Below are 56,761 nucleotides of genomic sequence, written 5' to 3' on the forward strand. Positions count from 1 at the left end.
AGCGGCCGAGACCAGCGCCGGCGGGCCGTCGAAGCCCACCCGCGGTGGCGGCTCGGCGCCGTCCGCGTCCATCAGCAGGCCGGCGTTGCCGAGCTGCTGCATCGCGTGCCGCCCGGGCAAATGGTCGGGTTCGACCGCTCGGCCCGCGGCGAGGTCGGTCAGCAGGCGGCGTACCTCCACGCCGTCCTGCACGATCGCCCGCCGCGGCGGGTCGATGCCGATCTGGAGTCGGTTCTCATCACGTCGTACGGCCACATATCCCGGCCGAATCCGGTAGTGCGTGCTCATGCCGGGGAGTCTCACACCGGCTGGGAATCCCTGCATCGACAATCCACAGGGCCTGTGGATAACCTGCCGAGGCGTCACGCGCGTCGGCCGAGTTGGCACTCGGGTGACGTTTCGGCCGACGGGGCTGACGCTTCGGCCGACGGGGCTGACGCCTCGGCAAAACGTGGCAGCGGCGCCGCCGGACATGCCGGGGACGCCGCCGCGTGGGCTCAGGATGAACTGAGTGGTCAGGCTTTGCCCAAGATGCGGTTGAGGTTGGTGCTGCAGACGGGGCAGACGGCCTTGGCCATCTTGGTGCCCTTGTCGTTCACCCGGATCTCACCGGTCGCCTCGCGCTTCTCCTTGCACTTCACGCAGTAGAACTCGCCGCTCCAGGTCTCCGCCATGACGGCCTCCTTGCCTTTGTGTAACTGGTCGTCGCGACGGGGTTGTCAGGGAAGCCCGCCGGAAGCTCGTCATGACGAGCCAACTCGACCCTACGACACGCGGCGCTCGCGGCGGCAACACGGGCTATCAAGCGAGTGTCGGCGTGTTGGCGTCATACCGGGGGATTCGGGGCTTTCGAGGACGCATCGAAGGTCTGCGAGGCGACCCGAGAAATGGAGGGACCCCCGGTGCCTGGATCGTCCTTCGCCTTCCCCTTGCGAAGGCCGTCCGGCGGCGCCGGGGGTCCCACTGACATCGAACCTAAAGAGGATGAGGGAGCGCGTCAACGTCCCACTCCGCGACCCTTGTGGACAAGATGTGGACAACCCCGCTTTGCTTGGGGACATCCGGTGGAAGACACGCGCTTTCCTGTGGGAAACCAGGGTGATCAGATGGAGAATGATCGGTTGAATCCAGACGTTGACCTGGGAAAATCATTCTGCACCGGCTGTGGACGAGAAAAATAGTTGGAGGAAGATTTGGTTGGCGAGGCGTTGTCCCCCGTCGCGGCCCTGCGTCGGATCGCGTTCCTGCTCGAGCGCGGCCGCGAGGACACCTACAAGGTGAAGGCCTTCCGCACCGCGGCGGCCGCGATCCTTCCCCTCTCCGAGGAGGACGTACGCCGCCGGGCGGAGGAGGGCACCCTGACCGAGCTGAGCGGGGTCGGCGCCAGCACGGCCAAGGTCATCACCGAGGCCGCGCGTGGCGAGATTCCGCAGCGACTGCAGGACACCGAGCGCGTCCATGGCGGTCCGCTGACCTCCGATGGAGCGGGGCAGGGGCTGCGGAGCAGGCTCCGGGGTGACCTGCACAGTCACTCCGACTGGTCCGACGGCGGCTCACCGATCGAGGAGATGGCCTTCACGGCGATCGAGCTCGGCCACGAATACCTGGTGCTCACCGACCACAGTCCCCGCCTGACCGTCGCCAACGGTCTCAGCGCCGCCCGCCTGGAACGTCAGCTCGGTGTCGTCGACGCGGTGAACGATCACCTCGCCGGACACGGCTTCACCCTGCTGAAGGGGATCGAGGTCGACATCCTCGACGACGGCAGCCTCGACCAGACCGACGACATGCTCGCCAAGCTCGAGCTGCGGGTCGCCAGCGTCCACTCCAAGCTCAAGATGGACAAGGAGCAGATGACCAGGCGGATGGTCACGGCCGTCTCCACGACCAGGATGAACGTGCTCGGCCACTGCACCGGCCGGCTGGTCACCGGGAACCGCGGCACCCGGCCCGGCAGCCAGTTCGACGCGCGCAAGGTCTTCGAGGCGTGCGCGGAGCACGAGGTCGCGGTCGAGATCAACTCCAGACCCGAGCGGAGAGACCCGCCGACCAAGCTCCTGGAGCTCGCTCGCGACATCGGCTGCCTCTTCTCGATCGACTCGGACGCACACGCCCCGGGGCAGCTCGACTTCCTCGTGCTGGGGTGCGAACGAGCCGAAACGGCGGGTATCGAAGAGGAACGGATCATCAACACCTGGCCGCGGGAACGCCTCCTGGCCTGGGCGAACAGGTAGTTTCTTGACCCATGGACGGCCCGGAGATCGAGGTGCGACGCAGCAAGCGGCGTCGGCGTACGGTCTCTGCCTACCGCGACGGCGACCGCATCATCGTGATGATCCCGGCCGCGATGTCGCAGCGTGAGGAGGCCGAGTGGGTCGAGCAGATGGTCGCCCGCCTGGAGAAGGCCGAGCGACGTCGCAAGCCCAGTGACGATGACCTGATGCGGCGATCGGCCGCTCTGAGCGACCAATACTTCGGCGGTCTGGCCAAGCCGCGCTCCGTGCGCTGGGTCGACAACCAGAACAGCCGCTGGGGCTCGTGCACCCCGAACGACCGCTCGATCCGGCTCAGCGACAGGCTGCGCGGCATGCCGACCTGGGTCGTCGACTACGTGCTCGTCCACGAGCTCGCCCACCTCTTCGAGGCCAAGCACAACGAGGCCTTCTGGGCCTGGGTCGACCGCTACCCCCAGGCCGAGCGCGCCAAGGGCTACCTGGCCGGCTGGTCGGCCGCCGCCAAGCTCCCCGCCCCTCCGGGCGAGGAGGACGACGACGTCGAAGAGATCGACTGACCCACGGTGTAGGTGAGCGCGACCGTGCCGAGACTCGTCGAGGCGATGTCCTCCAGACGCAGCGAGCACGGCCACGGCAGGTCGCCGAAGAGCCGCTTACCGGTGCCGAGCAGCAGCGGATGCACGAACAGCCGCAGTTCGTCGACGAGGCCGACAGCCATCAGCTGACGGACGAGGTCGCCGCTGCCGAGCGCGACGACGGTTCCTGAACCGTCAGCCTTGAGGTCGCCCACGGCCTCGACGACGTCGCCTGCGAGCACGGTCGCGCCGCTCCAGTCCAGGTCGCCGAGCGTGCGGCTCGCGACGTACTTCGGTGTGGAGTTGAGGCTCGCTGCCATCGGGTCCGTGTCGGGCTGGGTCGGCCAGAAGGCCGCCATCTTCTCGTAGGTCCGCCGCCCGAAGAGGTAGGCGGACGTCTGGGCGCCGACGTCGGGTGAGAGGACCTCCCCGAGGGCCGCGCCGAACGGTCCGCCCCAGCCGCCGTGCTCGAAACCACCGTCCCGGTCCTCGTCGGGGGAGCCCAGCCCCTGCATCACCCCGTCGACGCTCAGGAACTCCACGATCGCAAGTTTTCGCATGACCACAGCCTGCGCTCTGACCGAATCGGCTGGCTTGAAAGAAATCGACCGACGATGATCGGAGCATGACGGGTGTGACCCGCGAGATCGTACGACTGCCCACCCACCCGGGCCTGCGGGGTCTGGTGGCGGGCGTCGTCGGGTTCCGCGAGCAGTCGGCAGCGCCGCTCCAGCGGTGCCAGCCCGCCGGGACGCTGCTGCCGCTGGTGCTCTCCTTCGGCGACCCGTTCGAGATCGTCGACGTCGCCGCGGGGGAGGGGACGGGGACCTACGGGTCGTTCCTCTCCGGCTTCATGCCTGGGCCGGTCTCGACCCGGTCCGGCCGCAGCCACGCGTGCGTGCAGGTCTATCTGACACCGCTCGGCGTCACCCGGCTGCTCGGCGTCCCGGGCCGGGAGATCGCGGGCCGGGTTGTGAGGGTCGAGGATCTGGCCCCCGAGCTCGGGCCGTCCTTCTCGGAGCAGCTGGCAGAGTCCGGTACGTGGCGGCAGAGGTTCGCTCTGGTCCAGTCCGCCCTGCTGGCGCGAGCCGGTGACCCCGCCGATCCGCTGGTGTCCTGGCTGTGGGACCGGATCACCGAGTCCGGAGGTCAGGCGCGGATCCGGGACCTCGTGGCCGAGACCGGCTGGAGCCATCGCTACGTCACGACCGCCTTCCAACGCGCTGTCGGGCTCACCCCGAAGGCAGCCGCGGGCGTCGTACGTTTCGAGCGGGCCGCCGCCGATCTCGGCCGCCTGCCCGTCGCGGAGGTCGCGGCCCGCCACGGCTACGCCGACCAGAGCCACCTGACCCGCGACACCGTCAGGTACGCGGGCGAACCACCCGCTGCCCTCGCCGCCAACCGGCGGCCCACCGCCCACACCGCGCTCGGGACGGCCCCGGCCGGCTCGCGCGTGCGCTAGAGGCGCGCCTGCGCGAGCTTGATGAGCTCGACCATGTCCGGATCGGGGTCGGGGACGCCGTCGACCGGCCACCAACGTACGTCCAGGGACTCCTCGCTCACCGCCGGAACCGCGCCGGCGGGAGCGACGGCCAGGAAGCGTACGTCGAGATGGTGGACGTCCCCGGAGGGAGCGCAGAAGGGGACTGCGTGCTCGGAGAGCTGAACAACCCCGGGCAGCGGAACCAGGTCGGGCACCCCGGACTCCTCACGCAGCTCGCGCGCGGCGGCCGCCCACAGGGTCTCGTCATTCTGCTCGAGGTGACCACCGAACTGGAACCAGCGCCGCGCCTTGCGGTGGTGGGTCAGCAGCACCGAGGAACCGTCGTCGGAGAGCACCACGCACGAGGCGGTCAGATGGTCAGGGACGCACGACTTGAAGACTCCGGCGGGCTCGGCCCCGAGATGGGCGACGTAACGCTGCCGCAAGCTCTCCTGGGGAGCGGACGGCGCCGCCCACGCTCGCAGGGTGGCGAGCGCGTCAGCGTGCAGGCTCACTCCTCGCCCGAGCTGTCGGAGTCGTCCCCGTCGAGCAGCTTCTTCAGCTCCGCGTCGAAGTCGATCGAGTCGACGTCGGGCGCCTCGGCACCCTCGCGGAAGCCGAGGGGGTCGTCGAGGTCGGCCGTCGTCGGCAGCAGCGCCGGCGACATCCAGACACCGTCGCGGGCCTCGATTCCTTGCCGCGTGCGCAGCGAGCCCCACAGAGCTGCCGCGTCCCGCAGCCGGCGCGGCCGCAGCTCGAGACCGACGAGGGTCGCGAAGGTCTGCTCGGCCGGACCGCCGGCAGCCCGGCGGCGGCGTACGGTCTCCTGCAGCTGCGCCGCGACCGGCATCCTGTCGGCGGTGGCCAGGGCGACGACCTCGTCGACCCAGCCCTCGACCAGGGCCAGCACGATCTCGAGCCGCTCCAGCGCAGCCTTCTGCACGGGCGAGTCGGGCACCTCGAACATGCCCTCCTCGAACATGTTCTGCAGCTGGGAGGGATCCTGCATCGCGGAGAGGTCGATGCCGCGCATCTGCTCCTCGATCCGCTGCTGCATGGCCTCCATGTTGAGCTCGACGCCTTGCGCGTAGTCGGTGACCGCCGAGACCACGTGGTCACGCAGCCACGGAACGCCGGCGAAGAGCCGCTGGTGGGCGGCCTCGCGCAGGGCCAGGAAGAGCAGCACGTCATCGGTGCTGACGCCCAGGCCCTCGGCGAACGGCTCGATGTTGACCGGCAGCAGCGCGGCCTGACCGGGCGCGGCGAGCGGGATACCGATGTCGGAGACGGAGATGACCTCACCAGCGAGATGGCCGAGGCCGGTGCCGGCCTGGTTCGCGTACAACGCGCCCATCGCCTTGCCGACGAACCCGATCATCGGGCCCATCTGGGCCTTCATCTCCTCGGGAAGCTGACCGCTCATCGCGGACGCGGTCGAGGCGGCGACCGGCTCGATCAATGGCTTCCACGCGTCCAGCGTGTTGACCAGCCACTCGGCCTTCGACCAGGCGGTGGCGGACTTCACGCCGGAGGGGAACGAGGTGGTCTCCTCCAGCCAGTGGTCGGCGAGCTGGATCGCGTCGGCGACCGCGTCCTTCTGCTTCTGGGAAGGCGTCGGGTCGGGCGTGGACGCGGCCACCTTGCGGGCGAGGTCCATCGCGACGTCCCAGTTCAGCGGGCCGTCGTAGGGCTGTAGCAGCGACTGGATCTGACCGAAGATCTGGCTCAGGTCAGGCATGCCGCCGGGGCCACCACCGACGCCGCCGATGGGGAAACCACCGAAGAACGCTTCGAAGGGCGTGCCCTTGAAGGGGTTCTCCGGCTCCTCCGGCTCGTCGGGGCCACCTGGGGTCTGACTCATGTGTCCAGCCTACGCGGTTACGGAAGCCCGCCGTCAGCACGCACTAGGCTGGTCCCATGAACGCGGCCGTAAAGCTTCTCGACATCCGGGAGACCCCTCTCGACGTCACCGAGGTGATGGATGCACTCGACGATGACGCCTCCGGCGGGGTGACTCTCTTCGTCGGTCGCGTACGTGACCACGACGGCGGCAAGGGTGTGACGGGTCTCGACTACCAGGCCCACCCGACCGCCCTCGCGCGCCTGACGGAGGTCGCCGAGAAGGTCGCCGCCGACCACGGCGTCGCGGGTGTCGCCGCCGTGCACCGGGTCGGCCACCTCGACATCGGCGACATCGCCGTCATCGTCGCCACCGCCTCCGGCCACCGTGGCGAGGCCTTCGCCGCCTCCCGCGACCTCATCGACACCCTCAAGGCCGAGGTGCCGATCTGGAAGCACCAGGTCTTCACCGACGGCACCGACGAGTGGGTCGGCGCGCCGTGATGCGCGCGGTTGCACCCGCCAAATAGGCTGCGTACGTGGACATCCTGCTCTGGCTCGTACCCTCCGCGGTCATCACCGTGCTGGCGATGGGATGGGTCGCGTTCCTCGGGCGTGAGGGACGCGAGCAGGACCGTGAAGAGGTCGTTCGCCGCCTCGGTGTCGCGCTGAGCAAGGAAAAGACCCGCGAGCGCTCGAGACGGTACGCAGCACCCCAGCCGCCGCCCGACAGGTCGACGGGCGTCGCGGTCCGCGTCAACCGCGATGCCTCTTAGAGGCCAGTTGGTCCCGAATGAGAAGGTGACGCTATGACACAGCGCACCCTGGCCGGTCTTGTCGCCCTGCCGCTCGTGGTCGCCCTGATCGTGATCGCCTGGGTGGTTCCGCTGCCCTACACGATCTACAGCCCCGGGCCGACGGTGAACGTCCTGGGCAAGTTCGACGGCAAGGACATCGTCCAGGTCAAGGGCCACAAGGTCTACCGCAACGGCAAGAAGGCTCAGCTGCGGATGACCACGGTCTCCGAGACCACCCGCGAGGCGACGCTCGGACTCTGGACCCTGCTCGGCGCCTGGATGAGCGACACCGAGGCGGTCTACCCGCGCGAGGTCGCCTACCCCGACCGGGGCACCGTCGAGGACGACCGAGAGGCCGGGCAGGTGCAGATGGCCAGCGCCCAGGACGCGGCGATCGCGGCAGCGCTGACCAAGCTCGGTGAGGACGTCGACGAGGTCTCGGTCGCCGAGGTCAGCAAGGACGCGCCGGCCGCCGGCAAGCTGAAGGCCGACGACGTGGTCACCAAGGTCGGTGACAAGGCGGTCGACACCCCTGAGGAGGTCGTCACCGCGGTGCAGAAGGTCAAGCCGGGCGCGACGATCGAGCTGACCGTCGAGCGCAAGGACAAGACGCTCACCGAGTCCATCAAGACCGGTGAGAAGGAGGGCAAGGCCTTCATCGGCGTCTCGCTGGGAACGACCTACGACTTCCCCTACGACGTCAAGATCACCCTCGATCCGGTCATCGGTGGCCCGAGTGCCGGCCTGATGATGGCCCTCTCCGTCTACGACACTCTCACCGAGGGCCCGCTGACCGACAACAAGAGGATCGCCGGCACCGGCACCATCGACGGCTCCGGCAACGTCGGCCCGATCGGGGGGATCCAGCAGAAGATCCCCGGCGCGGCCGCGGACGGCGCCAAGCTCTTCCTGGTGCCCGCGGGCAACTGCCAAGACGTCGAGGGAGCCGAGAACGGTGACATGCGCCTGACCCGTGTGGAGACGCTCGATGACGCCATCAAGGCCATCGAGACCTGGACCAAGGACCCGAATGCCAAGCTGCCGACCTGTGGGAGCACGAAGTGAACGACACCCCTGAGCCCACGTCCGGGCCCACGCCTGGGCCCACGCCCGAGCTGAGCCGCGGGCTCGACCTGGAGACCGACCCGGCGCTGGCCGCGGCCGTGCTCGAGATCGAGGCCCACGTCGCCAGCGAGGGCTGGGACGGGCCGGCGCGGCTCTTCGCCCTCGTCGACACCGCCGCGCTGGTCAAGGCCGAGCCGGCGCTCGCCACGATGATGGGCCTCGACACCCCCGATCAGGACGGGTCGCTGACCCCGATCGAGCAGGACCAGGTGCCGGTGACGACCCAGCTGGAGGAGGTCCTCCAGACGACCGCCTGGCCAGCCGGGGTCACCGGCTGCGCCGCGGTCGTCGAGCGCCTGGTGCTGCCCCCCGACGCCGACGGCAAGATCCCCGAGGACGCCGAGGCGGCCGCGGAGTTCGCCAAGGCACACCCCGACCGGCAAGAGGTACGCATCGTGGCCGGCGCGACACGTGCTGGTGCCACGTACTGTGCTCTGCGGTTGAAGGCGCACGACGACGACCAGTCGGTCATCGGTGGCGTCGACCTGGTCCCCGAGCTTCTCGAGCTGTTGCGTGGCACTCTCGAGGAGAACCCGGAGGGGGACGAATCATGAGCCTGTTCGACGACGACGACCCGGCGCAGGCGCCGGCGCGCACCCAGAGCACCGGCCGCAACCGATGGCTGGCGATCGCGGCCGTCTCGGTCATCGTGCTCTTCTTCGGCATCAGCGCCTTCGCCGCGGTCTACACCGACGCGCTGTGGTACGACGCGATCGACTTCAGCAGCGTCTTCGGCACGGTCTTCTGGACGCGTACGGCACTCTTCGTCATCTTCGGTGTGCTGATGGCGATCATGATCGGGCTGCCCGCGGCGCTCGCCTACCGCACCCGCCCCTACTTCCATCCGGCCGACGACATCGGCGGCCTGGACCGCTACCGCGACGCGATCGCCCCGATCCGCACCTGGCTGCTGATCGGCATCGCCGGTGTCTCCGGGATCTTCGCCGGCTTCTCGGGCTCCGGCCACTGGCGTACGTACCTGATGTGGCGCCACGGGCGTGACTTCGACAAGACCGACGCGTTCTTCAAGAAGGACATCGGCTTCTACATCTTCGACCTGCCGTGGTGGCACTACCTGGTCAACTTCGCGCTGACCGGGCTGATCCTCGGCACCTTCGGCGCGATGATCGTGCACTACGTCTACGGCGGGATCCGTCTCACCGCGCAGCGCGACCGGTTCACGCGGTCGGCGCAGGTCCAGCTCAGTGCCATGTTCGGGTTGATCCTGCTGGTCAAGGGGCTCGACTACTGGGTCGACCGCTACGACCTGGTCAACGGCTCCGGGCCGCGCCTGGACGGGATGACCTACACCGACCAGCACGCCGTGCTCCCGGCCAACCAGATCCTGCTCGCGATCGCGGTGATCTGCGGCGCGCTGTTCCTCTTCAACATGTGGCGGCGCAGCTGGCAGCTGCCGTCGATCGCGATCTCGCTGTTCGCGATCTCGGTGCTGCTGATCGGGATGATCTGGCCGGCGATCGTGCAGGGATTCCAGGTCCGGCCGAGCGAGCAGGACAAGGAGAAGCCCTACCTGGCGGCCAACATCAAGGCCACCCAGGACGCCTACGGCATCTCCAAGGACGACCTCGAGGTCACCGAATACACCTCCCAGGCCGAGGCCGACGGGGCCTCGCCCGAGCAGCTCAACGAGACCGCCTCCTCGCTGCCGATCGTCGACCCCGCGGTGGTGCACCGCGAGTTCGAGCAGGTCCAGCAGGGCCGCTCCTACTACTCGGTGCACGAGCCGCTCGACATCTCCACCTACGAGGTCGGCGGCAAGGAGCGGGCGGTCGTGCTCGGCGTACGCGAGCTCAACCAGGCCGGCATCTCCGACTCCGACCGCACCTGGACCAACCTGCACACGGTCTACACCCACTCCAACGGGGTGATCGCCTCCTACGCCAACATGCGCGGCGCCGACGACAAGTCCGAGTCGAGCCAGATGCAGTGGGCCGAGGGCGACCGCACCGGCCAGCACGACCTGACCTCGGGCCAGGGCGAGTTCCAGGACAAGGTCTACTTCGGGGAGGACTCGCCGGAATACTCGATCGTCGGCAAGGCCGGCAAGGGCGCCGCGGTCGAGCTCGACTACAACTCCGAGGACGGCGAGACCCGGACGACGTACGAAGGTGCCGGCGGTGTCCCGATCGGGTCCAACTTCCGCCAGCTGATGTACGCCATCCAGTTCGGCTCCACGAACTTCCTGCTCTCCTCGCGCGTCAACGAGAACTCCGAGATCCTCTACGACCGCTCCCCGAAGGAGCGGGTGCAGAAGGTCGCGCCGTGGCTGACGCTCGACGACGACGTCTACCCGGTGATCGTGGGCGGGCGGATCCAGTGGGTGGTCGACGGCTACACCACCACCGACCGCTACCCGCAGGCCGCGCGCGACTCGTTCGCCTCGATGACCGACGACGCCACCCAGACCTCGGCCGGGGTGCAGACGCTGCCGACCGACGAGATCAACTACATGCGCAACGCGGTGAAGGCGACCGTGGACGCCTACGACGGCACCGTCACCCTCTACGAGTGGGACGAGGCGGACCCGATCCTGCAGACGTGGGAGGCGGCCTTCCCCGGCACCGTGATGCCGAAGTCGTCGATCCCGAAGGAGCTCATGGAGCACCTTCGCTACCCCGAGGACCTCTACAAGGTGCAGCGCTACCAGCTGGCGCGCTACCACGTCTCCGACCCGGACGTCTTCTTCTCCGGCAACGAGCGCTGGGCCGTCCCCGAGGACCCCAACGACGACAACCACCAGCAGACGCCCTACCGGATGTTCCTCGACGACGGCTCGGGCACCGCGCGCTGGTCGCTGACCTCTGCCTTCGTGCCCTACAACCGCCCCAACCTGGCGGCGATGATGTCGGTCGACTCGGACGCCACCTCCGAGAACTACGGGAAGATCCGGATCGCCACCGGCTTCCCCGACGACACCCAGGGTCCGGGGATGGTCTCCAACGAGTTCCGTACGGACAAGGCGATCGCCGACGAGGTGGCCTCGTTCAACCGCTCCGGATCCGCGCCGGTGTGGGGCCAGGTGGTGACGTACCCGACGGCGAAGAACGGCATCCTGTACGTCGAGCCGATCTACGCCCGCCGAGCGACCGCCTCCACCTCCGGCTATGCCCAGCTCGCCTTCGTGCTGGTCTCCTACGACGGGCGGGTCGGCTACGGCTCGACGCTGAGCGAGGCCCTCGAGGTCGCGCTCACCGGTGCCGCGCCGACGCCCCCGACCGCGTCCGACCCCGACGAGGATCCGGCCGAGACCACCCCGCCCTCCTCCGGTGACTCACCGCGCGAGGTCGGCCAGCTCCTCGAGGACGCCCGTGCCCTGTTCGCCCAGGCCGACGAGGCCGGCAAGGCCGGCGACTACGCCGAGCGTGAGCGGCTCATCGCCGAGGCACAGGACAAGGTCGACCAGGCCGCCGAGCTCATCTCGGGTGGGTGAGGACTACACCGATTTGGGTTCCGTTCACCCCGCGTGTAATGTTCTTCTTGCGACGCGGGGTGGAGCAGCTCGGTAGCTCGCTGGGCTCATAACCCAGAGGTCACAGGTTCAAATCCTGTCCCCGCTACTCCGAAGAAGAAGCCCGGACCATCAGGTCCGGGCTTCTTCGATTTCTGGGGCTGACCTGGAGTTCTATCGGTTATTCCATACGCGTCTCGATCTACTCCACCGACCTCGTGGGCGACCATCGCGAGTCAGCGGTATTCGGGGTTCGTGAAGCCGTAGCGAGCCCCGGCGTCCCAGCCCGCGCGCTGGTTGCCGTAGGCAGGGAAGCCGCCCGCGTCCTTCAGCAGCGACGCCAGGTGCATCAGGTTGTAGGTCATGAAGGTGGTGTTGCGGTTGGTGAAGTCGTTCTCCGGGCCGCCTGATCCCTCATCGAGGTACGACGGCCCTGGCCCGACCTCGCCGATCCAGCCGGCGTCGGCCTGAGGCGGGATCGAGTAGCCGATGTGCTGCAGGCTGTAGAGCACGTTCATGGCGCAGTGCTTGACGCCGTCCTCGTTGCCGGTGATCAGGCAGCCGCCGACCCGGCCGTAGTAGGCGTACTGGCCGGCCGGGTTGAGCTCGCTGGAGCAGGCGTAGAGCCGCTCGATGATTTGCTTCGTGATCGAGCTGTTGTCACCCAGCCAGATCGGCCCGGCCAGCACCAGGATGTCCGCGGCCATCACCCGCCGGTAGATCTCGGGCCACTCGTCGCTCTCCCAGCCGTGCTCGGTCATGTCCGGCCAGACGCCGGTGGCGATGTCGTGGTCGATGGCGCGGATCGTCTCGGTCTCGACGCCATGGTTTCGCATCACCCGGGTGCTGATGTCGATCAGACCCTGAGTGTTGCTGATCTCGGGCGAGCGCTTGAGTGTGCAGTTGATGAAGACGGCCCGCAGGTTCTCGAAGCGTGGGGCGTCGCTGTCGGTCGCAGCGGTCTCGGTCATGAGTCGGCCCTCCGATAGATGGTGAGGTGGTCACGTGTCCGTCCTGGAGACGATGGCCCGGTGAGCAAGAGCACATACCTGTTGCGCGGGATCAGCAAGGCTGTCCGGGCGAAACACGCGGAATTGGTGATCCTCGGTTCAGGCTGCGCCGGAGCGGCACGGGCCGGACGCTGTCGTTCATCGATGTCGGTCGTCCCCGATTTGGGTTCCGTTCACCCCGCGTGTGATGTTGTTCCTGCGACGCGGGGTGGAGCAGCTCGGTAGCTCGCTGGGCTCATAACCCAGAGGTCACAGGTTCAAATCCTGTCCCCGCTACTCCATGGAATGAGCCCGGACCATCAGGTCCGGGCTCATTCGATTTGGATGGACGTGCTCCCCGCGAAGCCGGTCGGCAAGCTCGACAAGAAGGCGCTGCGAGCGGTGACGCCGACTCACGGCTGAACCCTGGGCGATCACCCGATTTCGGGGGACGATGGGGGCATGGGCGTCGACGTGCAGGTGGAGACGACGATCAGCCGTACGCCGGCGGAGGTGTCGGCGTACGCCGGTGACCCCGGCAACGCCCCGAGCTGGTACGCCAACATCCGATCGGTCGAGTGGCGTACGGAACCACCGATGCGGGTCGGGTCCCGGATGGACTTCGTCGCCCAGTTCCTGGGGCGCCGGCTGACCTACACCTACGAGGTCGTCGACTGGGTGCCGCAGGAGCGGCTCGTGATGCGTACGGCGGACGGGCCGTTCCCGATGGAGACGACCTACACCTGGGAGCCCGCGGGAGAGGGCGGCACCCGGATGACGCTGCGCAACCGCGGCAACCCGTCCGGGTTCGCCCGTATCGCCGGGGTGGCGATGGAGCGGGCCATGCGGCGGGCGACGACCAAGGATCTGGCCCGGCTCAAGGGGATCCTCGAGGCCTGATCGGACCGTCGTCACCGGGTCGAGGCGAACCCTCCCCAGACTGCGATGGAACCGCCTGGGCTCTGGGCGTCGACGTGGTAGCTGTCGCGCTCGGCAGGGCGGACGCCGGTGGCATGGTTGTACTGGCCGGCGAACACGTGCTGTCCGGTCGGCATGGTATGGCCCGGCTTGAGGGCCCAGCGGTAGACCAGCGCACCGCCGGACTCCTGAACGGTGACGGTGAAGTCGTCGCTCGGCAGGGTCTGCCAGTTGCCGGTGTTCCGCACGTCGCCGGTCTGGGCGATGCGCAGTTCCACGGTGACCGAGGTGAGCGGCTTGGTGGTCTCGAGGGTCAGGTTGTTCTGAGCCCAGTAGATGGTGCTGTGGGGGTCCAGTGAGCCTTCGGACCACAACGGCCCGTTCCTGACCCGGCTGTCGTCGGACGGAGCCGGGCGCGCGCTGCCCGAGGTGGGGGCCGGGGTCGGGACCGGATCGGTCGTGGTGGGGCGGGCTGATGGCGTCGGAGCGGACGTAGCGGTCGCGGACGGAACCGTCGGAGCGGGCGCGGTGTCGGGCAGTAACGGAGCTCCGCCGATGGCGGCGACAGCGACGGCGAGCCCACCGGTCGCCAGGGTGCCGGCGGAGACGAGACCGACGATCGCCGCCCGGGGCCATGACCTCGCGATCGAAGGTGTGCGGTGCCGGACACCGGGGTCGGCCGCGCCGCGCTCGACGCGCGCCAAGATCCTTGCGCGGTTGGGCTCGTGAGCCCTGGCGCTCTCTCGCAGCCGCCGGCTGATCTCGTCGTTCACCGGTTCCTCCCACGTGCCGCCAGTTCGCCGACCGTTCCTGTGCCGAGTAACCGCTCCAGCTCGGCCATCCCCTTCGACGTCTGGCTCTTCACCGTACCGACCGAGATGCCCAGCGCAGCGGCGGTGTCCTTCTCCGACAGATCGAGGGCATGGCGCATGACCACGCACGCCCGCTTGCGGAAGGGCAGTCGGGCGAGCGCGGCTCGCACGTCCAGCATGACCGCAATGTCCGGCCCGTCCACCTGTTCCGTACCGAGGGACCAGAACAGGGTCACTCGCCGTCGCTCGCGTACCCGTCTCCGGATCCGTTCCCGCGCGAGATTGGCCACCACGCCACGGGCGTAGGCGACCGGGTGTTGCGCTGCTCGCAGCCGGTCCCAGCGATGCCACAAGGCGACCAGCGCATCGGCGGCGAGGTCGTCCGCCGCGTCCTTCTCGCCGGTCAGGAGGTGGGCAAGACGGGCCAGCTCGGCGTAGTGGCGTTCGAAGAAGTCGTGGAACTCTGCGGACGGGTCGTCGGCGAGCATCTCCCGCGGTTGCCCTCTCCCTGCGATGTGCGCGTTAACAATCGGCCCGAGCGTAGCAGCGCCCCTCGCCCGCAGCCGGACGGCGATCACCCGCGGAGGGGAGTCCTGACGTTGGACGGGCGCCACGGTCAATGCCGGGTGAACTGGACCCCGGTCGGCTGCGCGACGTCCGGTTCGATGGCGATCCCGCGGATGGTCAGCCGCTCACCGTAGATGTCGGTGACCCTGATCGCTCTACTGCATCCGTTGCCGTCGGGAGCGAGGAAGTAGTTGTAGTCGGTGCGGTGCAGCTTTCGCCAGCCGTTGGCGGTCCGGACATCGAGTGCGGCCACCGGGTTGCGGTGGCCGATCACCTGGATGCCGCACCAGTACGGACTGGACCCGGTCTTGTAGCGGATCGAGATGGCGCCGGCCTTGGAGGGGCTCAGCAGCTTCCAGGTGATCGGGAGCCGGCCGACGGAGAGGTCGGCGAGTCTGGCGAACGCCTGTTGGCTGAGGTCGATCTGCCCGGGCGCGCAGGGCAGCGGGCACTCGTTGACTATCCGCACCGTGACGGAAGCCCCGTTGGCGGCGCGGACCCGCACGTACGCTCCGCATGCTTTGGCCGTCTCGTAGTCGGTGTGGTTCATCGCCGCGACCATGAGGTCGTCGGACGGGCCGTAGAGACAGGCGCCGTTCCCGTCCCCCGCCTCGTACGCGGTCGCGACGCCCCGGTAACGGGTGGCGGGCCTGATCCGTCCAGCCAACGACCCGGTGGACCCAGCCGAGTCCGCGCGCGGCCTGCTGGCGGCTGACGGCGTTCGGGTACCGCGGGGCGAGGGCAGTGGGCTCGCGATCGGCGACTGCGCCGGTGTGATGGTGGCGTCGGGCGCAGCGGTCGGAGAGCCGGCCGGGTCGCTCGCCGGCGCAGCGGTGACGGACTCGTCGGCGGTACGCCGGGTGTCAGCGCCGCCCCCGAGGAGCATGGCGGACAGGCAGACCACGACCCCGACGGCCAGCAGCGCCAGCGGAATGCCGATGATCCGCGGGTGCCTGCGCAGCGGCTGCGCCGCGCTGTGCTTCGTTGTCCTCATGTCCATCCGTTCGGTAGATCGATTCGACGTTCGACAGCACGGTTGCCGCCGGGGCCGAAAAGGTTGCCGCCCCGGGTCAGACTGCTGGCAGGCTGACCCGGGGCTCAACGGGTTGCGGGGTCAGGACGGGTCGCCGTACTGCAGACCGCGTCCGTTTGTGCCGATGTAGACACGGCCGTAGGTGTCGGGGTCGCCGGTGATGACGCCCTGGCTGCCGATGGCGCCCCACTGGTGGGCCTTGTCGTTGACGCGGGTCCATGTCGCGCCCTTGTCGGTGGAGCGGAAGACTCCGGCGACGTCCTTGACGGTGCCGATCAGGTACAGGGCCTGGTACGAGGCACCCGGCTTGGCCTTGCCGAAGCCGAGGGCGGAGGCGGACTGCACCGTTGTGAGCGTGGTGAAGCTGCGGCCGCCGTCGGTGGAGTGCAGCAGCCCCTTGCCGCCGTCGGCGATCCACAGGTCCCCGGCGATGCCGGGCACGGCCGTGAGCCGGCCGGAGGGCAGGTTGCCGGCGCGGGCGGTGAAGGTCGCGCCACCATCGGTGCTGGCGTAGAGCGTGCCGCCGGACAGGGAGTAGAAGGTCTTGGCCGAGGAGCGGTCGGCGACGACCACGGCGTCGGCGCCCAGGCCGCCGACCCTCGACCAGCTCGTGCCCTTGTCGGTCGAGCGGTACGGGGCTTGACCGGCCTCGGTCCAGACGATGGCGGAGCCGTCCGCCGCGAGTGCGACATGGCCGCTGTCGGCGCTGCCCACCGGCTCTGCTCTGAAGCCGTTCCAGCTGCGGCCGCCGTCGGTGGAGTAGGCGCCGTCCTGGTCGCCGCCACGGCCGACGCGGACCATCATCGAGGGCTTGGACTGGGCGAAGTCGATGTCGGTGCTGTTGGCCATCAGCGGGTTCTTCAGCCGCCCGGCGGGCACCTTCGTCAGGGAGTCGGCGTACCGGAAACCGCCTTGGTCGCCCATGGAGGTGATGAGGGTGGCGCCGCCGGGCGGAGCGATCGCGTCCAGCAGCGCGGTCTCCTCCAACCCCCGGGCGCCGGCGCTCCAGTGGCTGGTACGGCCGCTGTCGGTGGCGTTGGCGTCCTCGCTGCGCCAGATGCCGTTGCCGGTGCCGTACAGCACGTGCCCGGAGTCGAAGGGATCGATGGCCAGGGCGGTCATCCAGTGCCCGATGCCGGTACCGACGTACGGGGCGGCGGAGGCGTTCCGCACGGACTTGTCGGCCAGCGCTTTCCAGGTCCTGCCGCCGTCGGTGGTCCGGTAGATCTCGTCCTCGGGCCACCAGCGGTCGAGGGTGGTGACCATCACCGTGGACGGCTTGCGCGGATCGACGGCCAGACCGGAGAACCCGTAGCTGCCCTTGGAGGGGGAGACGTCCTTCCAGCTCCCGCGGGTCGGCGCGTACCTCCATACCGAGCCCGCCGTCACGCCGTTGGGGCCGAGGGCGTTGGTGTAGGTCAGGTACAGCGAGCCGTCACCGGAGACCACGCCGTGCTGCGGCAGCTGGCCGGTGGGCTGCCCGGAGACGGCCTGCCAGGTGCGGCCGCCATCGGTGGAGCGGTACAGGGAGGTGGACGAGTCGCCGACGCCGACGTAGATCGTCTTGCTTCCGGCGGGGCCGTACGTCACGAAGGAGACGCCCCCGCCGCTGCTCGCTCCGTCCTTGACGGGGAACGACGAGACCTGACGCCACGTCACGCCGTAGTCGGTGCTGCGCCACAGGCCGTTCTTGCGGCTGCCCAGCAGCAGGGTGCCGTGGTTGGCCGGGTCGACCACGAGCCGTTCGCCCGCCCCACGGCCGTCCTCGTTGCCGCCGACCTTGAACGGCAGATCGGTGCGCTTGAAGGTGCGGCCCCGGTCCGTGGAGCGCAGGATCGCGCCGTTGCCCGCCCAGTCGTTGGTGTAGGTGCCCGCCATGAGGTAGAGCCGCTTGGGGGCGACGGGGTCGGTGGCCACCGAGTCGATGCCCAGCAGGTTCCAGTCCTTCTCGCCGACCCAGTCGGTCAGCGGGATCCACCGCTCGGTCGCGGCGTCCCAGCGGTAGGCGCCGCCCATGTCGGTGCGCGCGTACAGCAGACCCTTCTCCCGGGGGTTGAACACCAGCCCGGTGACGTAACCGCCGCCCACCACCTCGGCGTTCCTCCACCTGTACGATCCGGACCCAGCCGTCTGGGGCGCGGCCGACGCCACCAGCTCCTGCTGCTGGGCGCTGATGCCGTCGGCGGTGGAGGTGCCGTTGTCATCGAGCACCTTGCCACTGCGCACGGAGGTCTGCTGGTTGTCGGCGCTGCCCTCGACCGTCGTGGACGGCGAGTCCTCCTGCGCGAACACGAGGCCTGGCGCGACGACGGCGGGCACGCCGACCAACAGACCGGTGGCGATCCAGCGGCGGCGGTGACGCCCGCGGCGCGCGCGGGGCGTGGGGTTGTTCATGGGGGATGTGCTCCTTGCATGTCATTCACCGGAGGAGGGCGAATCAAGGCGACGAAAGTGGCCTGGATCCGCCCTCTAGTGGTCACCGGCTATGCAAAGGGTTGCCGCGGCTCGGGATCTTTTTCTGAGATCAGGAGAGCGGCTTGTCCCAGGCCTTCAGCGGGGACTTGCGCCAGCTGCCGTAGGTCGCATTGGGGAACATGACCCAGTCGCGGCCGAAGTGGCCGGCGTACCGGGCGACGAGCTCGGCCTGCCGCTCAGGGGTCGCACCGTCGAAGTCCGCGTGGAAGTCGGGCAGGCTGTCGCCGAGGAGCAGCACGACCTCGTGGTCGGCTGCCGCGACCTGGCGCCGCTGCTCCTTCGTCGGACCGTAGAGCAGCACCTGGTCGGAGTTGACCTGAGGCAGCCCGAGGTCGCGCAGGGTGGTCATCGTCGAGGCTTTGTTCTCCTCGAACCGGTCGGAGATGTAGTAGATCGTCACGTGGTGCCGGTCGGCGTACCGGAAGAAGTCGGCGGCGCCCGGGGTCAGCGTCGGGTGACCGTTGACCTCCCAGTCCGACCAGGTGTCCCAGGTCGTGTAGGTGTGGCAGGCCTCGAGGTCGCGGGCGAGCAGCGGGCTGTTGTCGAGGACCGTCTCGTCGAGGTCGGTGACGACGGCGAGGTCGCGCTCGGAGGGGTGATCGGCGATCGCCTTGCGCAGGCGACCCTGCGCGATGCTCCACGACTGGAGCTGGGCCGCGGCGGCGTGGGCCGACTGCTGGTAGCGGATGCCCATGGCGTACTCGCGCACGGGACAGCTGTCGTCGGCCGTGGTCGCGCTCGTGGTCGCGTCCGTGGTCGCGGCCGACGACCCGGTCGGCGAGAGCAGCGTCAGCGAGACGACGGCCGCGCCGGCGAGCAGGGCGGTGGTCAGGGATGCGATTCTCAAGGTTCCTCCTGGTGGGCGATGGGAGATGCGTCCGGGTATGCGACGGCCCGGCCACCGGTCGGTGGCCGGGCCGTCGTTCGTGCAGGCGGCGGTCAGTTCTTCAGCCAGGCGTCGACCTTGTCGGGGTTGGCCTCGACCCACTTCTTGGCGGCGTCGGCGGGGTCCATCTGGTCCTCGGCGATGTACTTCGCGACCAGGTTCTGGTCCTCGTTGGTCCAGGTGAAGTTCTTCACCAGGTCGACTGCGCCGGAGCCGGACTCAGCCCACGAGGTGGAGACGACCTTCTTCAGTTCCGTCTCGGGGTAGTCGCAGGCGACCTTGGCCGGCACGTCCTGGCAGCCCTCCGTGTACGGCGGAAGCTTGACGGCCTCCAGAGGCACCTCGGCGAACAGCCACTGCGGCTCGTAGAAGTACCCGATCAGGAACTTCTTGTCCGCCTCGGCCTTCTGGAACGCCTGGATGGACGCTGCCTCCGAGCCGGAGAAGACCACCTTGAAGTCAAGCTTCAGGTTGTTGACGATCGCCTCGTCGAACTGGACGTACGACGGGTCCGCTCCGAGGAACTGGCCCTTGCCGCCCGACTCCGAGGTCGCAAACTGCTTGGCGTACTTGTTCAGGTTCTTGTAGTCGAGAATGTCGGGGTGCGCCTTGGCCAGCCACGGCGGGACGTACCAGTGGATGATTCCCACGTTGCCGTTGGGGCCAAAGTCGGTGGCGCTGCCGTCACCGCCCTTGTCCTTGACGAACTTCTTCTCCAGGTCCGGGTGGCCCCAGTCCTCGATGACGACGTCCACGGCACCGGTGCCGAAGCCCTGCCAGGAGACGTCCTCCTTGAGCTCTTTGTAGTCCACCTTGCAGCCGAGCTCGCTCTGAGCGACATAGCCGACGACGTAGGCGCTCGCCTCGTAGCCAACCCAGGGGTTCACGGCGATGTTCAGGTCGCCGCAGTTCCCCGAATCGGCAGCCTTCTTCTCGTTCTCTTTCGTCTGTTCGGCGATTGATCCCGAGCCGCACGCTGAGAGCGCGAGGGCCGCACACGACAGCAGCGCTGCCAGGCTGGCCCCTCTACTTCTGGACAACTTCACTTCATTCCTCCTGGGGTTGGGTCACGCGCTCTTGCGGTTGCTCGAGGCGGTGGCGCAGCTCAGCGCGTCGGCTGGCTTCTTTCGGCCGCAGCCCGGGTGATGCGGTCGATCAAGATCCCGAGCAGGACGATGGTGAGGCCGGCTGCGGCGCCCTTGCCCCACTCCTCGGAGCGCGAGAATCCAAGGACGACGTCGTAGCCAAGCGCACCGGCTCCGACCATGCCGCCGATGACGGCCATCGCCAGCACGTAGAGCAGGCCTTGGTTCGCGGCCAGCACGAGCGAGCCGCGGGCCATGGGCAGCTGCACCTTGGTGATCTCCTGCCAGGTGGTGGCGCCTGTCGAGCGGGACGCCTCGATCGTGCCCGGCGAGACGCCCTTCACGCCGTCCGCCACCAGCTTGATCGCCGCGGGCGCGGCGTACACGACGCCCGCCACGATCGCGGTGAAGCGGGTCGGCCCGAACAGCGCGAGGACCGGGATCAGGTACACGAACGGCGGGATCGTCTGACCAGCGTCGAGGAGCGGCCTGAGGATCAGGTCGACGCCGCGGCGGCGGGCCATCCAGACGCCGAACACGAGCGCCAGCACCATCACCATCGCCGTGGCCACCAAGGTCATGTTGAGCGTGATCATGGCGTCGTGCCAGAGATCGAAGTACCTGATGCCGGCCAGGCAGACCACCGCGGCCAGGAAGGCGCGCCGCCCCCCGACGATCCAGGCCAGGGCGAGGATCGCCAGCCCGGTGAGCCACCACGGCGATTCGGCGAGCAGCGACTGCATCGGGTTCAGGACCACGTCGCTGGTCAGGTTCTTCACACCCTCGGTGAAGCCACCGAAGGTGGCCGTCACCCAGCCCACGAAGCTGTCGACCCGCTCCGACAGCCACGGGCCCCATGTCGTCGCGGGGAACTCCGCCGCCCAGGCGTAGGTGCGGGAGAGGTAGGTCAGTACGAGCGCGACGAGGGCAGCGGCACCGAGTACGACACGGCGGGCGGTCGCGTTGCCACCTCCACCGCGCGCCAGCAGTTCGCTGCGCTCGCTCGCGGCGGTCGTGGTGCGGTCGAGCATCACGGCCATCACCACGATCAGCATGCCGGGCACGAACGCGTCTCCGACGTTGTTCTTGACCAGGGCGTCGAGCACCGGCTTGCCGAGCCCAGGGCCGTCGACGTACGACGCGAGGGTGGCCATCGAGAGCGCCGCCATGATGGTCTGGTTCAGGCCCACCACGATGGTCTTGCGGGCCAACGGCAGTTGCACCTTGAGCAGTCGCTGCGAGGCAGTCTGGCCGGCGGCGTCGGTGGCCTCGATGGTGGTCTCCGACACCGACCGGATGCCATGTCCGGCGATCCTGATGATCGGCGGGAGCGCGTAGACCAGCGTGGCGACGACGGCGGCCGAGGCGCCGATGCCGAAGAAGAGGACGATCGGCAGCAAGTAGACGAAGGTCGGCATGGTCTGCATGAGGTCAAGCAGGTTGGACAGCACGGTGTTCGCGATCTTGCTGGTCCCGACCCACACGGCGAGCGGCAATCCGATGATCACCGAGGCTGCGACCGCGACGAATGTGACGATCAGCAGGTCGATCGAGTCCGACCAGTAGCCGAAGATGCCGAACGAGAGGAAGGAGAGACCGACGAGGACGGCGGTCCGCCAGCCGGCGATCGCCAGGGTCACCCACGCCGCGAGCCCGGTGACGCCGAGCCAGCCGACTTGCGGCACCGGTCGCGGGAAGTCCGGCACGGACACCATGCGCTGCAGCCAGTCGACCGCGTTCGTGAACCACTCACCCAGCCCGTAGGTGAACTGGATCACCGGGTTGGTGTCACGGCTGCCCAGGACGCTGTCGCGGAAGCCGGTCAGGGTGTTGTGCAGGTCGGTGTGCTCGCGACCAGGCAGCACCAGGGTGTCATTGCCCTTGGTGAATGCCCAGATGGCCACCCACGTCACCAGGACACCGAGCCCGAGGACCCAATGGGGCAGTCGGAACTGGTTCTTCTCGGGAGGGGCGCCAGCCGACGTCACGGAGGATGGACGCTCGGCCACGTCAGTCATCGAGCAACCTCCTCTTCGGCGACCACGGCCCGGAGGATCGCGTCGTCGTCGACGATGCCGACGAGCTTGCCGTCATCGACCACCCGCACGGGATGCTCGGAGGCGAGAGCCGCACGAGCGGCCGCCCGGACGATGGTGTCGGAGGTCATCTCCGGGCCTTCGAGCGAGTCGCCGGGCTCCGGGTCGCGCATCACCCACTTGAGCGTCAGGACGTGGGAGCGGGGCACCTCGCTGACGAAGTCCGCCACGTAGTCGTCTGCCGGGTGGGCCACGATCTCCGCGGCCGTGCCGCACTGGACCACTTCTCCGTCGCGCATGATGAGGATCCGGTCACCGAGCTTGATGGCCTCCTGGAGGTCGTGGGTGATGAAGACCATCGTCTTGCCGACCTCGTGGTGCAGTCGCACGATCTCGTCCTGCATGTCGCGCCGGATCAGCGGGTCGAGCGCCGAGAACGGCTCGTCGAAGAAGAGCACTTCCGGATCGACGGCCAGGGCGCGGGCCAGGCCCACACGCTGCTGCATGCCGCCGGAGAGCTGGTCGGGGAAGGAGTTCTCGACGCCCGCCAGGCCGACCAGGTCGACCATCTCCTGGGCCCGCTTCCGCCGCGCCGCCTTGCCCTCGCCGCGGACCTCGAGGCCGTAGGCGATGTTGTCGATGACCTTGCGGTGCGGCAGCAGGCCGAAGTGCTGGAAGACCATCGCCATGTGCCGGCGACGGAGGTCGCGCAGCTTTCCGGCCGGCACGGAGGTGATGTCCTCGCCGTTGATGACGACCCTGCCCGCGGTCGGCTCGATCAACCGGTTGAGCATGCGGACGAGCGTCGACTTGCCCGAGCCGGAGAGGCCCATGATCACGAAGACCTCGCCGGGCTGGACCTCGAAGGAGATGTCCTTGACCGCGGAGACGCAGCCGGTCTTCGCCTGGAGCTCCTGCCGCGTCAGTGACTGGTCGGCGGTGCCGATGACCTTGTGGGCCTTCGCGCCGAAGATCTTCCACAGCCCCTCGACCTTCAGGGCGGGGCCGCTGCTGTCACCGGCGTCGACCAGGCCGGTGCCCTGGTCGCGCGTGTCGTCGGTCTGGATCGTCATGCTCGCTCTCCTGCCGTGGCGGTGGTTGCCTTCTGCCCCGGGGTGGCCTGCTCCGGCTGGAGCGGCGTACCTGCCCGGTAGTTGTAGAACGGCGCCTCCGACGGCGGCAGCGGGGTCTTGCCGAGGATCAGGTCCGCTGCCTTCTCCGCCACCATCATCACGGGGGCGTAGATGTTGCCGTTGGTGACGTAGGGGAAGACGCTGGCATCGCAGACCCGCAGGCCGTCGGTGCCGTGCACCTTCATCGTCAGCGGGTCGGTCACAGCCATCTCGCCGGTGCCCATGGCCGCGGTGCAGGACGGGTGCAGCGCGGTCTCGGCGTCCTCGCGGACCCACTCGAGGATCTCCTCGTCGGTCTCCACGGACGGTCCGGGCGAGATCTCCCCGTCGTTGTACTTCGCGAACGCCGGCTGGTTGAGGATGTTGCGGGCCACCCGGATCGCCTCCACCCACTCCTTGCGGTCGGTGGGCGTCGAGAGGTAGTTGAACTGCATCGACGGATGCACACGCGGGTCCTTGGACCTGATGCGCACCCAGCCGCGGGTGTCGGCGTACATCGGGCCGATGTGGACCTGGTAGCCGTGGCCCTCGGTCGGGCTGCTGCCGTCGTAGCGGATCGCGATCGGCAGGAAGTGGAACATCAGGTTGGGGTAGTCGACGTCCTCGTTGGAGCGACAGAAGCCGCCGCCCTCGAAGTGGTTGGTCGCACCGAGGCCCTTGCGCTGGAAGAGCCACTGGAAGGCGATCTTGGGCCGCTGGTGCCAGGCCAGGCCGGGTGCGATCGAGACCGGCTCCTTCGAGGCGTACTGGATGTAGACCTCGAGGTGGTCCTGGAGGTTCTCGCCGACGCCGGGCAGGTGGTGGACGACGGGGATGTCGTGGGACTCGAGGAGCTCGCGGTCCCCGATGCCGCTGAGCTGGAGCAGCTGCGGGGTGTTGATCGCGCCGCCGCAGAGGATCACCTCGCCGGCGTGGACGGTGTGCCGGCGGGCGGCGCGGCCGACGCCGCGGGTGTATTCGACTCCGGTCGCGCGAGGGGTGTCGCCGGTGGTGTCGAAGAGGATCTTCTCGGCGAACGCGAAGGTCTGGACGGTGAGGTTCGAGCGCTTCTTCGCCGGGTGCAGGTAGGCGCGGGCGGCCGACCAGCGGCGGCCCCGCTTGACGTTGCGGTCGAAGGGCGCGAAGCCCTCCTGACGGTAGCCGTTGACGTCGTCGGTCAGCGGGTAGCCGGCCTCCTGGACCGCGTCGAAGAACGCCCCGAAGAGGGGGTTCTCGCACTTGCCGCGCTCGAGATGGAGCGGGCCGTCGCCGCCGCGCCATGCGTCGGCGCCGGAGCTGCCGTCAGCCAGGTGCCGCGCCTCCATGCGCTTGAAGTAGGGCAGGCAGTGGGCGTAGTCCCAGGTCTCCATGCCCGGGTCGGAGGCCCAGCGCTCGTAGTCCAGCGGGTTGCCGCGCTGGAAGATCATGCCGTTGATGCTGCTGGAACCACCGAGGACCTTGCCGCGGGCGTGGTAGACCTTGCGGCCGCCCATGTGCGGCTCCGGATCGGTCTCGTACTTCCAGTCGTAGAGCTTGCTGCCGATCGGGAACGGGAGCGCCGCCGGCATGTGCACGAACGGGTCGATCTTGTAGTCGCTGTGCCCGGCCTCGAGCACCAGGACTCGGTGGGCGGGATCCTCGCTGAGGCGCGCGGCCAGGGCGCTGCCCGCCGAACCGCCGCCGACGATCACGTAGTCGTACTGCTTGTCCATCGAAGTAGCTCCTGCTCTCACGCGCCGAACCAACGGCTGGGCTCGGGGGTGGTGTTGTGCCAGATGTGCTTCGTCTCGCGGTATTCGTCCAGGCCTGCCATGCCGAGCTCGCGGCCGACGCCGGACTGCTTGAATCCGCCCCACTCGGCCTGCGGCACGTAGGGGTGGAAGTCGTTGATCCAGACCGTTCCGGCACGCAGTCCCGCGGCGATGCGGCGCGCCCGGTCGGGATCGGAGGTCCACACCCCGCCGGCCAGACCGAAGATCGTGTCGTTGGCGAGGGCCAGCGCCTCCTCCTCGGTGCGGAAGGTCTCCACCGTCAGCACCGGCCCGAACGACTCCTCACGCACGACGGTCATCCCGGCAGTGCAACCGTCGAGCACCGTGGGCGGGAAGAAGTAGCCACCGGCGTACTCGGGATCCGTGAGGCGGGTGCCCCCGCAGCGCAGCACGGCGCCCTCGGCGATGCCGGCCTCGACGTACGCCGTCACCTTCTCCAGGTGGGGCAGAGAGATGAGCGGGCCGGTCTCCGCCTTGTCGTCGAAGGGGCCGCCGAGCCGGATGGCCGATGCCCGCTCGACGAGGGCGTCGACGAACTCGTCGTGGATCGACTCCTCGACGAGGAGGCGAGCGCCGGCGGAGCAGACCTGCCCGGAGTGGAGGAAGACCGCGGTCAGCGCGTTGTCGAGGGCCGTCTCGCGGTCTGCGTCGGCAAAGACGATGTTGGGGTTCTTGCCGCCGAGCTCGAGCGCGACCTTCTTGACCGTGGCGGCGGCGGTGGCCATCAGGTGCTTGCCGGTCTCGAGCCCGCCGGTGAAGGAGAGCAGGTCGACCCGGGGGTCCTCCGCGAGCGGAGCCCCCGCGACCGGGCCGGCGCCGAGGACGAGGTTGCCCACGCCCGCCGGGAGCCCGGCCTCGGCGAGCAGTCGCATCAGGTGGATGGCGGTGTGCGGCGTCAGCTCGCTCGGCTTGAGGACGAAGGTGTTACCCGCGGCGAGAGCGGGGGCGACCTTCCAGGCCGTCTGGAGGAGCGGATAGTTCCACGGCGTGATGAGGGCGCAGACACCGACGGGCTCGTGGACGATCACCGACTCGACCTCGGGCCGGTCGGTGACGACCGGGCGGCTGTGGTCCTCGACGGCGAGGCGTGCGTAGTGGTCGAAGACGGCGACGATGTCATCGATGTCGATCTCGCTCTCCACCAGGCGCTTGCCGGTGTCGAGCGACTCGGCCCGGGCCACCAGCTGCTTGTCGCGCTCGAGCAGGCGGGCGACCCGCTCCAGCAGGGCGCCGCGCTCGGCTGCCGACGAGCGGGGCCAGGGGCCCTCGTCGAAGGCGCGGCGTGCCGCTGCGATCGCGGCGCGGGTGTCCTCCGCTCCGGCCTCGGCAACGGTTCCGACGACCGCGCCGTCAGCGGGACAGCGGATCTCCCGCTGATCGCCCGACTGCGCGGGCGACCAGCGCCCGTCGATGTAGATCTCGCTCATGCAACCTCCGGCGTCGGGTTGCGCACCAGGCAACCGCGGGTGAATTGCAGAAGATCCTGCGCGGACCCGAAGGGCCAGGTCAAGGGCTACACAGACAAAATTGTTGCAGGCGGTACAAAATTGTTGCAGCTGATACAAATCGCTCCATCGGTTGTTACAGTCGCCGCATGACGAGCGTGAGCACCGCCCCGGCCAAGGATCCGCAGCGCCGTGCTGCCTGGGCCGAGCTGGCGACCGACTACGTCCACGAGCACGGCCTCATCGGCCTGAGCCTGCGCCCCCTGGCGGCCGAGCTGGGCACGAGCAACCGGGTCCTGCTCTACCACTTCGGCACCAAGGACCAGCTGGTCGCCGACGTGCTCCGCACGTCCAACGAGCGGTCGGTCGCCGAGGTCGCTTCGCTCGAGCCCTCCGAGGACCTGCGTAGCGCCGTCCACGACCTCTGGTCGGTGATGGAGGGCGACCGGTGCAGCTGGATCTATGTGGAGGCGGCCGCGCTCGGCCTCTTCGGCAGGGAGCCGTACGCCTCCGCGGTCCGTGAAGCCAACGCAGTGTGGATCGCCGGACTGATCGCCCATCTGGAGAAGTCCGGAGTGGGTTCCGCAGTCGCTGAACGTGCAGCCCACGTCATCGACGCTGCCTTCCAGGGTCTCCAGCTCAGCCTGGGCCTCGACGGCAGCCTCCCCGAGCGCGCCCGCTCCGTCGAGGACCTCGCCGACGCCGTCGCTGCTCTGGCCTGATCCTTCGTGGTCGCTTCCGGCGACAGGTGAGATCCTGACCGTCACGAGTCCGTGACCGAGTCCGACACCGAAATGAGGTGGCGTCATGGGAGTCCCTGCTGCCGAGCAGACCCTGGCCATCCTGCGCCACCTCGCGAGCCAGGCGAGCCCGCTCCAGGCGTCCGCGATCGCGCGGTCTCTGGAGCTGCCGCGGTCCACGACGTACCACCTTCTGAACACGCTCATCGAGTTCGGCTTCGTCGTCCACTATCCCGAGCAGCGTGTCTATGGGCTGGGCGTGGGGGCCTATGAGCTCGGCAGCGGCTATGCCCGTCAGGAGCCGTTGCAGCGGCTGGCGCGGCGGCCCATCGCCGCGCTCGCCGACCGCTGCGGCAACAGCGCCCACCTCTCGGTGCTCCTCGGCCGCGACGTCGTGTACGTGATCGAGGAGCGGGCCGCGGGCAGGCCGCTCCTGATCACCGAGGTCGGTGTGCGGTTGCCCGCGGCGACCACGGCCTCCGGCCGGGCGATGCTCGCATCCCTTCCGCATCCCCAGGTCAGGGCGCTCTACGCCGACCGTGAGGCGTTCTCGCTCGAGGGTCCCGGGGCGCCCACGTCGCTGTCCCAGCTGCGGCGCATGCTCGTCGACGTCCGCGCCAACGGTTTCGCTGCCGAGCACGGGGAGGTGACCGAGGGCCTTGCTTCGGTCGCCATGCCTGTTCTCGACGGCACGGGATACCCGGTCGCCTCGGTGGCGGTGACCTATCCCCAGGCCGAGCAGTCGCCCGAGCTCGTCGAGCGGCTGGTCGCCGAGGTGCGTACGACGACGCGGATGCTGTCGCGCCGCCTGGGCGGCTGACCGGCCCGAGACCCTGGATCGTTCGACCCCTCGCCGGGGGTCTGGTATCCCAGACCGCGATCCGGGGAACGCCCTTCCTCTTGTGTCGGGGCGGGGGTGCAATGGCAGTGGGCCAAGAGCCCTCATGATCGACGTGCACAACCGAACGAGGAGAAGTCCATGGAAGGCGCCCGCCCCGTCCGCTCACCCCGCGGCACCGAGCTGACCGCGCGCAGCTGGTCGACCGAGGCCCCGCTGCGGATGCTCATGAACAACCTGGATCCGGAGAACGCCGAGCGTCCCGACGACCTGGTGGTCTATGGCGGAACCGGCAAGGCAGCGCGCAGCTGGGAGGCGTACGACGCCCTCGTCCGCACCCTGAAGACCTTGGGCGACGACGAGACCATGCTGGTGCAGTCCGGCAAGCCGGTCGGCGTCATGCGCACCCACGAATGGGCACCGCGTGTGCTGATCGCCAACTCCAACCTGGTCGGCGACTGGGCCAACTGGGAGGAGTTCCGCCGGCTCGAGGACCTCGGGCTCACGATGTACGGCCAGATGACGGCGGGCTCGTGGATCTACATCGGCACCCAGGGCATCCTGCAGGGCACGTTCGAGACCTTTGCGGCCGTCGCCGACAAGCGCTTCAAGGGCACGCTTGCGGGCACGATCACCCTGACCGCCGGCCTCGGCGGCATGGGCGGTGCCCAGCCGCTCGCCGTCACCATGAACGACGGGGTCGCGATCTGCGTCGACGTCGACGACTCGCGGATCAAGCGCCGCATCGAGCACCGCTACCTCGACGTACAGGCCGACGACCTGGAGCACGCCCTCGAGCTGGCTGTCCGGGCGCGCGACGAGAAGCGCGCCCTCTCCGTCGGACTGCTCGGCAACGCCGCCGAGGTCTTCCCGCGGCTGCTCGAGATGAAGGCGCCGATCGACATCGTCACCGACCAGACCTCCGCCCACGACCCGCTGTCCTACCTGCCGGTGGGCGTCGCCTTCGAGGACTGGCAGGCGGCGGCCGAGCGTGACCCGGCGGGCTTCACGAAGGACGCCCAGGCCTCGATGGCGGCGCACGTGCGCGCGATGGTGGAGTTCCAGGATGCCGGCGCCGAGGTCTTCGACTACGGCAACTCGATCCGCGACGAGGCGCGCAAGGGCGGCTACGAACGGGCCTTCGAGTTCCCGGGTTTCGTGCCGGCGTACATCCGTCCGCTCTTCTGCGAGGGCAAGGGCCCCTTCCGCTGGGCGGCGCTGTCCGGCGACCCCGAGGACATCCGCAAGACCGACGAGGCGATCCTGAAGCTCTTCCCCGAGAACGAGCGCCTGCGCAAGTGGATCACCATGGCGCAGGAGCGGGTGCACTTCCAGGGTCTCCCGGCCCGCATCTGCTGGCTGGGCTACGGCGAGCGTCACCTGGCCGGCCTGAAGTTCAACGAGATGGTGGCCAGCGGCGAGCTGTCCGCGCCGATCGTGATCGGGCGCGACCACCTCGACGCCGGCTCCGTCGCATCGCCGTATCGCGAGACCGAGGCGATGAAGGACGGCTCCGACGCGATCGCCGACTGGGCCCTGCTCAACGCCCTGGTCAACACCGCATCGGGTGCCTCCTGGGTCTCGATCCACCACGGCGGTGGCGTCGGCATGGGCCGTTCGATCCACGCCGGTCAGGTCTGCGTCGCCGACGGCACGGACCTGGCGGCGCAGAAGCTCGAGCGGGTCCTGACCAACGACCCCGGCATGGGCGTCATCCGCCACGTCGACGCCGGCTACGACGAGGCCATTGCCGTCGCCGACGAGCGCGGGGTGCGGATCCCCATGCGGGAGCAGGCGTGACCGCGTACCTCGCCGACTACGCCTGGCTCGGTGGGGACGAGGTCGAGGTCGACGTCCTCATCGAGGTCGACGGCGACCGGATCCGCGCCGTCACGCCGGGCGTCCCCGGTTCGGCTTCCCCCGCAGGCGCGACGCGCCTGCGGGGGCTCACCCTCCCTGGTCTGGCGAATGCGCACTCGCACGCGTTCCACCGCGCCCTGCGCGGCCGCACGCACCGGGGCGGCGGCACCTTCTGGACCTGGCGCGAGGACATGTACGCCGTCGCCGGACGTCTCACGCCGGACTCGTACTTCGCGCTGGCCCGGGCGACGTACGCCGAGATGGCGTTGGCCGGGATCACCGCGGTGGGGGAGTTCCACTACCTCCACCACGATCCCGACGGGCGTCCGTACGCCGAGGCGAACGCCATGGGGGAGGCGCTGATCGCGGCGGCCGCCGATGCCGGCATCCGGATCACGTTGCTCGACGCCTGCTACCTGACCGGAGCTCCTGGCCAGCCCCTCGAAGGCACCCAGCTGCGCTTCGGGGACGGCGATGCGGCTGCCTGGGCGGACCGGGTCTCGGCGCTGTCCGGCTCGGGCCACGCCCGCATCGGTGCGGCCATCCACTCTGTCCGCGCCGTGCCCGCCGACCAGCTCGCCACGGTGGCCGGCTGGGCCGCCGAGCAGGGTGCCCCGCTCCACTTCCACCTCTCCGAGCAGCGTGCCGAGAACCAGGCCTGCCAGGAGCTCTACGGCTGTACGCCCACCGAGCTGCTCGCCCGCCACGGGGCGCTGGGCCCACTCTCGTCGGCGGTGCACGCGACGCACCTGACCGAGGCGGACATCGCCGCGCTCGGTGACTCCCGTACGACGATCTGCATGACCCCGACCACCGAGCGCGACCTCGCGGACGGCATCGGACCCGCCCGCGACCTCGCCGACGCCGGCTCACCGGTCTCGCTCGGCAGCGACAGCAACGCGGTCATCGACCTGCTCGAGGAGACCCGAGCACTCGAGCTCGACGAGCGGCTGCGTACCGAACGACGCGGCCACTGGTCCGCGACCGGACTGCTGCGCGCGGCGACCGTCGACGGGCACGCCTCCCTCGGCTGGTCGGAGTCCGGCCGGATCGCGTCGGGGGGACTGGCCGACCTGACCACGATCTCCCTCGACTCCGTGCGCCTCGCGGGGTGGGGGACCGGGACGCTCCTCGAGTCGACTGTCTTCGCCGGTGCCGCCCAGGACGTCACCGACGTCATCGTGGGGGGCAACGAGGTCGTCCGCGATCGCCGGCATCTGGCGGTCGGTGACGTGGCCGGTGCGCTCCACCGCGCGATCACCGGGATCTGAGGATGGCGTTCGATCTCCGCCGCGCGGAGGAGCACGTCCGGCGCCCGTGGCGCAACGGCGGGGGCATGACCGCCGAGGTCGCCGCATGGCCCCCGGGCACGGACGCGGGCTCCGACTTCGCCTGGCGGGTCAGCTTCGCCGACGTCGCCGGCTCGGGTGCCTTCTCGACGTTCCCCGGCGTGGATCGGGTGATCACGCTGATCGACGGACCGCCGATGACGCTCGAGCTGGCGGGGGAGACCACAGTGCTGCGACCGTTCGTGCCGTACTCCTTCGACGGTGGGGTATCGGTGCTGTGCTCGGTGACGGCGCCCACCCGTGACCTCAACGTGATGACCCGGCGCGGGTGTGCGAGCGCCACGGTCGAGATGCTGGACGTACGCGGGGTGTCCCTGCCTCAGGCGCCGGCGTCCCCGTTGCTCGTGGTGGGCCTCACGGGTTCTGTGTGCGCCCGTGAGGGCGACGATGCGGCCACGCTCGGCCCGGGCGACGTGCTCGTCACCGACCAGCCCGTGACCGTCGAGGGTGCCGGAGTCGTGGCGATCGTCCGCATCGCCTCGACGCCACCGTCTGGGATCCAAGACTGAATCCGCCCGGCGACGAGTGCGCCGCGGGAGGCCCGAAGCGTTGAATTGAGCCCACGAAACCCCAAGGAGCTCACCATGTCGCGCGGCAAACATCACGTACTCATCGACGGCACCTCACTCGGCCGTGACGAGATCCTCCTGGTCGCTCGCGGCGGCGCATCGGTCCGGCTCGACCCGGCCGCGCGCGAACGGGCGCGGAAGTCGTGGGAGACGGCGGAGGCTGTCGCCCGCAGGCGCCACGTCTACGGCCGCACCACCGGGGTGGGCGCCAACCGGCAGGAGGAGGTCGGCGGTGATGCAGCGCTGGGGCACGGACTCCGGTTGCTCCGCAGCCATGCGGGCGGAGTCGGCTTCGAGCTGGCCGCCGACGTGGTTCGCGCCACCATGGTCATCCGGCTCAACCAGCTGGCCGCAGGCGGGTCCGGGGTTCATGTGCGCGTCCTGGACGCGCTCGAGCGGGCTCTCGACCTCGGTGCTCTGCCGAGGGTGCACAGGCTCGGCGCGATCGGCACCGGCGACCTGACCGTTCTGGCGGAGATCGCGCTCACCCTGGCCGGCGAGCGTCCGTGGGCGGTCGGCGAGGCACCGCCGGTTGCGCTCGACACCGGGGACGCGCTCGCGTTCATGAGCAGCAACGCCGCGACGCTGGCCGAGTCGGTCATCGCCTGCGCCGACCTGCAGACGCTCCTCCGCGCCAGCCACACCGTCGCCGCCCTCTCCTTCCTGGCGCTGGGCGGCTCCGCCGAGGCCTACGCCGCGGTCGTGCACGAGGCGCGACCGCACCCGGGCCAGGAGCACTGTGCCGCCGAGATGCGTCGGTTGCTCGGGATGACCGGGCCTCCGGTGCCGGGCCGCCGGATCCAGGATCCGTTCGGCCTGCGGGCATTCCCGCAGGTGCAGGGACCAGCGCTGGACAGCCTTGCCCAGCTCGAGCAGGTCCTCTCCGTCGAGGTCAACGCGCGAGCCGAGAACCCCCTCATCTCCGTGGAGGCCGAGGACGTGTTCCACCACGCGCACTTCCACACGGCGTACGTCGCGGTGGCCCTGGACCAGGCGCGCGCATCCGTTCACCAGGTGGCGGAGCTGTCCGCCGCCCGCCTCGGCGACCTGGTCGAGCCGACCATGACGGGTCTGACACCGTTCCTCGCCTCGGGGCCGGCAGGCAGCTCCGGGGTGATGATCCTCGAGTACGTCGCGCACGACGCCCTTGCCCAGATGCGGCACGCGGCGCTGCCCGTGACGATGGGCACCGCGGTGGTCTCCCGCGGGCTCGAGGATCACGCGAGCTTCTCGACCCAGGCTGCCCGGCAGGCGATCGTGGTGGTCGAGGCGTACCGCCATGTGCTCGCCTGCGAGCTCGTGGCCGCGGTGCGCGCGCTTCGCGTGCAACAGCCGGAGCTCGGCGACATCCCCGCGCGGGCCGCGCTCGAGCGAGCCGCCCAGGTCCTGGACCCGAGCCTCGAGGACCGATCCCTTGGGGAAGACCTCGACCGCGCCGCCGATCTGCTTCACGAGCTGGCCGCGCTCTGAGCTGGTTGGTCAAGTCTCGGATCCCAGACAGTACCGGGTTGCGCCCCATGTACCTCACCGAGGCCCGAGAGGTGCACTGGGACCCGCACCACATTCGATGACCCAGCAGTGGAGGTGAGTGCCGGATGATCCGGTTCGACTCAGTGAGCAAGGAATACCCTGACGGCACCGTCGCCGTCGGCGGCCTGGAGATGACCGCGCCGACCGGCAAGATCACGGTGCTCGTCGGGCCCTCGGGCTGCGGCAAGACGACGTCGCTGCGGATGATCAACCGGATGATCGAGCCGACGAGCGGGCGGATCTGGATCGACGACCGCGACACCAGCACGATGGACGCGGCCGAGCTGCGTCGAGGGATCGGCTATGTGATCCAGCAAGCCGGCCTGTTCCCGCACCGCACGGTCGCCGCGAACATCGCGACGGTGCCGATGCTGCTCGGCTGGGACAGGAAGAAGGCGCGCGCTCGCTCGCTGGAGCTGCTGGAGCGCGTCGGGCTGCCCGCTTCCTTCGCCGACCGCTACCCGAGTCAGCTCTCCGGCGGTCAGCAGCAGCGCGTCGGGGTGGCCCGTGCCCTGGCCGCCGACCCGCCCGTCATGTTGATGGACGAGCCGTTCAGCGCGGTCGACCCCGTCGTACGCGACCAGCTGCAGGACGAGTTCCTCCGGCTCCAGGGCGACCTGGGGAAGACCATCGTGTTCGTCACCCATGACATCGACGAGGCGATCAAGCTGGGTGACCAGGTCGCCGTGCTCCGGGTCGGCGGCAAGCTCGCCCAGATCGCAGAGCCCGCGCGGCTCCTGGCGCACCCCGTCGACGACTTCGTCGCCGACTTCGTGGGCCGCGACCGGGGATATCGCGGGCTCGGCTTCCAGAAGGCCCCGAAGCTGCCGCTCTCGGCGGAGACGACGGCGAGCCTCGGCGACAGCGCCGAGCAGGTGCGGGCCGCCGCGGGGGCCGAGCCGTGGACCATGGTCGTCGACGACGACCAGCGTCCGCTGGGCTGGGTCAACTCGGAGCAGCTCGCCGGCACGATCTCGTCCGAGGTGCTGCACCGCGGAGGCACCCTCGCCTCCACGAACGGGACGCTGCGCAACCTGCTCGACGCCGCGCTGTCCTCACCAGCCCGTCGCGGCGTGGTCGTCGACGAGGACGGTACGTTCCTCGGCACCGTCCTGGCCCACCAGGTGCTCGACGCCATCGAGAGCACCGAGCGTGCCGCAGCGGCCGACACGCAGCCGGCTGGGAGCGCGGCCCGATGAGCTGGTCCATCGACCACCTGCCTGCGGTCCTCTCCCTGATCGGCCGGCACGTCTACCTCGCCGGACTCCCGCTCCTGCTGGGTCTGCTCGTCGCGGTCCCGCTGGGTTGGCTGGCGCGGCGGTACCGGGTCCTGTACCCGCTGCTGATCGCCGGGACCGGTCTCCTCTACACGATCCCGTCGCTCGCGCTGTTCATCCTGATGCCCCTGTTCATCGGCACCCGGATCCTCGACCCGGTCAACGTGGTCGTCGCGATGACGATCTACACCGTGGCCCTGCTGGTGCGTACGGTGGCCGACGGCCTGGGCGCCGTGCCCGACTCGGTCAACCAGGCAGCGACGGCGATGGGCTTCGGGCGGGTGCGACGACTGTTCATGGTCGAGCTCCCGCTGGCGGTCCCGGTCATCTCGGCCGGCCTTCGGGTCGCCGCGGTGAGCAACGTCAGCATCGTCAGCGTCGCGGCGATCATCGGCGTACCCCAGCTGGGCTCTCTCTTCACCGACGGCTTCCGCCGCAACTTCATGGAGCCGATCCTCGTGGGCGTGGTCGCGTGCGTCCTGCTGGCGCTCGTGTTCGACCTCGCGATCATCGCCGGAACCCGGCTCATCACCCCGTGGCAGCGCACGAGGAGGGCCGCCTGATGAACCTCGTCCTCACATGGTTGACGGACCCCACCCACTGGTCGGGCGAGGACGGTGTCCCGCATCGCATCCTCGAGCACCTGACGTACTCGGCCGTCGCCCTGGTGATCGCGGCGATCATCGCGATCCCGCTCGGCCTATACGTCGGTCACACCGGACGCGGGAAGTTCCTGGTCGTGAACGTCGCCGGGGCCGCCCGCGCCATCCCGAGCCTGGGTCTGCTGTTCGTCATGGTCCTGCTCCTGGGCCCCCGGCTCTCCGGCGACGCGGCCTTCGTGGTCCCGTGCCTCGTCGTGCTGGCCGTGCTGGCCGTACCACCGATCCTGGCCGGGGCGTACGCGGGTGTCGAAGAGGTCGACGCGGGCGCCCGGGATGCCGCGAAGGGCATGGGGATGAGAGGCCTCCAGGTGCTTCTCAGGGTCGAGCTGCCGTGCGCGCTGCCCCTCATCTTCTCGGGCCTGCGCTCGGCGACGCTCCAGGTCGTGGCGACCGCGACCATCGCCGCGACGGCCGGTCTCGGCGGACTCGGGCGACTCCTGATCGACGGCCTCGCGGTACGCGACTTCGGCCAGATGGCCGCGGGCGCCGTGCTCGTGGCAGCACTCGCCCTCGTCGTCGATCTCATCTTCGCGCTGGTCCAGCGCTACGCGGTGTCCGCGGGCCTGACGGGCCGTCGCACCACATCCCGACGATCGCGGCCGAGGGCGTCCGCTGATCCCACTCTGATCACCATCAGCTGACCCGATAGGAAACGAACCCATGCACAGAATGAAGACCTACCTCGCCGTGGCGGCCTCGGCCGCGTTGCTCGCCGGATGCGGCAGCGGCGACCCGCTGGCGACCGAGGCCGCCGGAGCGGACGAGAAGGGCACCATCACCGTCGGGTCCGCCGACTTCCCGGAGAGCGCCCTGATCGCCGAGATCTACGCCGGGGCGCTGGAGGCCAAGGGCGTCAAGGTCGAGAAGACGCTGAACATCGGCAGTCGCGAGGCGTACGTCCCGGCGCTGCAGGACGGCTCGATCGACCTGATCCCGGAGTACACGGGTGCACTCCTGCACTACTTCGACGAGGACGCCACCGCTACCGACTCCGAGTCGGTCTACGAGGCTCTGACGGCCGCGGCACCGAAGGACCTCTCGGTCCTGACGATGTCGTCGGCGGAGGACAAGGATGTCGTCGCGGTCACGAAGGAGACGGCGGAAAAGTACTCCCTCACGTCCATCGGCGACCTCGCCGAGGTCTCTGACGAGCTCGTCCTCGGCGGCCCGCCGGAGTGGAAGACGCGGCGCCAGGGTGTCAAGGGCCTGGCCGACGTCTACGGGGTCGAGTTCGGCACCTTCCGCGCACTCGACGCCGGCGGTCCGTTGACCGTCCAGGCCCTCAAGAACGGACAGGTGGACGCGGCGGACCTCTTCACCACCGACCCGTCGATCCAGGAGAACGGGTTCATCATGCTCGACGACCCGGAGAGCCTGTTCCCGGCGGAGAACGTGGTTCCCCTGATCGCCAGGTCGAAGGTCGACGACAAGGTCTCCCAGGCGCTCGACGGGGTCTCGGCCGAGCTCGACACGGAGACGCTGGCGACCCTGGTCAAGCAGGTCATCGTGGACAAGAAGGACGCCGAGGACGTGGCGGCCGAGTTCCTGACCGAGCAGGGTCTCGCCTAGCTTCCGGCACGCCTCACCGGAGCGGCATCGTGGGCCATGGGGCCTGCGATGCCGCTCTCTGTGTCGGTCGCTCCCGGGGATGTCTGGGATACCGGACAGTTCACCTCGTCGGAACCCTTGCCTGGATGCCCGGTTCCCGGTGGACTCTGGTCATGACGTTCGAGCGCATGTGGGCCGACATCGCCCCGGTGGGCAGATCTGCCTCCTCCCAGGGTTACTTCCGTCAGCCGTACACCTCCGCCGAGATGGAGCTGCGCTCCTGGTTCGCCGAGGAGTGCGCCCGGCGAGGGCTCGATCTCGAGCGTGACGGCAACGGCAACCTGGTCGCCTGGTGGGGGAGCGGCGACGATGCCGTGCTCACCGGGTCACATCTGGACAGCGTTCTCGACGGCGGGGCGTACGACGGGCCGCTCGGGGTGGTCTCCTCCCTCGCGGCCGTCGATGTCCTGACGGAGCGAGGCTTCAGCCCACGCCGCCCGATCGCGATCGGCGTCTTCGCCGACGAGGAGGGGTCCCGCTACGGGCTCGGCTGCCTCGGCTCCCAGCTCGCGACCGGACTGACGACCCCCGACCAGGCGCGGGCCCTGCGCGACCGCGGCGGACGACGGCTCGAGGAGGTCATGGCCGACGCGGGTCTCGAGCCGGCGCTCGGCCGGTCGGCCTGGCTGGACCGGGTCGGCTGCTACGTCGAGCTCCATGTCGAGCAGGGCCGCAACCTCATCGACCGCGGCGCCGCGGTGGGCGTCGCCAGCGGGATCTGGCCGCACGGTCGCTGGCGCTTCGACTTCGATGGCGAGGCCAACCACGCCGGCGCCACCCGGATGGAGGACCGGCGGGACCCGATGCTGACGTTCGCGATGACCGCGCTCGCGGCGGACGAGGAGGCCCGGCGTACCGGGCAGCGCGCCACCTTCGGCCGGATCGAGGCCACCCCCAACGGCACCAACGCCGTGCCCTCGCGTGTCGCCGCCTGGCTCGACGCCCGCTGCGAGGACGACACGATGCTCGGCGATCTCGTGGCCACCCTCGAGAAGCGGGCCGGCGAGCGGGCCGGTCTCGACCGGACCAGCGTCACCGTGACCGCCGAGTCGCTGTCGGCCGCCGTCGAGTTCGACCGCGACCTGGCGACCCGGATCGCCGCCCCCGGCGGCTGGCCGATCATCCCGACCCAGGCAGGACACGACGCCGGCATCCTGTCGACCGCGGGCATCCCGACCGCGATGCTCTTCGTCCGCAATCCCACCGGCATCTCGCACTCACCCGAGGAGCACGCCGAGATGGCCGACTGCGTCGCCGGCGTCGAGGCTCTTGCCGACACCCTCGCGGAGCTGGCCCGATGAGCGGCGCGATGCTCGTCACGGGGATCAGCGAGCTCTTCCTCGGCGACGCCGCTAGGTCGGTGATCGAGCAGGCCGCCTTCGTCGTCGAGGACGGCCGGGTGGCGTGGGTGGGACCCGCCGCCGAGGCGCCGGCTGCTGACGCGGCGTACGACGTCGGCGGGCGCGCCGTCATTCCCGGGTTCGTCGACTCCCACAGCCATCTCGTCTTCGCCGGCGACCGCTCGGCCGAGTTCGCCGCGCGCATGGCGGGGGAGAGCTACGCCGCCGGCGGCATCCGTACGACGGTGCGCGCAACCCGCGCGGCCGGGGACGCGGAGCTCACCGCCCACGTCGCGCGGCTCGTGGCCGAGATGCGGCGGCAGGGCACCACCACCCTCGAGATCAAGAGCGGCTACGGTCTGAGCGTCGCCGACGAGGCGCGCTCCTTGGCGGTGGCGCGGCAGTTCACCGACGAGACGACCTTCCTCGGCGCCCACGTCGTGCCGGAGGGGATCAGCGTGGAGGACTACGTCGCGCTGGTCACCGGCCCGATGCTCGAGGCCGCGCGGCCGTACGCCCGCTGGATCGACGCCTTCTGCGAGCGCGGTGCCTTCGACGCCGACCAGGCCCGGGCGGTGCTGGCCGCGGGGGCGGCCGTCGGGCTGAAGGGCCGGCTGCACGCCAACCAGCTCACCTACGGCGCCGGCGTCCAGCTGGCCTGTGAGCTCGGCCTGGTGGCGGTCGACCACTGCACCTATCTCAGCGACACCGACGTCGACGCGCTCGCGCAGTCGGGCACCGTCGCGACCCTGCTGCCCGGCGTGGAGTTCTCGACCCGGCATCCGTACGTCGACGCCCGTCGCCTGATCGATGCCGGCGTCCGCGTCGCGCTCGCGTCGGACTGCAACCCGGGCTCGTGCTTCACCAGCTCGCTGCCGTTCTGCATCGCCCTCGCCGTACGTGACATGGGGATGACGCCGCGCGAGGCCGTGTGGGCCGCGACTGCCGGTGGTGCCGCGGCTCTCGGCCGTACCGACGTCGGACACCTGAGCGCCGGAGCGGCCGCCGACTTCGCCGTCCTCGACGCGCCGTCCCATGTGCACCTGGCCTACCGGCCGGGGGTGCCTCTGGTCGCCGAGACCTGGCGGGCCGGTCAGCGGGCTGACGCACGCTGACGGCTCAGTCGGACGACGTGCGACCGGACTCTGTGGCGAACCGCTCGAGGTAGCCGACCAGGATCTCGATACCGTCGTCGATGACCCGCTGGTCGCCCGTGTAGCCATCGCGGAAGGCCCACTCCAGCACCCGGTCGCCGATCTCGACCGCGAGCAGCCCGCGTGCCAGGTCGGCCTCCTCGGACAGCAGACCCGCCCCCGTCATCACAGCGAACACGGCCTCGGCGATCCGCACGTTGTGCTCGCGGCAGAACTCGATGACGGCGGGACTGGTGCGCCCACGGAAGTAGATGGCGACGAACTCCTGACGACGCGCGTAGACGTCGAGGAAGGCGTGCATGGTCGTCGTGACGACGGACCGGATGCTCAGCGTCTCGAGCGCGGCGACGGTCTCCGCGACATGTGCGTCCATCTCCTCGGTGTCGCGCTTCACCAGCTCGAGGATGATCTCCTCCTTGTCGGCGAAGTACTGATAGATCGAGGCCACGGGCACGCCGGCCGCATCAGCGATCCGGCGGGTGCTGAGGGCGTCGACGCCCTCGGACACGACCAGCTCGGCCGCCGCGTCCAGGATCCTCGCGACCCGCTCCCTGCTGCGCCGCTGCGACGGCGCTCTCCGATCCGTCCGACTTCCGGCGCTGGGTCTTGTGCTCGCTGCGGACATGCCACATAGTGTAACGAAAACATGACTCATGTTCAGGTTTGAGAGGCGCGGCATGTCGCAACAGGTCCACACCATCCATCCGGTCGCCGTCATCGGGGCCGGACCCGCCGGATTGGCCACCGCCGCCGCGCTGCGCGCGAAAGGCGTGGATACGGTCGTCCTCGAGCGAGCCGACGACGTCGGCTCGAGCTGGCGGCGCCACTACGACCGGCTCCACCTGCACACGGTCCGGTGGCTGTCCGGCCTGCCGGGTATGGCGATGCCGCGCTCGGAGGGCAGCTGGGTGTCGCGCGACGGCGTCATCCGCTACCTGGAGGCCTACACCGCGCACCACGGTCTCGACGTCCGCACCGGGGTCACCGTCGAGCGGGTCGAGCGCAACGCGCAGGGCTGGGTGCTGCGGTCGCCCCAGGGCGACGTGCACGCCGGCGCGGTGGTGGTGGCCACCGGCTACAACCACACCCCGGTCATGCCCGATGTGCCCGGTGTCGACGAGTTCACCGGCGAGCTGCTGCACGCGAGCCGCTACCGCAACGGCAAGCCGTACGCAGGCAGGGACGTGCTGGTGGTCGGGCCGGGCAACACCGGCGCGGAGATCTCGGTCGACCTGACCGAGCACGGCGCGGGCCGGGTGCGGCTGGCCGTCCGTACGCCGCCGCACATCCTGCGCCGGGCCGTCGGCCCGATCCCGACCCAGGCGACCAGCGTGCTGTTGCGCCGGGTGCCGACGGTCATCGGCGACGCCCTGGCGGAGGTGACCCGCAAGCTGCAGGTGCCCGACCTGTCCACGTACGGCCTGGCCGACCCGGGCAAGGGCGTGATCACCCGCGCGCGGCGGGGCGAGATCCCGATCCTCGACGTCGGCCTGGTCGACGCGGTCCTGGCGGGGAAGGTCGAACCGGTCGCCGCCCTGGCCGGCTTCGACGGGGACAAGGTGCTGCTCGCCGACGGCACCGCGATCGTGCCGGACGCGGTCATCGTCGCCGCGGGCTACCGGCGTGGCCTCGAGCCGCTCGTCGGGCACCTGGGCGTGCTCGACGCGGCCGGCAGTCCCGTCGTGTCCGGCACCGCGACACCGGACGGTGCGCCGAACCTCCACTTCATCGGCTACTCCAACCCGATCAGCGGGATGTTCCGCGAGATCGCCATCGATGCCAAGCGCATCGCCAAGTCGTTGAGCAAGCAGCTGACCGCCGCCTGATCGAGACCACGAACTCGCGGACGGGGGATCCTGTCCTGGTCCGCGCGGGCAAGCGCGCCGCGGTCGAGGTGACGGCGCCTGAGCCGGATCGTGTCTGTGTCCGTCATCGGCGGCATTTGATGACAGGGTTCGATCATGAGCGAAGAGGCGGCCGAAGAGGAGGCCACGACGCTGCGGGCCACCGGCGTACGTGCTCGGCAGGGGGCCCGAGATCTGCTTCCGACCACGTCGTTGACGTTGCGCGAGGGAGAGGTCGCGGTGGCTGTCGGTCCGCCGGGAGGCGGGCACACGTCGTTGGCGCTCGCGCTGGCGGGGCGGCTGCGGCTGGATGCCGGCAGGGTCGCGCTGGACGGGGACGCGTCGCCGCGGGTCCTGCAGGGCGCGGTGGCGCTCGTCGATGTGCCGGGGGTGTCCGAGCCGGACGAGATGGTGTCGTTCCGCACGATCCTCGGTGAGGAGCTCGCCATGGCGAGGCACAAGCCGAGCGGGTCGGTCATCGACCACTGGCTGGGGAACTACGACCTCGCGCCCGGCATCACCACGGAGGCGGTCCCGCCCGGACCGCGCCTGGAGATCCTGGGGCGGATGGCGGCGATGCGCCCCGGCACCCGCTTCCTCGTCCTCACCTACCCCGAGCGGCTGGGCCTGCCCGTCGGGGACTGGCTCGCTATCGCGAAGGATCTCGCCGGGGCAGCGCCCAAGCCTGGGGTCCTGGTCACCGCGAGCCCCGCGGCGGTGATCCCGAGCGGAGTGCGTACGTTCACCATCGGCCCGACGGAGGAAGCATGAACTCGCTGCGTATCGCACTGACCGAGCTGCGCCGGATCACGGCTGGCCGCCTGGCGAAGCTCGTCATCGTCGCCCTCGTGATCGTGCCCACGCTGTACGCCGGGCTCTATCTCTACGCCAACCACGATCCGTACGCTCACTTCGACGAGCTCCCGGCGGCGCTGATCATGGAGGACACCGGTGCCACCACTACCGACGGCACCAAGATCGACGCGGGGCGCCAGGTCGCCGACAAGCTCCTGAAGTCGGGCGACTTCGACTGGTCGGAGACCTCCACGGCCAAGGCTGAGAAGGACATCCGCGAGGGTGACTACTACTTCGCCCTGCGCATCCCGGAGGGCTTCTCCCGGACGCTGACCGGCGCCGAGCGGCTCGACCCGAAGCAGGCGCAGATCCAGGTCATCACCAACGACGCAAACTCCTACCTGTCCACCACGATCGCCACCAACGTCACCGACAAGGTCCGCGACGCGATCGCCAGCGAGGTCTCCGAGCAGGCCGCGGCCAACTTCCTGCTCGGCATCTCCGACCTCCGCTCAGGCCTGGTCAAGGCCGCCGACGGCGCCGCGAAGCTGGAGAAGGGCGCGGTCTCGCTCCGCGACGGCGCCGGGAAGCTGGCCACCGGAGCGGGCGACCTCGAGAACGGCCTGAACACCATCGAGGGGAAGGTCACGGACCTGCCCGCCAAGACGCGTGAGCTCGCCACCGGCGCCCGGAAGGTCGCCGACGCTAACGGCGAGATCGCCGCCACCGGGCAGCGGGCCGCGAGCGCCGTCGACGACGCGGTCGCCGCCTATGACGCGAACCGCGCGGACCTCGACGCCCGGCTCGAGGCGCAGGGCCTGGACGAGCAGCAGCGCGCCGAGGTGCTGGCCATCTACGACCGCGGAGCCGCCCCGCTCGACCGTGTCGACCAGCGCGTCGGTGACGTCTCCGGCCAGCTGAACGACCTCGCCACCGGCGCCGACCAGGTCGCCGACGGCAACGAGCAGCTGGCCTCGGCGATGCCCGGCCTGGTGGCCGGGATCTCCCAGGCGGCGGACGGTGCCGGCGAGCTGAGCGCCGGCGCGGCCACGCTGCGAGACGGTGCCGCGAAGCTCGCCACCGGCGCCGGCGACCTGAAGAAGGGGCTGCAGGACGGCGTCGCCCAGGCACCGGCCACCGACGAGGAGCTGCGCGACCAGATCGCCTCCACGATCGCCGACCCGGTCGCCATCGACTCGGTCTCCGAGGCGAAGGCGTCGTCCTACGGCGCCGGGCTCGCACCGTTCTTCCTCGCCCTGGGTGCGTGGATCGGCGGGTACGTCCTCTTCCTGCTCGTCCGGCCGATCTCGACCCGTGCGCTGGCCGCCAACCAGACCCCGCTACGGGTCGCCCTGGGAGGCTGGCTCACCCCGGCGCTCATCGGCGCCGCGCAGATGGTGCTCGTGCTCGTGGTCGTCGGTCTCGCCCTCGACATCACCCCGGTCAACTGGCTCGGTACGCTCGGATTCCTGCTGCTCACCTCCGCGACCTTCATCGCGATCGTGCACATGCTCAACGCGCTCCTCGGGGCGCCGGGCCAGTTCCTCGGCCTGGTCCTGATGGTGGTCCAGCTCGTCACGGCCGGCGGCACGTTCCCCTGGCAGACGATCCCCGAGCCGCTGCACCCGCTCCACCACGTACTGCCGATGAGCTATGCCGTCGACGGGCTCCGCCAGCTGATGTACGGCGGGCTGTCCGGGCGGGTCCTCTCGGACGTCCTGGTCCTGGCCGCCTTCCTCGTCGGCGCGCTGCTGCTGACCAGCTACGGCGCCCGCCGGCAGCGGGTCTGGACGCCCAAACGGGTGAGGCCCGAGATCGCCCTCTGAGGTCTTCACGCCTCACCGACCGCGCTTCCAGGTGCGGCGCTGAAGTGCGCCATCCTTCGCGCGCAAACAACAGACGGTTGACAACAGACAAATGATGTCTGATGATTTCGTCGTGGGTGGTCAGCGCGCAAGCGATGGCGGCTCCAGGAGCAGACCGCCGGCGGCGCCACCGCCGAGGCCAAGGGCTAAGGGGCCGACGAACCATGCGCATCACGGGGTATCGCACGCTGACGACGGTGCACGACTGGGGACGGCCCATCGGCGACGTCAACGGCGCCGTCGGGTCGGGCAGGACGGCGGTCCCCATCGTCGTGCTCACCACCGACTCGGGGTTGGAAGGCATCGGCCTGGGCCACCACCAGGGTCTCGACGTCGTCTTTCCTGCCCTGGAGGGCGAGGACCCGCTCGCTGTGCAGGCGCTCTATGACCGGATGCTCTCGTGGGTCTTCAAGTCCGGCCACGGTGGCGCGGTGTTCGGGGCGATCGGCGCGCTCGACATGGCGCTGTGGGACCTCAAGGCCAAGGCAGCCGGCCAGCCGCTGTGGCGCCTGCTCGGCGGGCGCGACCGGGTCGTGCCGGCGTACGCCTCTGGCTTGGACGGTCCGTTGAGCGACGACGAGCTGGCCGCGCTCCAGACCCGTTTCGCCGACCATGGGTTCACCGCCGTCAAGATCAAGGGCGGCCTGGACGTCGAGGCCGACCTCCGGCGCCTTCATCTCGTGAGTGACGTCTTCCATGATCGGACGGGCGCCGCGCCCGCGCTGATGCTCGACGCGAACGAGTCCTGGTCGCGCAAGGAGGCGGTGCGTCACATCGGACGGCTCGAGGAGTCGGTCGACCTCGCCTGGGTCGAGGAGCCGGTGCGCCGGTGGGACGTCGATGGCCTGACCCGCGTCTCCCAATCGGTGCGTGCGGCCGTCGCGACCGGGGAGAACCTCACCGGTCTCGAGCAGTTCCGGCCGCTGCTGCAGGCCAACGCGGTCGACGTCGTGCAGACCGGCAGCGTGTGGGGGATCACCCACTTCCTGCGCGTGGCCGCTCTCGCGCTGGCCTTCGACCTTCCGGTGAGCCCGGTGGGCTACAACGCCAACCCGGTCGCGCACGCGGCCACGGTCGTCCCCAACCACCTCTCGCTCGAGGTGCAGGACCTGCATCTGCCCTTCGGCATCGAGTCCGAGCAGGAGATCGAGGACGGACACCTGGTGCTCGGCGACGGCCCCGGCCTCGGCCTGATCGTGGACGAGGCGGCGATCGGGCGCATGAACGAGGCCGCCGACTGGGGTCGCCACGTCGGCCCCCACGTGCGCCCGGAGCGGGCCGGTCGCCGGCTCGTGCGCAAGCCGTCCCTCCATCCGCGGCCCCAGGGCCCCTCCGCACGCTGACCCGCTGCCTCTTCGAAAGGACCAGCCAGATGACGTCCCCGACCCTGCAGCCCCGCGGTTGTGCCGTGGTGACCGGAGCGGGCGGCTCGCTCGGCCGCGCCAGCGCCGTCCGCCTCGGGCAGGAGGGCTTCTCGCTCGCCCTGCTCGACCTCGACGGGGACGCACTGACCACCTCGGCCGCCGAGGTCGAGGCGACGGGGGCCAAGCAGGTGACCCTGCCGGTGGACGTCCGCGAAGCCGACGCCGTGGTCGCCGCCCTGGAGGAGGCCGAGCGCGAGCTGGGGCCGCTCGAGGTGCTGCTCAACAACGCCGCGATCTACCCGGCCACGCCGTTCCTCGACATCCCGGTCGGCGAGTACGACGACGTGGTGACGGTCAACCAGCGGGCCTACTTCGTCGCCGCCCAGGCGGCGGCCAGGCTGATGGCGCCGCGGGGGAGCGGCACGATCGTCAACGTCGGCTCCATCACCTTCACCGGCGGCTGGGACAAGCTCGCCAGCTACGTCTCGACCAAGGGCGCCGCGGTAGCGCTGACCCGTGCGCTCGCCCGTGAGCTCGGCCCCCTGGGCATCCGGGTCAACGCGGTCGCGCCGGGTGCCTTTCCGACCAGGGCCGAGGAGATCCACGAGGATCCCGAGGCCTATACGGCCCACGTGCTGGACCACCAGTCCCTCAAGCGGCGCGGCCGACCCGACGAGCTGGCATCGGTCGTCGCCTTCTTGGTCGGGCCGGACGCGTCCTTCATGACCGGGCAGACCCTGAACGTCGACGGCGGATGGAACATGCAATGAGCGAATTCGAGCTGGACGTCTTCGGACACCGACTCACCCCGCGCGCGCTGCGCGAGCGCACCGGGGACACCGAGTCCGTCGCGGGCGTACGCCACGTCGTCCTCGACAACGGCTCCGAGCGCGGCGTCCGCGCGGTGCAGCTGCGCACCTCGGCCGGGCTCGAGGTGGAGGTGCTGGTCGACCGGGCGCTCGACCTCGGCGCGGCCCGGTTGCGGGGCGTGCCCTTCGGGTGGCGCAGCGGCAACGGCTTCCGCCACCCCGGCCTGCACGAGCACCACGACGAGGGCGGCCTGTCCTGGCTGCGCGCCCTCGACGGGCTGCTGGTCTCCGGCGGCCTCGACCACACGCTCTTCGGCGGTGACGTGGACGCGACGGCGTACAACTATCCGCCCAAGCAGACGGTCAACCACGGCCTGCACGGCCGGCTCACCGCGATCCCTGGCCGGCTGCTCGAGGCGGGCGAGGTGTGGGACGGCGACCGCTGCGTGCTGCGGGTGCGCGGGGAGGTCGTCCAGGCCACCTCCTTCGGTGAGCACCTGCGTCTGACCCGCACGATCGAGGTCGACTTCGACGGGCTCGAGATCCGTCTCCACGACGTCGTCGACAACCTCGGCTTCGACCCGACGCCGCACATGTTCCTCTACCACCTCAACTTCGGCTGGCCGCTCGTCGACGCGGGCACGGAGTTCGTCGCGGCGATCAGCGAGACGCCGTGGCGCTCCGACTCGGTCGCCGAGCAGGGCGTCTCCTACCGCACCCTCCCCGAGCCGCAGTCGCGGTTCGTCGAGCAGGTCCACGAGCACACGCTGGTCGCCGACGGCCACCGGCGACACCGGGTCGCGCTGGTGCGCGACGACGAGACCCTCGGCGTGGAGGTGTCGTGGGACTCCGCCACGATGCCGCACTTCTTCGAGTGGCAGAACCTCCGCAGCGGTCAGTACGCCATCGGGCTGGAGCCGTCGACACATGCCGTCGCCGGGGATGCCGCCGCCCGCGAGGACGGGTCGATGACCTGGCTCGAGCACGGCGACGCGCGCAGCTACTCGACGACGATCCGCGTGCTGGACGGCGCCGAGGCGATCCGCGCGTCCCGGGCCGCGATCCGTGAGCTCGGCAACCAGCCCGACTGACCCTGCCACCCCACCGACGCAAGGAAGAACCGATGACCACCACTCCCCGCATCCTCGAGGGATACCGCGTCCTCGACTGCTCGATCGCCATGGCCGGCCCGTTCGCCGCGCAGCGGCTGGGTGATCTCGGCGCCGACGTCGTCAAGGTCGAGCCGGTCACCGGCGAGTGGCAGCGCCACGCCGCGGCCGGCGGCGCGCAGGGCAACCGCATCAACGTCTCCTTCCTCTCGCTCAACCGCAACAAGCGCTCGCTGGCCGTCGACCTCAAGGCCGAGGAGGGCAGACAAGTTCTGCTGCGGATGGTCGAGAGCGCAGATGTTTTCCTACAGAACTATCGGCCGGGCGTCGCCGAGCGCCTCGGCGTCGACTACGCCACGCTCTCGGCGATCAACCCGCGCCTGGTCTATGTCTCGATGTCCGGCTACGGCGAGGACGGGCCCGACGTCGACCAGCCCGGGCAGGACCTGCTGCTGCAGGCGCGGAGCGGCGCGATGCTCTCGACCGGTCGCCACGGCGAGCCGCCGCAGCCGGCGGGGCAGTATCTGGTCGACGCGGTCACCGCATCCACCGCGTTCGAGGCGGTCCTCGCCGCGCTGCTCCACCGCGAGCGTACGGGCGAGGGTCAGCTGGTGAAGGTCAACATGCTCGACGCGATCACCACGCTGCAGATGCAGGAGCTGTCGGTGTTCGTGGCCGGCAAGGTGCCCCAGCAGCGCAGCGCGGAGCCGCACGCGCACGTCTACATCCGGGCGCCCTACGGCACCTTCAAGACGGCGGACGGCTTCCTCGCCCTCGCCATGCCCGACCTGCCGACTCTGGGCAAGGTCATCGACGAGCCCGCGTTCGCCGAGATGAGCTCGGAGGTGCACGGCTGGAGCCACCGGGACGAGGTCCATCGCCGCACGGCGGACAGGCTGGTGCTGCGTACGACGGCCGAGTGGCTCGACGCTCTTGGCGCCGCCGGCATCTGGTGCGGCCCGGTCCAGGACTACGCGGCCCTGGTCGAGGACCCACAGATCAAGCACAACGGGACCTTCGTCGAGTACGACCACCCCACCGAGGGCCGGGTCACGACCCCGGGGTTCCCGTACGTCTTCTCCCGTACGCCGGCCGTGATCGAGCGGGGCGCCCCGCTGGTCGGGGAGCACACCGGCGAGCTGCTTGCGGAGGCGGGCTTCACCGGCGAGGAGATCGCCGCGCTGACCGCCGACGGCGTGGTGGCCGAGACCAGCCCCGGCCAGCCGGCCGCATGAGTCGGCAGTCCTTCCGTGGCCTGACCTGGGACCACCCGCGCGGCCGGGACGCCCTGGTCGCGGCCGCCGAGGCGAGCGACCTGGATCTGACGTGGGACGTCCATCCGCTCAGCGGCTTCGAGTCGACCCCGATCGAGGAGATCGCCGCCCGCTACGACCTCGTCGTCCTCGACCACCCGCACCTCGGAGACGCCCTCGTGCATGGCTGCCTGCGGCCCTTCGAGGACCTCGTCGGTCACGAACAGATGGCGGAGTGGGCAGATGCGGCCGTGGGACCCAGCCTTGAGTCGTACGTCATGGACGGGCGGCTGTGGGCGGTGCCTCTCGACGCGGCGACGCAGGTCGCGGCCACCCGCGCCGACCTGGTGGACGGTGCCCCGCAGCTGTGGTCGGAGGTCGCCGCGCTGTCCCACCGGGCACCCGTCGCGCTGTCGCTCGCGGGGCCGCACGCCCTGCTGACGTTCTCCTCGGTCTGCGTCGCGCTCGGGGAGGAGCCCGGACGCGCGGAGCGCTTCGTCTCCGACGAGGCCGGGCGGCAGGCACTCGAGCTGATGACCGACCTGGCCGCGCGGGCGCCGCGCCACACCCGGGACCTCGACCCGATCGGCCTGCTCACCGAGATGACCGCGGGCGACACGCTCGCGCACGTGCCGCTCGTCTACGGCTACGTCACCTACGCCGACACCACCCTGGAGCGTCCGGTTCGCTTCACCGACGCGCCCCGGACGGCGCCCGGTTCGCGGCCGGGCTCGACCCTCGGCGGCACCGGCCTGGCCCTCACCACACGGTGCCAGGTCACGCCCGAGCTGCTCGACCACGTACGCCATCTCATGTCGGGTCCGGTGCAGGAGGAGTTCATTCCCGCGCACGCCGGCCAGCCCTCCGCGCGCGCCGCGTGGACCTCGCCCGCGGTGAACGAGCCGGTGGGCGGCTTCTACCGCGGCACCCAGGAGACCCTCGAGCGCGCCTGGGTCCGCCCCCGGCACGCGGGGTACGTCACGTTCCAGTCCGAGGCCGCCGAGATCGTGCGCGAGGCACTCACCGGCGCGACGAGTCACGGTGCCGCCCTCGCCCGCCTCGACGAGCTCCACCTGGCCGCGCTCGGCCACGCACCGAAAGGAATCGCCCGATGACCGCTCCCGAGTCGACCTGCCCGGAGGTGCTGTTCGAGCAGCATGGCCACATCGCGGTGATCACGCTCAACCGGCCCGCCAAGCTCAACGCCGTCACCCAGGAGATGTCCGCCGCGCTCGTCGCGCTGGCGCGCTGGTGCAACGACGCCGACGATGTTCGGGTGGTGGTGCTGACGGGTGCGGGGGACCGTGCCTTCTGTGTCGGCTCGGACATCGCCGAGCTCGACAAGTACGCCACCCCGTGGGAGTTCCGCAACCGTGAGGACTACTGCGACTCGCTGAAGGTGCTGCGCAAGCCGGTCATCGCCGCGATCAACGGCTACGCCCTCGGGGGCGGGCTGGAGACCGCGCTGATCTGCGACATCCGGCTGGCGTCGACCACCGCGAAGCTCGCCGCCGCCGAGGTGAAGCTCGGCTGGATCGGCGGTGGCGGCATCTCGGCCCTGCTGGACCGCTCGATCGGCCCCAGCAATGCCGCGGTGATGCTGATGACCGGCGACCCGATCGACGCGCGGCGGGCGCTCGCCTGGGGTCTGGTCAGCGAGGTGCTGGCGCCCGAGGCGCTGCTGCCGCGCGCCCTCGGGCTCGCCGAGACCATCGCGAGCCGAGCCCCCATCGCGGTGGAGACGGCCAAGGCCGACCTCGCTGCCGCCGCCAACATGCCGCTGGAGCAGGCGGTCGCCTACGAGCGCGACCTCCAGACCGTGTGCTTCGCGACCGCCGACGCCGCCGAGGGCCGCGCCGCGTTCGCCGAGAAGCGCCCGCCCCGATTCGTCCGAGCCTGACCGGAGGACCACCGATGACCGTCACCCCCGACTGGGCGCCCGACCTGGCCGCCACCCTGCCCACAGACGCCGCCGTCTCCACGCTCGTGGGGCGCGCCTGGGACCCGGAGGTAGGAGGCCCGAGCGTCGTCGTGGTGCGTGCGGGCGTGGCGTACGACGTGAGCGGCGCGTTCGCGACCGTCCGCGACCTCTGCGAGGAGGCCGACCCCGTGGCCGCGCTGGCCGGTGTGGCCGGCGAGCCGCTGGCCACGGTGGCCGATCTGCTCGCCAACACGCCGCCGGCGGGCCGCGACGCCAGCCGCCCCTGGCTGCTCGCGCCGGTCGACCTGCAGGCGGTCAAGGCCGCCGGGGTGACCTTCGCGGTCTCGATGCTGGAGCGGCTGATCGAGGAGCGCGCCCGGGGTGAGGCCGATGCTGCGGCCGAGGTGCGCGCCGAGATCACCACGGCGATCGGCGGTGGGCTCGACCAGCTGACCCCCGGCTCGCCGGAGGCGCTGAGGCTCAAGGAGGTGCTGCGCGAGCGCGGCATGTGGAGCCAGTACCTCGAGGTCGGGATCGGCCCCGACGCGGAGATCTTCACCAAGGCCCAGCCGCTGGCCGCGGTCGGCACCGCCACCGAGGTCGGCGTGCTCGCCTCGTCGCGGTGGAACAACCCCGAGCCCGAGGTGGCGCTCGTGGTCGCCTCCGACGGCCGGATCGTCGGCGCCGCCCTTGGCAACGACGTGAACCTGCGCGACGTCGAGGGGCGTTCGGCGCTCCTGCTGCCGAAGGCCAAGGACAACAACGCTGCCTGTTCCATCGGCCCGTTCGTACGCCTCTTCGACGACGGGTTCACCCTCGACCACGTGCGCGCGACGACGGTCTCGCTCGAGGTGCGCGGAGAGGACGGCTTCGAGATGGTGGGCACCTCGTCGATGCGCGCCATCAGCCGCGATCCCGCGGACCTGGTCGGCCAGCTGGTCGGTCCGCACCATCAGTACCCCGACGGGGCCGTGCTGCTGCTCGGCACCATGTTCGCGCCCACCGACGACCGGGACGAGCCGGGCATGGGCTTCACCCACCATCGTGGCGACGTCGTCCGGATCTTTGCGCCCGAGCTCGGCAGCCTCGTCAACCTCGTCAGGACGAGCGAGGAGTGCGCACCGTGGGACTTCGGCGTCGCCGACCTGATGCGCAACCTCGCCGGAAGGAATCTGCTGTGACCGTCCTGTCGTCCCACAACCCCGCCACCGGCGAGGCGACCCCGACCGGGCTGCGGGCCACCACGACCGAGGAGGTCGACCGGATCGTCACGGAGGCGCACGCCGGGGCGCGGGCGCTCGCGGCGTCAGGTCGCGAGGGTCGCGCCCGCCTGCTCGAGGCGATGGCCGAGCGGCTCGAGGAGAGCCGCACCCGGCTCGTCGAGACCGCGATGGCGGAGACCGGGCTGCCTCGTCCTCGGCTGGAGGGCGAGGTCGGCCGCACCACCTTCCAGCTGCGCCTCTTCGCCGAGGCGGTCCGGGAGGGCAGCTTCCTCGAGGCCGCGATCGACCATGCCGGCCAGACGTCGCTCGGACCGGCCCCCGACGTACGCCGCATGCTCGTGCCGCTCGGCCCGGTCGCCGTCTTCGGAGCCAGCAACTTCCCGCTCGCCTTCTCGGTGCCGGGCGGCGACACCGTATCCGCGGTCGCGGCCGGGTGCCCGGTCGTGGTCAAGGCCCACGAGTCGCACGTGCTGACCTCCCAGCTCGCCTTCGAGCTGCTGCGCGCCGCGGTCGAGGAGCTCGGGCTGCCGCCCGGGACGGTCGGCCTGGTCCACGGCCGCCAGGCCGGAGCCGACCTGGTCGTCCACCCGCTCATCAAGGCGGTCGGCTTCACCGGCTCGCCCGCCGGTGGCCGGGCGCTGCTCGACCTGGTCGACGCGCGCCCCGAGCCGATCCCGTTCTACGGCGAGCTGGGGAGCCTCAACCCTCTCGTGATCACCTCCGGTGCCGCGGCGGCGCGCGGGGCGGCCGTCGCCGAGGGTCTCGTGGCATCGATCACCGGGTCGGCCGGGCAGCTGTGCACCAAGCCGGGACTCGTGTTCGTGCCGTCCGGGGAGGCAGGGGACGAGCTGGTCGAGAAGCTGGCTGCGATTCTGGCCGAATCGGCCGCGCAGCCCCTGCTCAACGGCGGCATCGCCAGCTCCTATCGCGAGATCCTCGGCCGCCTCGCGGCGGAGCCCGGCGTCACCGCCGCCGTGACCGCGGCGGAGCAGAGCGAGCCGGCGTGGGCCGCGGCCGGACTCCTGGTGGCCGGCACCGCAGGGCTCTCGCAGGTCATGGAGGAGTGCTTCGGCCCCGCCGCCGTCGTGGTGAGGTACGCCGACGAGACCGACCTCGTCGCCGCCCTGAGTCAGGTGCCCGGATCGCTGACCGCTTCCCTCCACTCCGAGCCCGGCGAGTCCGAGCTGACCCGGCGGCTCGTCGAGGTGGTCACCCCGCTCGCCGGCCGCCTGGTCTTCAACGGCTTCCCCACCGGCGTACGCGTCTCGTGGGCGCAGCATCACGGCGGACCATGGCCGTCCACCAACACGCTGCACACCTCGGTCGGCGTCACCGCCATGCGCCGGTTCCTGCGTCCGCTGGTGTGGCAGGACGCCCCGGAGGAGCTGCTGCCCGAGGAGCTACGCGACGGACACACCGGCGCGCCGCGACGCATCGACGGCGTCCTGCACCCCTGACACCAGCCGAGGCGTCAGCCGCGTCGGCCGAGTCGGCAGCGCCGTGCCAGCTCGGCCGACGTACGTGACGTCTCGGCGCTGCTTGCTCTCCGCATCACCCGGGCCGTACCATTGCGCAAACGATTGATCGCGCGAGGGGGAGTGGCGATGCAACCGGAGGACCTGCCTCTCGCCGGCACCGTGGTCCTGGACTTCAGCCAGTTCCTGGCGGGTCCGGTCGCAGCGCTGCGGCTGGCCGACCTGGGCGCGCGGGTGATCAAGATCGAGCGGCCCGGCGCCGGCGAGATCGGTCGGACGCTGGCGTTCGCCGGACGCTCGGCCGCGGGGGACACGCTCTCGTTCCACGCCATGAACCGCAACAAGGAGGCGGTGGTCGCCGATCTCAAGGACCCGGCGGACCTGGCTCGGGTGAAGGATCTCGTCGCTCGCGCCGACGTCGTCATCGAGAACTTCCGGCCCGGCGTCATGGAGCGCATCGGCCTCGACTACCCGAGCGTGCGCGAGCTCAACCCGGCGCTCGTCTATGCGAGCGCCTCGGGCTACGGCGACACCGGCCCCTGGGCGAGCCGACCGGGTCAGGACCTCCTCGCCCAGGCGGTGTCCGGGGCGACGTGGCTCGCCGGCGCGGACCGGCCGATGACGATCGGGCTCTCCCTCGCCGACCATCTGATGAGCTGCCACCTCGCCGAGGGCGTGACCGCGCTGCTCGTACGGAGGGCCCGGACCGGTCGGGGCGGGCGCGTGGAGACCAGCCTGCTCGAGGGCATGCTGGATCTGCAGGCCATGCTCCTGACCCGACCCGAGGGCGCGGATCTGCCCGGTGCGTCCCCTCAGCCGGCGACGTCCGCCTGGACACCCTCCGGGATCTTCGCGACGAAGGACGGGTACGTCGCGCTGTCCGGGGTGTCCCTCGGCGAGCTCGCGGCCTCGCTGGGTGAGGAAGAGCTGGCCGGGCTCGCGGCCGCCGGCGGGTGGGAACAGCATCCCGGGCGGGTGAGCGAGCTGATCGCCGCAGCCCTGCGGCGTGACACGACGGCCTCCTGGCTCGATGCCCTCCACCCTCAGGGCGGCCCGGGCGGGTGGATCACGTCGGTGCTCACCCTCGAGGAGCTGCTCGCCTCGCCGGAGTTCGCCGCGCTCGAGATGACCCAGCAGGTCGAGCGGTCGGCTCCGGAGCCGGGCGGCGCATCGGTGACGCTGACGACCACGCGGAGCCCCATCCGCATCGACGGCGAGATCCTCAGGCATCGGCGGGGTGCGCCGCGGCTCGGAGAGCACGGGATCCTGCGTGACGGCGCCGACCCGCTCGAGGGTTGGCCTGCATGACCGATGTCAGTCAACCGGCTCCGGCCACGCCGGAGCCGCCGGGTGCCCAACCGTCGCAGCCGGGCAGAGCTAGGCTGCGGCCCATGGCCACCCTTGGCGATGTCGCAGCCCGCGCCGGTGTCTCGATCTCGGCCGTCTCGAGGGTGCTCAGCGACGCGCCCTCGGCCCGGGTGAGCGAGGCCACCCGCGAGCGGATCGTGCAGGCGGCCAAGGACCTGCATTACCGACCCAACTTCGCCGGGCGGGCCCTGAAGTCGGCGCGGACCCAGGTCGTAGGACTGGTCGTCCCCGACCTGACCAACGCCCTGTTCACCGAGCTCATGCACGGCGCCGAGGACGAGTCGGCTGCGCGGGGCTACACCCTGCTGCTCGGCCGCGCCGACGACGTACGTCCCGAAGGCGAGATGATCGCCCGGCTCATCGGCGAGGGGCGCGTGGACGGCATGGTCATCCAGGTGGGCGACGGCGTCGCGCCGGCCGGGATGGGGGACCTGCTGGCCTCGGGCGCTCCGATCGTGCTGATCAACTCCACCTACCCGGGACACGTCGGTTCGGTCGCTCTCGACGACCGCACCGGTGCCCGGATCGCCACCCAGCACCTGATCGACCTCGGCCACGAGAGGATCGCCTTCGCCAACGGCCTTCCCCGCTCGTTCACGGCGAAGCGGCGGAGGGTGGGCTACAAGGAGGCCCTCGTCGAGGCCGGGCTGCCGGTACGTCAGGACTACGAGACGCGGATCGGCTACACCGCCGACAACGGCCGCACCGCCCTGCGGCGACTGATGGAGCGGGAGCCGAGGCCGACGGGAATCGTGGTCGCCAACGTCAACGCCGCCATCGGTCTCCTCGCGGCCGCCCGAGCCGACGGGATCCGTGTCCCCGAGGACCTGTCCGTGGCGACCGTGCACGACTCCTGGACAGCTGAGAACACCTGGCCACCGCTGACCGCGGTCAAGATGCAGTTCTACGACATGGGCCGCGCCGCCGTACGCAGCGTCGTCCGCCGCATCGAGACCGGTGAGATGGCCGACGAGATGATCACCGACCCCGCCCCGGAGCTCATCGTGCGGGAGTCCACGGCGCCACCGCGCCGGCCGTCTGAGAACTGACGGACGAGCACCCCGCGGCTGGGCGGTGGGTCTCGCGCGCCCCGAATCGGCCCCGCCTGGGCCTCTCGCCCGGCTGCCCTGAGGAAGATCTACTCAAACGATTGACCACTCCCGGTGATCTGCTCTAACGTTTGAGCAGTGGCCTGCGTCACATTGCATCCGCTCGGGACACATCGTCGAAGGAGCCATGTCCATGAAGCGAAACCCACTCGGTTCACGTCGCCGGGCGCCCCTGGTGGCCGCCGCGACCCTGCTGGCCGCCTCGGTCCTGGGTGCCTGCGGCTCCGGCGGAGGAGATGATGCCGCGGGCGAGAAGACGGACTCCGGTGGCGCGATCACTGTCTGGGTCGACCCGCCGCGAGTGCCCGCCGCGAACGCCTTCAAGAAGGCGTACCCGGACATCGACATCAAGATCAACCAGATCGACGGGACCGTCGGCGGCAAGTCTCTCCAGCAGCAGTTCGCCCAGTTCAACGAGGCCGGGCAGGGCTGGCCGGACGCCATCTTCTTCCCGTCCAACGACGACATCGCATGGGCCTCCGGCGCGCAGATCGACTACACGCTGGACCTCAGCGACCACCTGCCCGATGTGCTCGACGGCTACGAGGGTTCCATCAACGCCTCCTGCGAGATCGACGGCCAGGTGCGCTGCCTGCGCAACGACGCGGCTCCGGACGTGTTCTGGTACAACAAGGCCTTCTTCGACGCCAACGGCTACGAGGTGCCGACGACCTGGGAGGAGTACGGCGACCTGGCCGTCCAGATCGCCAAGGAGCACCCGGGCAAGATCAGCGGCTTCACCGGCGACGCGTACGCCCCGGACCGCTATCTGTGGGGCTCGGGCTGTCCCACCAACGACCGACAGTCCGAGACCGTCGTCCACATCGACACCTCCGACGCCAAGTGCACGCGAGCGGTGGACCTGATCGGCACGATGCTGGAGGGCAAGGCACTCTCGACCGTCGGCATCTTCGACCCGGACGCGGCCAAGGCCGGCAAGGACCTGGTCATGAGCCCGGGCGCTGCGTGGTGGGGCGACTACCTCTTCAACCAGACCTGGAAGATCCCGGCCGGTCAGATGACCGCCGTGGAACCCCTCGCGTGGGA

The 56,761-nt window shown here is 70.3% G+C and carries 52 protein-coding genes and 2 tRNA genes (2 of these 54 running past the window's edge); 37 read left to right on the plus strand and 17 right to left on the minus strand.

Features of this window, described 5'->3' with window-relative positions; translation table 11 throughout:
• Together ACIA03_RS18575 and ACIA03_RS18580 are read right to left on the minus strand one after the other, a co-directional pair.
• Positions 1-288 carry the 5' portion of a hypothetical protein gene (locus ACIA03_RS18575; RefSeq protein WP_396985138.1) on the minus strand. It extends 486 nt beyond the left edge of the window, so the window shows 288 of its 774 coding nt (coding positions 1-288); its start codon is at positions 286-288; its stop codon lies off the left edge, out of view.
• A 227-nt stretch (positions 289-515) separates the two neighbouring features.
• Positions 516-674, minus strand: coding sequence for a DUF5679 domain-containing protein (locus ACIA03_RS18580; protein WP_091051197.1), 159 nt, complete (start codon positions 672-674; stop codon positions 516-518).
• 534 nt (positions 675-1,208) lie between these two features.
• Between ACIA03_RS18580 and ACIA03_RS18585 the strand changes: the two genes are divergently transcribed.
• Positions 1,209-2,234 carry a PHP domain-containing protein gene (locus ACIA03_RS18585; protein WP_396985140.1) on the plus strand — a complete coding sequence of 342 codons (1,026 nt, stop codon included), beginning with the start codon at positions 1,209-1,211 and terminating at the stop codon, positions 2,232-2,234.
• Positions 2,235-2,245: 11 nt separating this feature from the next.
• Positions 2,246-2,791 (plus strand): M48 family metallopeptidase, encoded by a 546-nt coding sequence (locus ACIA03_RS18590; RefSeq protein WP_396985142.1) that lies wholly within the window; start codon positions 2,246-2,248, stop codon positions 2,789-2,791.
• Here ACIA03_RS18590 and ACIA03_RS18595 read toward each other — a convergent pair.
• Complete coding sequence (locus ACIA03_RS18595; protein ID WP_396985144.1) at positions 2,710-3,369, minus strand: dihydrofolate reductase family protein; 660 nt, start codon at positions 3,367-3,369, stop codon at positions 2,710-2,712. The genes ACIA03_RS18590 and ACIA03_RS18595 overlap by 82 nt on opposite strands.
• Positions 3,370-3,434: 65 nt before the next feature.
• Between ACIA03_RS18595 and ACIA03_RS18600 the strand changes: the two genes are divergently transcribed.
• Positions 3,435-4,271 (plus strand): helix-turn-helix domain-containing protein, encoded by an 837-nt coding sequence (locus ACIA03_RS18600; protein ID WP_396985146.1) that lies wholly within the window; start codon positions 3,435-3,437, stop codon positions 4,269-4,271.
• Here the strand turns inward: ACIA03_RS18600 and ACIA03_RS18605 are convergent.
• On the minus strand, positions 4,268-4,807 hold the full coding sequence (locus ACIA03_RS18605; protein WP_396985148.1) for an NUDIX hydrolase: 540 nt from the start codon (positions 4,805-4,807) through the stop codon (positions 4,268-4,270). The genes ACIA03_RS18600 and ACIA03_RS18605 overlap by 4 nt on opposite strands.
• Positions 4,804-6,153: a zinc-dependent metalloprotease gene (locus tag ACIA03_RS18610; protein WP_396985150.1), complete on the minus strand. Its 1,350-nt coding sequence runs from the start codon at positions 6,151-6,153 to the stop codon at positions 4,804-4,806. Before ACIA03_RS18610 ends, ACIA03_RS18605 begins: the two co-directional genes overlap by 4 nt.
• Positions 6,154-6,209: 56 nt before the next feature.
• On the opposite strand from ACIA03_RS18610, the gene ACIA03_RS18615 reads away from it, so the two are divergent.
• The 6 genes from ACIA03_RS18615 (at position 6,210) to ACIA03_RS18640 (ending at position 11,631) form a co-directional block, all read left to right on the plus strand.
• Positions 6,210-6,635, plus strand: coding sequence for a molybdenum cofactor biosynthesis protein MoaE (locus ACIA03_RS18615; RefSeq protein ID WP_396985152.1), 426 nt, complete (start codon positions 6,210-6,212; stop codon positions 6,633-6,635).
• 35 nt (positions 6,636-6,670) lie between these two features.
• Positions 6,671-6,907: a hypothetical protein gene (locus tag ACIA03_RS18620; RefSeq protein ID WP_045551649.1), complete on the plus strand. Its 237-nt coding sequence runs from the start codon at positions 6,671-6,673 to the stop codon at positions 6,905-6,907.
• 33 nt (positions 6,908-6,940) lie between these two features.
• Complete coding sequence (locus ACIA03_RS18625) at positions 6,941-7,993, plus strand: PDZ domain-containing protein (protein WP_396985155.1); 1,053 nt, start codon at positions 6,941-6,943, stop codon at positions 7,991-7,993.
• Entirely contained in the window at positions 7,990-8,607 is a 618-nt protein-coding gene (locus tag ACIA03_RS18630; protein ID WP_396985156.1) for a PPA1309 family protein, read from the plus strand. Before ACIA03_RS18625 ends, ACIA03_RS18630 begins: the two co-directional genes overlap by 4 nt.
• Positions 8,604-11,504, plus strand: a complete 2,901-nt coding sequence (locus ACIA03_RS18635) for a UPF0182 family protein (protein ID WP_396985158.1) — start codon at positions 8,604-8,606, stop codon at positions 11,502-11,504. Before ACIA03_RS18630 ends, ACIA03_RS18635 begins: the two co-directional genes overlap by 4 nt.
• A gap of 53 nt (positions 11,505-11,557) precedes the next feature.
• A tRNA-Met gene (locus ACIA03_RS18640) sits at positions 11,558-11,631 on the plus strand.
• 127 nt (positions 11,632-11,758) lie between these two features.
• Here ACIA03_RS18640 and ACIA03_RS18645 read toward each other — a convergent pair.
• Entirely contained in the window at positions 11,759-12,493 is a 735-nt protein-coding gene (locus tag ACIA03_RS18645; protein ID WP_396985160.1) for a flavodoxin family protein, read from the minus strand.
• Between the two features lie 241 nt (positions 12,494-12,734).
• On the opposite strand from ACIA03_RS18645, the gene ACIA03_RS18650 reads away from it, so the two are divergent.
• Together ACIA03_RS18650 and ACIA03_RS18655 are read left to right on the plus strand one after the other, a co-directional pair.
• Positions 12,735-12,808: transfer RNA gene (locus ACIA03_RS18650), tRNA-Met, on the plus strand.
• Positions 12,809-12,973: 165 nt separating this feature from the next.
• On the plus strand, positions 12,974-13,411 hold the full coding sequence (locus ACIA03_RS18655; RefSeq protein ID WP_396985163.1) for an SRPBCC family protein: 438 nt from the start codon (positions 12,974-12,976) through the stop codon (positions 13,409-13,411).
• Positions 13,412-13,422: 11 nt separating this feature from the next.
• On the opposite strand, the gene ACIA03_RS18660 is transcribed toward ACIA03_RS18655, so the two are convergent.
• The 10 genes from ACIA03_RS18660 to ACIA03_RS18705 form a co-directional block, all read right to left on the minus strand.
• Positions 13,423-14,202 (minus strand): hypothetical protein, encoded by a 780-nt coding sequence (locus ACIA03_RS18660; RefSeq protein WP_396985165.1) that lies wholly within the window; start codon positions 14,200-14,202, stop codon positions 13,423-13,425.
• Complete coding sequence (locus ACIA03_RS18665; protein WP_396985168.1) at positions 14,199-14,729, minus strand: SigE family RNA polymerase sigma factor; 531 nt, start codon at positions 14,727-14,729, stop codon at positions 14,199-14,201. Before ACIA03_RS18665 ends, ACIA03_RS18660 begins: the two co-directional genes overlap by 4 nt.
• Before the next feature lie 128 nt (positions 14,730-14,857).
• Positions 14,858-15,802, minus strand: coding sequence for an expansin EXLX1 family cellulose-binding protein (locus tag ACIA03_RS18670; protein WP_396985170.1), 945 nt, complete (start codon positions 15,800-15,802; stop codon positions 14,858-14,860).
• Between the two features lie 120 nt (positions 15,803-15,922).
• Positions 15,923-18,235 (minus strand): carbohydrate-binding protein, encoded by a 2,313-nt coding sequence (locus tag ACIA03_RS18675; protein WP_396985172.1) that lies wholly within the window; start codon positions 18,233-18,235, stop codon positions 15,923-15,925.
• Positions 18,236-18,365: 130 nt separating this feature from the next.
• Positions 18,366-19,163, minus strand: coding sequence for a 5'-nucleotidase, lipoprotein e(P4) family (locus ACIA03_RS18680; protein ID WP_396985174.1), 798 nt, complete (start codon positions 19,161-19,163; stop codon positions 18,366-18,368).
• Between the two features lie 92 nt (positions 19,164-19,255).
• Complete coding sequence (locus ACIA03_RS18685; RefSeq protein WP_396985176.1) at positions 19,256-20,248, minus strand: ABC transporter substrate-binding protein; 993 nt, start codon at positions 20,246-20,248, stop codon at positions 19,256-19,258.
• Between the two features lie 59 nt (positions 20,249-20,307).
• Positions 20,308-22,305, minus strand: a complete 1,998-nt coding sequence (locus ACIA03_RS18690) for an ABC transporter permease (protein ID WP_396985178.1) — start codon at positions 22,303-22,305, stop codon at positions 20,308-20,310.
• Positions 22,302-23,396 (minus strand): glycine betaine/L-proline ABC transporter ATP-binding protein, encoded by a 1,095-nt coding sequence (locus ACIA03_RS18695; RefSeq protein ID WP_396985180.1) that lies wholly within the window; start codon positions 23,394-23,396, stop codon positions 22,302-22,304. Before ACIA03_RS18695 ends, ACIA03_RS18690 begins: the two co-directional genes overlap by 4 nt.
• Positions 23,393-25,147, minus strand: coding sequence for a choline dehydrogenase (gene betA, locus ACIA03_RS18700; protein ID WP_396985182.1), 1,755 nt, complete (start codon positions 25,145-25,147; stop codon positions 23,393-23,395). The genes ACIA03_RS18695 and betA overlap by 4 nt, the downstream gene beginning before the upstream one ends.
• 17 nt (positions 25,148-25,164) lie before the next feature.
• Positions 25,165-26,634, minus strand: coding sequence for an aldehyde dehydrogenase family protein (locus ACIA03_RS18705; protein ID WP_396985184.1), 1,470 nt, complete (start codon positions 26,632-26,634; stop codon positions 25,165-25,167).
• Between the two features lie 167 nt (positions 26,635-26,801).
• On the opposite strand from ACIA03_RS18705, the gene ACIA03_RS18710 reads away from it, so the two are divergent.
• From ACIA03_RS18710 to hutI, 12 genes are all read left to right on the plus strand, one after another.
• Positions 26,802-27,374 (plus strand): TetR/AcrR family transcriptional regulator, encoded by a 573-nt coding sequence (locus tag ACIA03_RS18710; RefSeq protein WP_396985186.1) that lies wholly within the window; start codon positions 26,802-26,804, stop codon positions 27,372-27,374.
• An 85-nt stretch (positions 27,375-27,459) separates the two neighbouring features.
• The gene (locus ACIA03_RS18715; RefSeq protein ID WP_396985188.1) at positions 27,460-28,212 is read left to right on the plus strand and encodes an IclR family transcriptional regulator; all 753 of its coding nucleotides are present in this window, start codon (positions 27,460-27,462) and stop codon (positions 28,210-28,212) included.
• A 159-nt stretch (positions 28,213-28,371) separates the two neighbouring features.
• Positions 28,372-30,030, plus strand: a complete 1,659-nt coding sequence (gene hutU / locus ACIA03_RS18720) for a urocanate hydratase (RefSeq protein WP_396985190.1) — start codon at positions 28,372-28,374, stop codon at positions 30,028-30,030.
• The gene (locus ACIA03_RS18725) at positions 30,027-31,361 is read left to right on the plus strand and encodes a formimidoylglutamate deiminase (protein WP_396985192.1); all 1,335 of its coding nucleotides are present in this window, start codon (positions 30,027-30,029) and stop codon (positions 31,359-31,361) included. The genes hutU and ACIA03_RS18725 overlap by 4 nt, the downstream gene beginning before the upstream one ends.
• Before the next feature lie 2 nt (positions 31,362-31,363).
• Positions 31,364-31,948: a HutD family protein gene (locus ACIA03_RS18730; RefSeq protein ID WP_396985194.1), complete on the plus strand. Its 585-nt coding sequence runs from the start codon at positions 31,364-31,366 to the stop codon at positions 31,946-31,948.
• Between the two features lie 75 nt (positions 31,949-32,023).
• Positions 32,024-33,478, plus strand: coding sequence for an aromatic amino acid ammonia-lyase (locus ACIA03_RS18735; protein WP_396985196.1), 1,455 nt, complete (start codon positions 32,024-32,026; stop codon positions 33,476-33,478).
• 125 nt (positions 33,479-33,603) lie between these two features.
• Positions 33,604-34,737 (plus strand): ABC transporter ATP-binding protein, encoded by a 1,134-nt coding sequence (locus tag ACIA03_RS18740; RefSeq protein ID WP_396985198.1) that lies wholly within the window; start codon positions 33,604-33,606, stop codon positions 34,735-34,737.
• The gene (locus tag ACIA03_RS18745) at positions 34,734-35,378 is read left to right on the plus strand and encodes an ABC transporter permease (RefSeq protein ID WP_396985200.1); all 645 of its coding nucleotides are present in this window, start codon (positions 34,734-34,736) and stop codon (positions 35,376-35,378) included. The genes ACIA03_RS18740 and ACIA03_RS18745 overlap by 4 nt, the downstream gene beginning before the upstream one ends.
• On the plus strand, positions 35,378-36,118 hold the full coding sequence (locus tag ACIA03_RS18750) for an ABC transporter permease (protein ID WP_396985203.1): 741 nt from the start codon (positions 35,378-35,380) through the stop codon (positions 36,116-36,118). The genes ACIA03_RS18745 and ACIA03_RS18750 overlap by 1 nt, the downstream gene beginning before the upstream one ends.
• Positions 36,119-36,137: 19 nt before the next feature.
• Entirely contained in the window at positions 36,138-37,046 is a 909-nt protein-coding gene (locus ACIA03_RS18755; RefSeq protein ID WP_396985205.1) for an ABC transporter substrate-binding protein, read from the plus strand.
• Positions 37,047-37,198: 152 nt separating this feature from the next.
• Complete coding sequence (locus ACIA03_RS18760; RefSeq protein ID WP_396985207.1) at positions 37,199-38,386, plus strand: allantoate amidohydrolase; 1,188 nt, start codon at positions 37,199-37,201, stop codon at positions 38,384-38,386.
• Positions 38,387-38,394: 8 nt separating this feature from the next.
• On the plus strand, positions 38,395-39,540 hold the full coding sequence (gene hutI, locus ACIA03_RS18765; protein ID WP_396985679.1) for an imidazolonepropionase: 1,146 nt from the start codon (positions 38,395-38,397) through the stop codon (positions 39,538-39,540).
• A 4-nt stretch (positions 39,541-39,544) separates the two neighbouring features.
• Here the strand turns inward: hutI and ACIA03_RS18770 are convergent, their stop codons facing one another.
• A complete protein-coding gene (locus ACIA03_RS18770; RefSeq protein ID WP_396985210.1) occupies positions 39,545-40,204 on the minus strand; it encodes a TetR/AcrR family transcriptional regulator in 660 nt (219 codons plus the stop codon).
• A gap of 52 nt (positions 40,205-40,256) precedes the next feature.
• Here ACIA03_RS18770 and ACIA03_RS18775 point away from each other — a divergent pair, with 52 nt between their 5' ends.
• The 14 genes from ACIA03_RS18775 to ACIA03_RS18840 all read left to right on the plus strand — a co-directional run.
• Positions 40,257-41,405, plus strand: a complete 1,149-nt coding sequence (locus ACIA03_RS18775; RefSeq protein ID WP_396985212.1) for a flavin-containing monooxygenase — start codon at positions 40,257-40,259, stop codon at positions 41,403-41,405.
• Between the two features lie 135 nt (positions 41,406-41,540).
• Complete coding sequence (locus ACIA03_RS18780; RefSeq protein WP_396985214.1) at positions 41,541-42,194, plus strand: ATP-binding cassette domain-containing protein; 654 nt, start codon at positions 41,541-41,543, stop codon at positions 42,192-42,194.
• On the plus strand, positions 42,191-44,044 hold the full coding sequence (locus tag ACIA03_RS18785) for a YhgE/Pip family protein (protein ID WP_396985216.1): 1,854 nt from the start codon (positions 42,191-42,193) through the stop codon (positions 44,042-44,044). The genes ACIA03_RS18780 and ACIA03_RS18785 overlap by 4 nt, the downstream gene beginning before the upstream one ends.
• A 203-nt stretch (positions 44,045-44,247) precedes the next feature.
• The gene (locus ACIA03_RS18790) at positions 44,248-45,426 is read left to right on the plus strand and encodes a mandelate racemase/muconate lactonizing enzyme family protein (protein ID WP_396985218.1); all 1,179 of its coding nucleotides are present in this window, start codon (positions 44,248-44,250) and stop codon (positions 45,424-45,426) included.
• Between the two features lie 29 nt (positions 45,427-45,455).
• Positions 45,456-46,217 (plus strand): SDR family NAD(P)-dependent oxidoreductase, encoded by a 762-nt coding sequence (locus ACIA03_RS18795; protein ID WP_396985220.1) that lies wholly within the window; start codon positions 45,456-45,458, stop codon positions 46,215-46,217.
• Positions 46,214-47,347: an aldose 1-epimerase family protein gene (locus ACIA03_RS18800; protein ID WP_396985222.1), complete on the plus strand. Its 1,134-nt coding sequence runs from the start codon at positions 46,214-46,216 to the stop codon at positions 47,345-47,347. The genes ACIA03_RS18795 and ACIA03_RS18800 overlap by 4 nt, the downstream gene beginning before the upstream one ends.
• Before the next feature lie 32 nt (positions 47,348-47,379).
• The gene (locus ACIA03_RS18805) at positions 47,380-48,600 is read left to right on the plus strand and encodes a CaiB/BaiF CoA transferase family protein (protein WP_396985224.1); all 1,221 of its coding nucleotides are present in this window, start codon (positions 47,380-47,382) and stop codon (positions 48,598-48,600) included.
• Positions 48,597-49,733 (plus strand): hypothetical protein, encoded by a 1,137-nt coding sequence (locus tag ACIA03_RS18810; RefSeq protein ID WP_396985226.1) that lies wholly within the window; start codon positions 48,597-48,599, stop codon positions 49,731-49,733. The genes ACIA03_RS18805 and ACIA03_RS18810 overlap by 4 nt, the downstream gene beginning before the upstream one ends.
• Entirely contained in the window at positions 49,730-50,518 is a 789-nt protein-coding gene (locus ACIA03_RS18815; RefSeq protein WP_396985228.1) for an enoyl-CoA hydratase/isomerase family protein, read from the plus strand. Before ACIA03_RS18810 ends, ACIA03_RS18815 begins: the two co-directional genes overlap by 4 nt.
• Before the next feature lie 14 nt (positions 50,519-50,532).
• Positions 50,533-51,720 carry a fumarylacetoacetate hydrolase family protein gene (locus ACIA03_RS18820; RefSeq protein ID WP_396985230.1) on the plus strand — a complete coding sequence of 396 codons (1,188 nt, stop codon included), beginning with the start codon at positions 50,533-50,535 and terminating at the stop codon, positions 51,718-51,720.
• A complete protein-coding gene (locus ACIA03_RS18825) occupies positions 51,717-53,219 on the plus strand; it encodes an aldehyde dehydrogenase (NADP(+)) (RefSeq protein ID WP_396985232.1) in 1,503 nt (500 codons plus the stop codon). Before ACIA03_RS18820 ends, ACIA03_RS18825 begins: the two co-directional genes overlap by 4 nt.
• Positions 53,220-53,366: 147 nt before the next feature.
• Positions 53,367-54,545 carry a CaiB/BaiF CoA transferase family protein gene (locus tag ACIA03_RS18830; RefSeq protein ID WP_396985234.1) on the plus strand — a complete coding sequence of 393 codons (1,179 nt, stop codon included), beginning with the start codon at positions 53,367-53,369 and terminating at the stop codon, positions 54,543-54,545.
• Positions 54,546-54,628: 83 nt separating this feature from the next.
• Positions 54,629-55,654: a LacI family DNA-binding transcriptional regulator gene (locus ACIA03_RS18835; protein ID WP_396985236.1), complete on the plus strand. Its 1,026-nt coding sequence runs from the start codon at positions 54,629-54,631 to the stop codon at positions 55,652-55,654.
• 193 nt (positions 55,655-55,847) lie between these two features.
• On the plus strand, positions 55,848-56,761 hold the 5' portion of the coding sequence (locus ACIA03_RS18840; protein WP_396985237.1) for an ABC transporter substrate-binding protein. Its footprint extends 421 nt past the window's final position; 914 of the gene's 1,335 nt are visible here — the first part of the coding sequence; its start codon is at positions 55,848-55,850; its stop codon lies off the right edge, out of view.

The sequence above is a fragment of the Nocardioides sp. NPDC051685 genome (assembly GCF_044453405.1).
GTDB lineage: Bacteria > Actinomycetota > Actinomycetes > Propionibacteriales > Nocardioidaceae > Nocardioides.

Bases quoted from the DNA above. Each gene is read 5' to 3' on its own strand.
- ACIA03_RS18580 (WP_091051197.1), bottom strand. From the start codon at position 674: ATGGCGGAGACCTGGAGCGGCGAGTTCTACTGCGTGAAGTGCAAGGAG.
- ACIA03_RS18590 (WP_396985142.1), top strand. From the start codon at position 2,246: ATGGACGGCCCGGAGATCGAGGTGCGACGCAGCAAGCGGCGTCGGCGT.
- ACIA03_RS18595 (WP_396985144.1), bottom strand. From the start codon at position 3,369: ATGCGAAAACTTGCGATCGTGGAGTTCCTGAGCGTCGACGGGGTGATG.
- ACIA03_RS18600 (WP_396985146.1), top strand. From the start codon at position 3,435: ATGACGGGTGTGACCCGCGAGATCGTACGACTGCCCACCCACCCGGGC.
- ACIA03_RS18610 (WP_396985150.1), bottom strand. From the start codon at position 6,153: ATGAGTCAGACCCCAGGTGGCCCCGACGAGCCGGAGGAGCCGGAGAAC.
- ACIA03_RS18615 (WP_396985152.1), top strand. From the start codon at position 6,210: ATGAACGCGGCCGTAAAGCTTCTCGACATCCGGGAGACCCCTCTCGAC.
- ACIA03_RS18625 (WP_396985155.1), top strand. From the start codon at position 6,941: ATGACACAGCGCACCCTGGCCGGTCTTGTCGCCCTGCCGCTCGTGGTC.
- ACIA03_RS18635 (WP_396985158.1), top strand. From the start codon at position 8,604: ATGAGCCTGTTCGACGACGACGACCCGGCGCAGGCGCCGGCGCGCACC.
- ACIA03_RS18645 (WP_396985160.1), bottom strand. From the start codon at position 12,493: ATGACCGAGACCGCTGCGACCGACAGCGACGCCCCACGCTTCGAGAAC.
- ACIA03_RS18655 (WP_396985163.1), top strand. From the start codon at position 12,974: ATGGGCGTCGACGTGCAGGTGGAGACGACGATCAGCCGTACGCCGGCG.
- ACIA03_RS18665 (WP_396985168.1), bottom strand. From the start codon at position 14,729: ATGCTCGCCGACGACCCGTCCGCAGAGTTCCACGACTTCTTCGAACGC.
- ACIA03_RS18670 (WP_396985170.1), bottom strand. From the start codon at position 15,802: ATGAGGACAACGAAGCACAGCGCGGCGCAGCCGCTGCGCAGGCACCCG.
- ACIA03_RS18675 (WP_396985172.1), bottom strand. From the start codon at position 18,235: ATGAACAACCCCACGCCCCGCGCGCGCCGCGGGCGTCACCGCCGCCGC.
- ACIA03_RS18690 (WP_396985178.1), bottom strand. From the start codon at position 22,305: ATGACTGACGTGGCCGAGCGTCCATCCTCCGTGACGTCGGCTGGCGCC.
- ACIA03_RS18695 (WP_396985180.1), bottom strand. From the start codon at position 23,396: ATGACGATCCAGACCGACGACACGCGCGACCAGGGCACCGGCCTGGTC.
- betA (WP_396985182.1), bottom strand. From the start codon at position 25,147: ATGGACAAGCAGTACGACTACGTGATCGTCGGCGGCGGTTCGGCGGGC.
- ACIA03_RS18705 (WP_396985184.1), bottom strand. From the start codon at position 26,634: ATGAGCGAGATCTACATCGACGGGCGCTGGTCGCCCGCGCAGTCGGGC.
- ACIA03_RS18710 (WP_396985186.1), top strand. From the start codon at position 26,802: ATGACGAGCGTGAGCACCGCCCCGGCCAAGGATCCGCAGCGCCGTGCT.
- ACIA03_RS18715 (WP_396985188.1), top strand. From the start codon at position 27,460: ATGGGAGTCCCTGCTGCCGAGCAGACCCTGGCCATCCTGCGCCACCTC.
- hutU (WP_396985190.1), top strand. From the start codon at position 28,372: ATGGAAGGCGCCCGCCCCGTCCGCTCACCCCGCGGCACCGAGCTGACC.
- ACIA03_RS18730 (WP_396985194.1), top strand. From the start codon at position 31,364: ATGGCGTTCGATCTCCGCCGCGCGGAGGAGCACGTCCGGCGCCCGTGG.
- ACIA03_RS18735 (WP_396985196.1), top strand. From the start codon at position 32,024: ATGTCGCGCGGCAAACATCACGTACTCATCGACGGCACCTCACTCGGC.
- ACIA03_RS18740 (WP_396985198.1), top strand. From the start codon at position 33,604: ATGATCCGGTTCGACTCAGTGAGCAAGGAATACCCTGACGGCACCGTC.
- ACIA03_RS18745 (WP_396985200.1), top strand. From the start codon at position 34,734: ATGAGCTGGTCCATCGACCACCTGCCTGCGGTCCTCTCCCTGATCGGC.
- ACIA03_RS18750 (WP_396985203.1), top strand. From the start codon at position 35,378: ATGAACCTCGTCCTCACATGGTTGACGGACCCCACCCACTGGTCGGGC.
- ACIA03_RS18755 (WP_396985205.1), top strand. From the start codon at position 36,138: ATGCACAGAATGAAGACCTACCTCGCCGTGGCGGCCTCGGCCGCGTTG.
- ACIA03_RS18760 (WP_396985207.1), top strand. From the start codon at position 37,199: ATGACGTTCGAGCGCATGTGGGCCGACATCGCCCCGGTGGGCAGATCT.
- hutI (WP_396985679.1), top strand. From the start codon at position 38,395: ATGCTCGTCACGGGGATCAGCGAGCTCTTCCTCGGCGACGCCGCTAGG.
- ACIA03_RS18770 (WP_396985210.1), bottom strand. From the start codon at position 40,204: ATGTCCGCAGCGAGCACAAGACCCAGCGCCGGAAGTCGGACGGATCGG.
- ACIA03_RS18775 (WP_396985212.1), top strand. From the start codon at position 40,257: ATGTCGCAACAGGTCCACACCATCCATCCGGTCGCCGTCATCGGGGCC.
- ACIA03_RS18780 (WP_396985214.1), top strand. From the start codon at position 41,541: ATGAGCGAAGAGGCGGCCGAAGAGGAGGCCACGACGCTGCGGGCCACC.
- ACIA03_RS18785 (WP_396985216.1), top strand. From the start codon at position 42,191: ATGAACTCGCTGCGTATCGCACTGACCGAGCTGCGCCGGATCACGGCT.
- ACIA03_RS18790 (WP_396985218.1), top strand. From the start codon at position 44,248: ATGCGCATCACGGGGTATCGCACGCTGACGACGGTGCACGACTGGGGA.
- ACIA03_RS18795 (WP_396985220.1), top strand. From the start codon at position 45,456: ATGACGTCCCCGACCCTGCAGCCCCGCGGTTGTGCCGTGGTGACCGGA.
- ACIA03_RS18800 (WP_396985222.1), top strand. From the start codon at position 46,214: ATGAGCGAATTCGAGCTGGACGTCTTCGGACACCGACTCACCCCGCGC.
- ACIA03_RS18805 (WP_396985224.1), top strand. From the start codon at position 47,380: ATGACCACCACTCCCCGCATCCTCGAGGGATACCGCGTCCTCGACTGC.
- ACIA03_RS18810 (WP_396985226.1), top strand. From the start codon at position 48,597: ATGAGTCGGCAGTCCTTCCGTGGCCTGACCTGGGACCACCCGCGCGGC.
- ACIA03_RS18815 (WP_396985228.1), top strand. From the start codon at position 49,730: ATGACCGCTCCCGAGTCGACCTGCCCGGAGGTGCTGTTCGAGCAGCAT.
- ACIA03_RS18820 (WP_396985230.1), top strand. From the start codon at position 50,533: ATGACCGTCACCCCCGACTGGGCGCCCGACCTGGCCGCCACCCTGCCC.
- ACIA03_RS18830 (WP_396985234.1), top strand. From the start codon at position 53,367: ATGCAACCGGAGGACCTGCCTCTCGCCGGCACCGTGGTCCTGGACTTC.
- ACIA03_RS18835 (WP_396985236.1), top strand. From the start codon at position 54,629: ATGGCCACCCTTGGCGATGTCGCAGCCCGCGCCGGTGTCTCGATCTCG.